This is a genomic window from Actinoplanes sp. NPDC049681, assembly GCF_044465265.1.
GTDB lineage: Bacteria > Actinomycetota > Actinomycetes > Mycobacteriales > Micromonosporaceae > Actinoplanes.
Map to the genome: position 1 here is coordinate 471,245 of NZ_JBITLP010000002.1, position 56,447 is coordinate 527,691.

Annotated in this window: 56 protein-coding genes and 1 pseudogene (1 of these 57 cut by a window edge); 44 read left to right on the forward strand and 13 right to left on the reverse strand. The window is 71.9% G+C overall.

Features of this window, described 5'->3' with window-relative positions; all coding sequences use genetic code 11:
• Positions 1-467: 467 nt before the first annotated feature.
• The 26 genes and pseudogenes from mraZ to ACIBO8_RS07725 all read left to right on the forward strand — a co-directional run bounded on the left by mraZ (position 468) and on the right by ACIBO8_RS07725 (position 31,278).
• Positions 468-899, forward strand: a complete 432-nt coding sequence (gene mraZ, locus ACIBO8_RS07600) for a division/cell wall cluster transcriptional repressor MraZ (protein ID WP_041833368.1) — start codon at positions 468-470, stop codon at positions 897-899.
• Between the two features lie 147 nt (positions 900-1,046).
• Positions 1,047-2,195 carry a 16S rRNA (cytosine(1402)-N(4))-methyltransferase RsmH gene (rsmH, locus tag ACIBO8_RS07605; protein WP_396114301.1) on the forward strand — a complete coding sequence of 383 codons (1,149 nt, stop codon included), beginning with the start codon at positions 1,047-1,049 and terminating at the stop codon, positions 2,193-2,195.
• Positions 2,196-2,203: 8 nt separating this feature from the next.
• Positions 2,204-2,707 (forward strand): annotated as a pseudogene (locus tag ACIBO8_RS07610) (hypothetical protein); the annotation flags it as partial.
• A gap of 409 nt (positions 2,708-3,116) precedes the next feature.
• Positions 3,117-5,297 carry a penicillin-binding transpeptidase domain-containing protein gene (locus tag ACIBO8_RS07615; protein WP_396114746.1) on the forward strand — a complete coding sequence of 727 codons (2,181 nt, stop codon included), beginning with the start codon at positions 3,117-3,119 and terminating at the stop codon, positions 5,295-5,297.
• A 55-nt stretch (positions 5,298-5,352) separates the two neighbouring features.
• Complete coding sequence (locus ACIBO8_RS07620; protein WP_396114302.1) at positions 5,353-6,870, forward strand: UDP-N-acetylmuramoyl-L-alanyl-D-glutamate--2,6-diaminopimelate ligase; 1,518 nt, start codon at positions 5,353-5,355, stop codon at positions 6,868-6,870.
• Entirely contained in the window at positions 6,867-8,261 is a 1,395-nt protein-coding gene (gene murF / locus ACIBO8_RS07625) for a UDP-N-acetylmuramoyl-tripeptide--D-alanyl-D-alanine ligase (RefSeq protein WP_396114303.1), read from the forward strand. The genes ACIBO8_RS07620 and murF overlap by 4 nt, the downstream gene beginning before the upstream one ends.
• Positions 8,258-9,355, forward strand: a complete 1,098-nt coding sequence (gene mraY, locus ACIBO8_RS07630; RefSeq protein ID WP_396114304.1) for a phospho-N-acetylmuramoyl-pentapeptide-transferase — start codon at positions 8,258-8,260, stop codon at positions 9,353-9,355. The genes murF and mraY overlap by 4 nt, the downstream gene beginning before the upstream one ends.
• A gap of 190 nt (positions 9,356-9,545) precedes the next feature.
• Positions 9,546-10,865 (forward strand): FtsW/RodA/SpoVE family cell cycle protein, encoded by a 1,320-nt coding sequence (locus tag ACIBO8_RS07635; protein WP_396114747.1) that lies wholly within the window; start codon positions 9,546-9,548, stop codon positions 10,863-10,865.
• Between the two features lie 50 nt (positions 10,866-10,915).
• Positions 10,916-12,025, forward strand: a complete 1,110-nt coding sequence (gene murG, locus ACIBO8_RS07640) for an undecaprenyldiphospho-muramoylpentapeptide beta-N-acetylglucosaminyltransferase (protein WP_396114305.1) — start codon at positions 10,916-10,918, stop codon at positions 12,023-12,025.
• 28 nt (positions 12,026-12,053) lie between these two features.
• Positions 12,054-13,472: a UDP-N-acetylmuramate--L-alanine ligase gene (gene murC, locus ACIBO8_RS07645; protein ID WP_396114306.1), complete on the forward strand. Its 1,419-nt coding sequence runs from the start codon at positions 12,054-12,056 to the stop codon at positions 13,470-13,472.
• Positions 13,473-13,479: 7 nt separating this feature from the next.
• Entirely contained in the window at positions 13,480-14,247 is a 768-nt protein-coding gene (locus tag ACIBO8_RS07650; RefSeq protein ID WP_396114307.1) for a cell division protein FtsQ/DivIB, read from the forward strand.
• Positions 14,248-14,541: 294 nt separating this feature from the next.
• The gene (gene ftsZ / locus ACIBO8_RS07655; RefSeq protein ID WP_396114308.1) at positions 14,542-15,678 is read left to right on the forward strand and encodes a cell division protein FtsZ; all 1,137 of its coding nucleotides are present in this window, start codon (positions 14,542-14,544) and stop codon (positions 15,676-15,678) included.
• Between the two features lie 5 nt (positions 15,679-15,683).
• Positions 15,684-16,475, forward strand: a complete 792-nt coding sequence (locus ACIBO8_RS07660; RefSeq protein ID WP_396114309.1) for a YggS family pyridoxal phosphate enzyme — start codon at positions 15,684-15,686, stop codon at positions 16,473-16,475.
• A gap of 226 nt (positions 16,476-16,701) precedes the next feature.
• Positions 16,702-17,397 (forward strand): cell division protein SepF, encoded by a 696-nt coding sequence (locus ACIBO8_RS07665; protein WP_396114310.1) that lies wholly within the window; start codon positions 16,702-16,704, stop codon positions 17,395-17,397.
• Positions 17,398-17,421: 24 nt separating this feature from the next.
• Positions 17,422-17,727 carry a YggT family protein gene (locus tag ACIBO8_RS07670; protein ID WP_366156027.1) on the forward strand — a complete coding sequence of 102 codons (306 nt, stop codon included), beginning with the start codon at positions 17,422-17,424 and terminating at the stop codon, positions 17,725-17,727.
• A gap of 58 nt (positions 17,728-17,785) precedes the next feature.
• Positions 17,786-18,607, forward strand: coding sequence for a DivIVA domain-containing protein (locus ACIBO8_RS07675; protein ID WP_396114311.1), 822 nt, complete (start codon positions 17,786-17,788; stop codon positions 18,605-18,607).
• A 48-nt stretch (positions 18,608-18,655) separates the two neighbouring features.
• On the forward strand, positions 18,656-19,984 hold the full coding sequence (locus tag ACIBO8_RS07680) for a hypothetical protein (protein WP_396114767.1): 1,329 nt from the start codon (positions 18,656-18,658) through the stop codon (positions 19,982-19,984).
• A gap of 69 nt (positions 19,985-20,053) precedes the next feature.
• Positions 20,054-20,428, forward strand: a complete 375-nt coding sequence (locus ACIBO8_RS07685; protein WP_396114312.1) for a DUF167 domain-containing protein — start codon at positions 20,054-20,056, stop codon at positions 20,426-20,428.
• Positions 20,425-21,933 carry a potassium/proton antiporter gene (locus ACIBO8_RS07690; RefSeq protein ID WP_396114313.1) on the forward strand — a complete coding sequence of 503 codons (1,509 nt, stop codon included), beginning with the start codon at positions 20,425-20,427 and terminating at the stop codon, positions 21,931-21,933. Before ACIBO8_RS07685 ends, ACIBO8_RS07690 begins: the two co-directional genes overlap by 4 nt.
• A gap of 222 nt (positions 21,934-22,155) precedes the next feature.
• Positions 22,156-22,557, forward strand: coding sequence for a TraR/DksA family transcriptional regulator (locus ACIBO8_RS07695; protein WP_396114314.1), 402 nt, complete (start codon positions 22,156-22,158; stop codon positions 22,555-22,557).
• Entirely contained in the window at positions 22,467-23,135 is a 669-nt protein-coding gene (gene lspA / locus ACIBO8_RS07700; protein WP_396114315.1) for a signal peptidase II, read from the forward strand. Before ACIBO8_RS07695 ends, lspA begins: the two co-directional genes overlap by 91 nt.
• Positions 23,132-24,058, forward strand: a complete 927-nt coding sequence (locus ACIBO8_RS07705; RefSeq protein WP_396114316.1) for an RluA family pseudouridine synthase — start codon at positions 23,132-23,134, stop codon at positions 24,056-24,058. Before lspA ends, ACIBO8_RS07705 begins: the two co-directional genes overlap by 4 nt.
• Positions 24,059-24,085: 27 nt before the next feature.
• On the forward strand, positions 24,086-25,108 hold the full coding sequence (locus ACIBO8_RS07710; RefSeq protein ID WP_396114317.1) for a hypothetical protein: 1,023 nt from the start codon (positions 24,086-24,088) through the stop codon (positions 25,106-25,108).
• 200 nt (positions 25,109-25,308) lie between these two features.
• A complete protein-coding gene (locus ACIBO8_RS07715; RefSeq protein ID WP_396114318.1) occupies positions 25,309-26,931 on the forward strand; it encodes a MinD/ParA family protein in 1,623 nt (540 codons plus the stop codon).
• 82 nt (positions 26,932-27,013) lie between these two features.
• Complete coding sequence (dnaE, locus tag ACIBO8_RS07720; RefSeq protein WP_396114319.1) at positions 27,014-30,547, forward strand: DNA polymerase III subunit alpha; 3,534 nt, start codon at positions 27,014-27,016, stop codon at positions 30,545-30,547.
• Positions 30,547-31,278 carry a hypothetical protein gene (locus tag ACIBO8_RS07725; protein WP_396114320.1) on the forward strand — a complete coding sequence of 244 codons (732 nt, stop codon included), beginning with the start codon at positions 30,547-30,549 and terminating at the stop codon, positions 31,276-31,278. Before dnaE ends, ACIBO8_RS07725 begins: the two co-directional genes overlap by 1 nt.
• Here the strand turns inward: ACIBO8_RS07725 and ACIBO8_RS07730 are convergent.
• The gene (locus ACIBO8_RS07730; RefSeq protein ID WP_396114321.1) at positions 31,193-31,900 is read right to left on the reverse strand and encodes an LON peptidase substrate-binding domain-containing protein; all 708 of its coding nucleotides are present in this window, start codon (positions 31,898-31,900) and stop codon (positions 31,193-31,195) included. The two genes, ACIBO8_RS07725 and ACIBO8_RS07730, sit on opposite strands and share 86 nt — an antisense overlap.
• A 148-nt stretch (positions 31,901-32,048) precedes the next feature.
• Here ACIBO8_RS07730 and hisD point away from each other — a divergent pair, with 148 nt between their 5' ends.
• Genes hisD through hisF form a run of 9 tightly spaced genes read left to right on the forward strand, consistent with a single transcriptional unit; the run spans position 32,049 to position 38,050 of the window.
• Positions 32,049-33,359, forward strand: coding sequence for a histidinol dehydrogenase (gene hisD, locus ACIBO8_RS07735; protein WP_396114322.1), 1,311 nt, complete (start codon positions 32,049-32,051; stop codon positions 33,357-33,359).
• Positions 33,356-34,432, forward strand: coding sequence for a histidinol-phosphate transaminase (locus ACIBO8_RS07740; RefSeq protein ID WP_396114323.1), 1,077 nt, complete (start codon positions 33,356-33,358; stop codon positions 34,430-34,432). The genes hisD and ACIBO8_RS07740 overlap by 4 nt, the downstream gene beginning before the upstream one ends.
• A complete protein-coding gene (gene hisB, locus ACIBO8_RS07745; protein ID WP_396114324.1) occupies positions 34,429-35,040 on the forward strand; it encodes an imidazoleglycerol-phosphate dehydratase HisB in 612 nt (203 codons plus the stop codon). Before ACIBO8_RS07740 ends, hisB begins: the two co-directional genes overlap by 4 nt.
• Positions 35,037-35,207 (forward strand): hypothetical protein, encoded by a 171-nt coding sequence (locus ACIBO8_RS07750; protein ID WP_396114325.1) that lies wholly within the window; start codon positions 35,037-35,039, stop codon positions 35,205-35,207. Before hisB ends, ACIBO8_RS07750 begins: the two co-directional genes overlap by 4 nt.
• Positions 35,204-35,824: an imidazole glycerol phosphate synthase subunit HisH gene (gene hisH / locus ACIBO8_RS07755; protein WP_396114326.1), complete on the forward strand. Its 621-nt coding sequence runs from the start codon at positions 35,204-35,206 to the stop codon at positions 35,822-35,824. The genes ACIBO8_RS07750 and hisH overlap by 4 nt, the downstream gene beginning before the upstream one ends.
• A 4-nt stretch (positions 35,825-35,828) precedes the next feature.
• A complete protein-coding gene (locus ACIBO8_RS07760; RefSeq protein WP_396114327.1) occupies positions 35,829-36,143 on the forward strand; it encodes a hypothetical protein in 315 nt (104 codons plus the stop codon).
• Between the two features lie 16 nt (positions 36,144-36,159).
• A complete protein-coding gene (gene priA, locus ACIBO8_RS07765) occupies positions 36,160-36,885 on the forward strand; it encodes a bifunctional 1-(5-phosphoribosyl)-5-((5-phosphoribosylamino)methylideneamino)imidazole-4-carboxamide isomerase/phosphoribosylanthranilate isomerase PriA (protein ID WP_396114328.1) in 726 nt (241 codons plus the stop codon).
• Positions 36,882-37,277 carry a Rid family hydrolase gene (locus ACIBO8_RS07770; protein ID WP_396114329.1) on the forward strand — a complete coding sequence of 132 codons (396 nt, stop codon included), beginning with the start codon at positions 36,882-36,884 and terminating at the stop codon, positions 37,275-37,277. Before priA ends, ACIBO8_RS07770 begins: the two co-directional genes overlap by 4 nt.
• Positions 37,274-38,050: an imidazole glycerol phosphate synthase subunit HisF gene (gene hisF / locus ACIBO8_RS07775; protein WP_396114330.1), complete on the forward strand. Its 777-nt coding sequence runs from the start codon at positions 37,274-37,276 to the stop codon at positions 38,048-38,050. The genes ACIBO8_RS07770 and hisF overlap by 4 nt, the downstream gene beginning before the upstream one ends.
• Before the next feature lie 11 nt (positions 38,051-38,061).
• Here hisF and ACIBO8_RS07780 read toward each other — a convergent pair whose 3' ends face one another.
• Positions 38,062-38,490 carry a hypothetical protein gene (locus ACIBO8_RS07780; RefSeq protein WP_396114331.1) on the reverse strand — a complete coding sequence of 143 codons (429 nt, stop codon included), beginning with the start codon at positions 38,488-38,490 and terminating at the stop codon, positions 38,062-38,064.
• A gap of 101 nt (positions 38,491-38,591) precedes the next feature.
• Entirely contained in the window at positions 38,592-39,251 is a 660-nt protein-coding gene (locus ACIBO8_RS07785) for a YitT family protein (protein WP_396114332.1), read from the reverse strand.
• A gap of 59 nt (positions 39,252-39,310) precedes the next feature.
• Between ACIBO8_RS07785 and ACIBO8_RS07790 the strand changes: the two genes are divergently transcribed.
• Positions 39,311-40,765: a PLP-dependent aminotransferase family protein gene (locus tag ACIBO8_RS07790; RefSeq protein WP_396114333.1), complete on the forward strand. Its 1,455-nt coding sequence runs from the start codon at positions 39,311-39,313 to the stop codon at positions 40,763-40,765.
• 253 nt (positions 40,766-41,018) lie between these two features.
• Here ACIBO8_RS07790 and ACIBO8_RS07795 read toward each other — a convergent pair whose 3' ends face one another.
• Positions 41,019-41,861: a hypothetical protein gene (locus ACIBO8_RS07795; RefSeq protein WP_396114334.1), complete on the reverse strand. Its 843-nt coding sequence runs from the start codon at positions 41,859-41,861 to the stop codon at positions 41,019-41,021.
• 390 nt (positions 41,862-42,251) lie between these two features.
• On the opposite strand from ACIBO8_RS07795, the gene ACIBO8_RS07800 reads away from it, so the two are divergent.
• Positions 42,252-45,320, forward strand: coding sequence for an ExeM/NucH family extracellular endonuclease (locus ACIBO8_RS07800; protein WP_396114335.1), 3,069 nt, complete (start codon positions 42,252-42,254; stop codon positions 45,318-45,320).
• Positions 45,321-45,379: 59 nt separating this feature from the next.
• On the opposite strand, the gene ACIBO8_RS07805 is transcribed toward ACIBO8_RS07800, so the two are convergent.
• The 5 genes from ACIBO8_RS07805 to ACIBO8_RS07825 all read right to left on the reverse strand — a co-directional run bounded on the left by ACIBO8_RS07805 (position 45,380) and on the right by ACIBO8_RS07825 (position 48,122).
• On the reverse strand, positions 45,380-46,174 hold the full coding sequence (locus tag ACIBO8_RS07805; protein WP_396114336.1) for a MarR family winged helix-turn-helix transcriptional regulator: 795 nt from the start codon (positions 46,172-46,174) through the stop codon (positions 45,380-45,382).
• Between the two features lie 191 nt (positions 46,175-46,365).
• On the reverse strand, positions 46,366-46,740 hold the full coding sequence (locus ACIBO8_RS07810) for an ArsC/Spx/MgsR family protein (protein WP_396114337.1): 375 nt from the start codon (positions 46,738-46,740) through the stop codon (positions 46,366-46,368).
• Positions 46,741-46,781: 41 nt separating this feature from the next.
• Positions 46,782-47,330 carry a hypothetical protein gene (locus tag ACIBO8_RS07815; protein WP_396114338.1) on the reverse strand — a complete coding sequence of 183 codons (549 nt, stop codon included), beginning with the start codon at positions 47,328-47,330 and terminating at the stop codon, positions 46,782-46,784.
• Between the two features lie 60 nt (positions 47,331-47,390).
• Positions 47,391-47,642 (reverse strand): sigma factor-like helix-turn-helix DNA-binding protein, encoded by a 252-nt coding sequence (locus ACIBO8_RS07820; RefSeq protein ID WP_396114339.1) that lies wholly within the window; start codon positions 47,640-47,642, stop codon positions 47,391-47,393.
• 117 nt (positions 47,643-47,759) lie between these two features.
• Complete coding sequence (locus tag ACIBO8_RS07825) at positions 47,760-48,122, reverse strand: YciI family protein (protein WP_396114340.1); 363 nt, start codon at positions 48,120-48,122, stop codon at positions 47,760-47,762.
• 178 nt (positions 48,123-48,300) lie between these two features.
• On the opposite strand from ACIBO8_RS07825, the gene ACIBO8_RS07830 reads away from it, so the two are divergent.
• Positions 48,301-48,741, forward strand: a complete 441-nt coding sequence (locus ACIBO8_RS07830; RefSeq protein ID WP_396114341.1) for a hypothetical protein — start codon at positions 48,301-48,303, stop codon at positions 48,739-48,741.
• On the opposite strand, the gene ACIBO8_RS07835 is transcribed toward ACIBO8_RS07830, so the two are convergent.
• Positions 48,725-49,123: a hypothetical protein gene (locus ACIBO8_RS07835; RefSeq protein ID WP_396114342.1), complete on the reverse strand. Its 399-nt coding sequence runs from the start codon at positions 49,121-49,123 to the stop codon at positions 48,725-48,727. The two genes, ACIBO8_RS07830 and ACIBO8_RS07835, sit on opposite strands and share 17 nt — an antisense overlap.
• Before the next feature lie 162 nt (positions 49,124-49,285).
• Between ACIBO8_RS07835 and ACIBO8_RS07840 the strand changes: the two genes are divergently transcribed.
• Together ACIBO8_RS07840 and ACIBO8_RS07845 are read left to right on the forward strand one after the other, a co-directional pair.
• A complete protein-coding gene (locus ACIBO8_RS07840) occupies positions 49,286-49,711 on the forward strand; it encodes a YciI family protein (RefSeq protein ID WP_396114343.1) in 426 nt (141 codons plus the stop codon).
• A 21-nt stretch (positions 49,712-49,732) separates the two neighbouring features.
• On the forward strand, positions 49,733-51,007 hold the full coding sequence (locus ACIBO8_RS07845) for an RNA polymerase sigma factor (protein WP_396114344.1): 1,275 nt from the start codon (positions 49,733-49,735) through the stop codon (positions 51,005-51,007).
• Here ACIBO8_RS07845 and ACIBO8_RS07850 read toward each other — a convergent pair.
• Positions 50,983-51,315 carry a hypothetical protein gene (locus ACIBO8_RS07850; protein ID WP_396114345.1) on the reverse strand — a complete coding sequence of 111 codons (333 nt, stop codon included), beginning with the start codon at positions 51,313-51,315 and terminating at the stop codon, positions 50,983-50,985. The genes ACIBO8_RS07845 and ACIBO8_RS07850 overlap by 25 nt on opposite strands.
• Before the next feature lie 140 nt (positions 51,316-51,455).
• On the opposite strand from ACIBO8_RS07850, the gene ACIBO8_RS07855 reads away from it, so the two are divergent.
• From ACIBO8_RS07855 to ACIBO8_RS07870, 4 genes are all read left to right on the forward strand, one after another.
• Positions 51,456-51,779, forward strand: coding sequence for a YciI family protein (locus ACIBO8_RS07855; RefSeq protein ID WP_396114346.1), 324 nt, complete (start codon positions 51,456-51,458; stop codon positions 51,777-51,779).
• Complete coding sequence (locus ACIBO8_RS07860) at positions 51,776-52,996, forward strand: RNA polymerase sigma factor (protein ID WP_396114347.1); 1,221 nt, start codon at positions 51,776-51,778, stop codon at positions 52,994-52,996. The genes ACIBO8_RS07855 and ACIBO8_RS07860 overlap by 4 nt, the downstream gene beginning before the upstream one ends.
• 421 nt (positions 52,997-53,417) lie before the next feature.
• Positions 53,418-53,825, forward strand: a complete 408-nt coding sequence (locus tag ACIBO8_RS07865) for a hypothetical protein (protein WP_396114348.1) — start codon at positions 53,418-53,420, stop codon at positions 53,823-53,825.
• Positions 53,826-53,836: 11 nt separating this feature from the next.
• Entirely contained in the window at positions 53,837-54,061 is a 225-nt protein-coding gene (locus tag ACIBO8_RS07870) for a helix-turn-helix transcriptional regulator (protein WP_396114349.1), read from the forward strand.
• A 2-nt stretch (positions 54,062-54,063) separates the two neighbouring features.
• Here ACIBO8_RS07870 and ACIBO8_RS07875 read toward each other — a convergent pair whose 3' ends face one another.
• Both ACIBO8_RS07875 and ACIBO8_RS07880 read right to left on the reverse strand, forming a co-directional pair.
• Positions 54,064-54,972, reverse strand: coding sequence for a hypothetical protein (locus ACIBO8_RS07875; RefSeq protein WP_396114350.1), 909 nt, complete (start codon positions 54,970-54,972; stop codon positions 54,064-54,066).
• A 307-nt stretch (positions 54,973-55,279) separates the two neighbouring features.
• A protein-coding gene (locus ACIBO8_RS07880) for a tetratricopeptide repeat protein (protein WP_396114351.1) crosses the window boundary here: on the reverse strand, positions 55,280-56,447 show its 3' portion. It continues 1,088 nt past the right edge of the window; the window shows 1,168 of its 2,256 coding nt (coding positions 1,089-2,256); its start codon lies beyond the right edge, outside the window — the gene reads right to left on this strand; its stop codon occupies positions 55,280-55,282.

Here is a 56,447-nt window from a genome sequence, read left to right on the forward strand (position 1 = left end):
ATAACATTTATTCCTCCGCCACAAACTCGGTCGGGGGGGTTTTTTTGTCACCCCGCCGCGGGCCCTTTGCCCCTCAACTCCAACATCCTTTTCTGGGGGGGGGGGGGGGGGGGGGCCCCCCCCCCCACTGTCATGTCCTCCACTTTTTCCTCCACTTCCCTCCCCGGGGCATACCCGAGCACTCGGGTATGCCCTTTTTCGGCGGAGTTTCGTGCCCGCCTGGGCGGCATGTCGGAAAGTGGACCTTGGATGGGGCCGGTCCGCCCTCCACTCCGACCCCACCGCGTCTGACGTGCGCATTCATCCGCGAAAACGGTTCATGGACGGGCCGATTCCGGTTGCGGGTGGAGGGAAGTGGAGTAGAGTGGAGCGCAGTGGCAGGGCCGGATCGGACCTGCCGGCCCGAGCGAACCGGCGGACCGCGCTGAGGAACCAGAGCGGAGCTAACTGGGCAGGGGGGTTGGCCGATGTTCCTCGGCACTCATACCCCACGCCTGGACGACAAGGGCCGGCTGATCCTCCCGGCGAAGTTCCGGGACGAGCTGGCGGGAGGTGTCGTGATCACCAAGGGGCAGGAGCGTTGCCTGTACGTGTTCCCGATGCCGGAGTTCCAGCGGATCGCGGGGCAGCTGCGTGACCAGCCGGTCACCAACAAGGCCGCCCGGGCCTACAGCCGGGTGTTCTTCGCCAGCGCGCACGACGAGATCCCCGACAAGCAGGGCCGGGTCACCATCCCGGGCCACTTGCGGGAGTATGCGGCACTCGACCGTGAACTCGTGGTGATCGGCGCGAGCACGCGGGTGGAGATCTGGGACAAGCAGTCCTGGGAGCAGTACCTCTCGGCGAGCGAGGACGACTTCGCCGACATCGAGGAGGGGGTGCTGCCCGGCGGACTGTAGGCGTGGCTACCTGCCGGCCGCCGCGGCGGTCCGGACGTCGCTGCCGCCGTACTGCGAGATCTCCAGCCGCTCCCGCTCCTGGCGCCTCTTCCCCGGCGCCAGGCGTGTGTCCGGTGGGGCGCGCCCGATGGCAACGGGCACGAGCGGATGGGGATCTGGCGGTACGGAAGACGACCGGACGCCGATCGCGAACAAGCGGCCGGACGGCGCGCGAGAGAGAGCAGGGCGATGGGGGTCGACATGGGGGAGCTTCGCGGCACGCACGTGCCGGTGCTGCTCGAGCGCTGCCTCGAGCTGCTCGCCCCCGCGCTCGACCGTCGCGGTGCGGTGCACGTCGACTTCACGCTCGGCCTGGGCGGGCACGCCGAGGCGGTGCTGGAGCGGCACTCCGATGTGGTCCTGGTCGGACTCGACCGGGATCCGGAGGCACTCGCGCACTCCCGGCACCGGCTCCAGCGCTTCGGCGACCGCGTCCACCTGGTCCACGCGGTGTACGACGAACTCCCGGCGGTCCTCGCCGAGCTCGGCTTCACCGCGTTCCACAGTGGGCTGTTCGACCTGGGAGTGTCCTCGTTGCAGCTCGACGAGGCGGACCGGGGCTTCGCGTACGCCAAGGACGCGCCGCTCGACATGCGGATGGACCAGTCGCGGGGGATCACCGCCGAGGAGGTCGTCAACGGCTACGAGCCGGGCGAGCTGGTCCGCATCCTGCGGGTGTACGGCGAGGAGAAGTTCGCGCAGCGCATCGTCTCGGCGATCGTGCGGGAGCGGGCGAAGGCGCGGATCGTGTCCTCCGCCAGGCTCGCGGAGCTGGTCCGGGACGCCATCCCGGCCGCCGCGCGGCGAACGGGTGGAAATCCCGCTAAAAGAACGTTTCAGGCGCTACGTATTGAGGTAAACGCGGAACTCGCCGCCCTCGAGGCCGCGGTTCCGGCCGCTTTGGACTTCTTGGCCCCGAAAGGGCGCCTCGTCGTCATGTCGTATCAGTCATTGGAAGACAGGATCGTCAAGCGCGCTCTGGCCGCGAGAGCGCGGAGCACCGGGCCGATCGATCTGCCGGTCGAACTGCCCGGAACCGGTCCGACCCTGCGGTTGCTGACCCGGGGGTCGGAGCCGCCGACGGCGGCGGAGGTGGCGGAGAACCCGCGTGCGGCTTCGGTGAAGCTGCGCGCGGCGGAACGGATCGACGAGCAGGACCAGGGACGAGGGGCCGCCCGCGAACGGCCCCGGATGTCCACGCACGGGGGACGAGGGCGGCGACGCCCGGGGGAACACCAGGAGGGGGAGGGGCATTGAGCGAGCGCATGACCACCGCGCCGCGGTCGGGGGGCCGGACCGCGGATCGGGCGGAGAAGGGCCGGCGCACGCCGGCCGGCACGAAGGGGACGGCGCGGGGGGCGCGCCAGTTCCCGATCCAGGGCACCACCGCGCTGAAGCTCAACGCTGAACAGCAGCGGGACGCCGTCGCGACGCCGCGCCTGCGGGTCGCGCCGCCCGCGCCGATCAACGCACCGCGGGCGCCGTTCATCGCGCTGGTGGTGGCCGTCGTGGTGGCCGGGGTGCTGGGCATCCTGCTCATCAACACCAAGACGGCGGAGAACTCGTTCGAGCTCGACACGCTGCAGCAGCAGCAGGCCGACCTGGACGCGCGCCAGCAGGCGCTGGAGAACGAGATCGCCGCCAACAACATGCCGGGCAGCCTGGACGCGGCCGCGCGCCGCCAGGGCCTGGTCAAGGCGGACTCGCCGGCGTACATCCGGCTGCCCGACGGCAAGATCATCGGGGTGCCGAAGCCGGGCCGCGGCGAGCCGGCCGTCACCGCCCAGGATCCGGAGGCGACGGCTCGGGCGGTGGAGCGGGCGAAGACCGACACGGCCGCGTCGACGCAGGATGCGACGACGCAGGACGTGACCGGGGACGCCGCCGCCGGACCGGGTGCGGCCACCCCGGCGCGCGTGCCGGGTCAGGGCACGTCTCCCGTCGCCGGGCAGTAGCGCGGTGACGCCGCGTTCGGACGAGACGCCGCGCCGGGGCCAGCAGCCCCGGCGCGGCGCTTCTTCGCAGGACCAGACAAGCGCGGGTGACGAGCGCGACCGCGGCCTCGGGGGCATCGGTGCCGCGCGGGCGTACACGCCGCGCGGGCGTACCGTGCGCGAGGGCGACCAGCGGACGCGGTCGCCGCGGGCCGGCCGGAACGTCGACCCGCTCCGGCCGCCGCTGCAGGTTCTCGACGGTGGGCGGCCGGCGCGGGAACGCCGCCGCGACGCCGACGACGAGCCGCCGCCGCAGCGCCGGGGTGCCGCGGGCGACCGCGTCGAGGAATCCAGGAGCCGCCCCCGACGGGACCGCACCGACCGCGATCAGGGAAACCGGGACCGGCAGCCGCGAACTGCCCGGACGGCCCAGGAGCGCGGCCGCGGCCAGGCCGGGCGCGGAGAGCCGACACGCGCGACCGCGGGGGCCGGGCGTACCCGGTCGACCGCCGATCCTCGCCGCGTCGGCGCCGGGCGTACCGAAGCGGGCCGGCCCGGACGTGACCGCCGTGTCGCCGCACCACCCGGTCCACGACGGACGGCGGGTGCACGGCCCGGCGCCGCACCGCCGCGTCCTGGGAGCCGCCGGCCGACGCCGGTGGTTCCGGCCGAGCCGCCGAAGCTGGCCAACAGCACCAGGCGGCTGCGGCTGGGCACGGTCCTGGCCCTCTCGCTGTTCGTGATGATCGGCGTACGGCTGGTCGTGCTGCAGGTGATGGAGTCGCCGGCCGCGACGCAGAGCCTGATGGAGCAGCAGAAGAACCGGCTGGCCGACGTCGTGCTGCCCGCGTCCCGGGGCAGCATCCTGGACCGCTCCGGGGCCGTGCTGGCGCACAGCGTCGAGGCCCGGTACGTCTACGCCGACCCCGAGCTGGTCAAGGACCCGGCGAAGACGGCCGCCCAGCTCTCCCCGCTGCTCGGGGTGCCGCAGTCCAAGCTGATCCAGCTGATGGCGAAGAAGAAGCGTCCCGGCGGCGGCGAGTCCCGCTTCGAGTTCCTCGCCCGCGGCGTCGACATCGCGGTCGCGGACAAGATCAAGAAGCTGAACCTGGCCGGCATCGGGTCCCGGCGCGACGAGCGGCGGGACGTGCCCGGCGCCGACCTGGCCGCGAACCTGATCGGCTTCACCGGCGAGGACCACACCGGGCTGGAGGGCATCGAGGCCCGCTACGACGAGCTGCTGCGCGGCACCAACGGCGAGAAGGTGTACGAGATCGGCCGCGGCGACCTGGCCAAGGAGATCCCCGGCGGCTACCACCGCGAGACGCCGGCCGCCCCGGGTTCCTCGGTGCAGCTCACCATCGACCGCGACCTGCAGTTCGAGGTGCAGCGCTACCTCACCCAGCAGATGAAGAAGGTGGACGCCACCGTCGCCGGTGCCGTCGTCCTCGACGTGCAGACCGGGGAGGTGCTGGCGCAGGCGAGCTACCCGACCTACAACGCGCAGAAGCCGTTCGACTTCACGCCGACCGAGCGTGAGGACGCGCCCTCCAGCGTGATCTCGGACCCCGGATCGACCCACAAGGCGTTCACCATCGGGGCGGCTCTGCAGGAGGGGGCCATCAGCAAGGACTCGGAGGTCGTCGTCGGCCGGGCGCTGCGGCTCGGCGGAGTGCCCTTCGTCGACCACCACTCCTTCCCGAACGGCACGAAGCTCACGATTCCGCAGGTCCTGGCGTACTCGTCGAACGTCGGCACGATCCGCATCGCGCAGAAGCTCGGCAAGGAGAAGCTGTACGAGTACCAGCAGAAGTTCGGCCTCGGCCGCCCCACCAACGAGGGCATGCCCGGTGAGGCGTCCGGCCGGCTGCTGAGCCCCGACGACTGGAGCGGTTCCGCGTGGGGCTCGGTGCCGATCGGCCACAGCGTCGACGCCACCCTGCTGCAGATGGTGGCCGGTTACGGAGCGATCGCCAACGACGGCGTGTACGTCCAGCCGCACCTGATCAAGGCGACGATCTCCGGCCGGGACGGCGCCGTGACGGCTTCCGCACCACCGGAGACGCACCGCGTGCTCGACGTCCGGGTGGCGCGGGACCTGCGCGAGATGATGGAGGCGGTCGTCGACGCCAAGGGCGCCACCGGCACCAAGGCGAAGGTCGACGGCTACCGGGTGTCCGGCAAGACGGGCACCGGCAAGATGCTGGTCGACGGGCAGTACACCAGCCACAACGCCGGCTCGTTCATCGGCATGGCGCCGGCCGAGAAGCCGCGCTTCGTCATCGGCGTCTTCGCGGACGTCCCGAACGGCACCGGCGGCGACGTGGCCGCGCCCGCGTTCAGCAAGATGATGAGCTCCGCGCTGCTGCACTACCGCGTGCCACCGTCCGGTACCAAGCCGCCGACCTTCTTGTGGAAGGACTGAGCCACGCGGATGGCGTGCGCAGCCGGGTCCGCGACACCGGGTAGGGTCTGACGCCGTGTCCGGCATTCCCCGTCCCCAGACCGTCCGGCGGTCGCGGCTGACCGACCTCGCGGCGCTGGTCGATGCCGAGATCACCGGCTTGACCCACGCCGAGGTCACCGGAGTGACCCACGCCAGCGGCGAGGTGCGTCCCGGTGATCTCTACGCCGCCCTGCCCGGCGCCCGCCGGCACGGCGCCGAGTTCGTCGCTGCCGCCGCCGGGGCGGGCGCCGTCGCCGTGCTGACCGATCCGGCCGGGCGGGACGCCGCGTCCGCCGCCGGGCTGCCGGTGCTGGTGGTGCCCGACCCGCGTGCGGTGCTCGGCGTGGTCTCCTCGTCCGTGTACGGCGACCCGACCGCGCAGCTCACCGTGATCGGCCTGACCGGGACCGCCGGCAAGACCAGCACGGCGTACCTGGTCGAGTCGGGGTTGCGGGCGGCGGGGCTGACCACCGGGCTGATCGGCACGGTGGAGACCCGCCTGGGTGACCTGGTGGTCAGCAGCGTGCGTACGACGCCCGAGGCCACCGATCTGCACGCGATCCTCGCCGCCGCGGTCGAGCGCGGGGTGACCGCGGTCGTGATGGAGGTGTCCAGCCACGCGCTGGCCATGGGCCGCGTCGGCGGCGTCCGGTTCACCGTCGGCGGTTACACCAACTTCGGGCTCGACCACCTCGACTTCCACGCCGACGCCGACGACTACTTCGCGGCCAAGGCGAAGCTGTTCGACGGCCGCTGCCGCTTCGAGGTGCTCAACGCCGACGACGAGGCGCTGAAGCCGCTGTTCAAGCCGGCCACCATCAGCTACTCCGCGGCCGGGGACACGGCCGCCACCTGGTCGGCGTCCGGCATCAGCGGCGACGCGTTCGGGCAGCGCTTCACCGCGCACGGCCCCGGCGGCGACGTCCGCGCCGGGGTGGCGCTGCCCGGGCGGCACAACGTCGCCAACGCGCTGCTCGCCCTCGCCTCGCTGGTCGCGGCCGGCGTCGACCCGCAGGTCGCCGCCGAGGGCATCGCCGCCTGCCCGGGCGTGCCCGGCCGGCTGGAACGGGTCGAATCCCCGGGCGACGTGTTCGGGGTCGTCGACTACGCGCACAAGCCGGACGCGATCGTGGCCGCGCTCGCCGCGCTGCGCGAGCTGGCCACCGCCCGCGGCGGCCACCTGCTCTGCGTCATCGGCGCCGGCGGCGACCGCGACAAGGGCAAACGCCCGCTGATGGGTGCGGCCGCCGCGCGCGGCGCCGACCTCGTCGTGGTGACCGACGACAACCCCCGCACCGAGGACCCCGCCGCCGTGCGCGCCGCGGTCCGCCAGGGCGCGGAGCAGGCCGGCGCGCCGGCGAAGATCATCGAGGTGGCGGGCCGCCGGGCCGCCATCGACGAGGCGGTACGGCTGGCCGGCCCCGGCGACGTCGTGGCCGTCCTCGGCAAGGGACACGAGCGAGGCCAGGAGGTGAACGGCGAGGTGCTGCCGTTCGACGACCGGATCGAGCTCGCCGCCGCGCTGGCCGCGCGCCCGGGCGGTGCCGCTTGATCCGCATGACGCTGGACGAGATCGCCGCGGTGACCGGAGGGCGTCTCGTCAACGCCGACCCGGCCGCGACCGTCACCGGCCCGGTCGAGTACGACTCCCGCGCCCTGCAGCCCGGCGGCCTGTTCGTCGCGTTCGCGGGCGAGAAGGTCGACGGGCACGACTACGCCGCCACCGCGATCCAGGCAGGGGCCGCCGGGGTGCTCGGCTCCCGGGACACCGGGCAGCCGGGCGTCGTGGTCGCCGACCCGCTCGACGCGCTCGCGAAGCTCGCCCACGTGGTGGTCGGCCGGCTCCCGGAGCTGACCGTCGTGGGGCTCACCGGCTCGTCCGGCAAGACCACCACCAAGGACTACATCGGGCAGCTGCTCACCCGGCTCGGCCCGACGGTCGCACCCGCCGGGTCGCTCAACAACGAGCTCGGATTTCCGTACACGGTGCTCAAGGCGACCACGGAGACGCGGTTCCTGGTGCTGGAGATGGGCGCCCGCGGCATCGGGCACATCGCATACCTGGCCCGCATCGCCGGACCACGGATCGGCGTGGTGCTCAACGTGGGCGCCGCCCACATCGGCGAGTTCGGGTCGGTCGAGGGCACCGCGCGGGCCAAGGGCGAGCTGGTGGAGAGCCTGCCGCCCGAGGGGCTGGCCGTGCTCAACGCCGACGACGCGCTGGTGTCGGCGATGGCCTCCCGCACGCAGGCCCGGGTGCTGCTGGTGGGCGAGTCGGCGCAGGCCGGCGTCCGGGCCGCCGACGTGGTCCTGGACGAGCGGGGACGCGCGGCCTACACGCTGGTGACGCAGGCCGGAAGTGCTCCCGTGCGCCTCGCCGTGACCGGCCGCCACCAGGTCGGCAACACGCTCGCCGCCGCGGCCGTCGCGCTCGAGGCCGGGATGCCTGTCGCCGACGTCGCCGCCGCGCTGGGCGACGTGGGGATCGTCTCCAGCCGCCGCATGGACGTCTTCGACCGCCCCGACGGCGTGACGGTCATCGACGACTCGTACAACGCCAACCCGTCCTCGACCGCCGCCGCCCTGCGCGCCCTGGCGGCCCTGGGGGAGGGGCGGCGCACGATCGCCGTGCTGGGCTACATGGCCGAGCTGGGCGAGTACGAGACGTCCGGGCATCAGGACGTCGGCCGCCTCGCCGCCGAGCTGGGCGTCGACCGGCTGGTCGCGGTCGCGCAGGCCGCGCCGGTGCTGGACGGTGCTGCGTCCGTACCGGAATGGAAGGGTGAGCCGATCGCCGCCGCCGACCAGGCGGCCGCCATCGCCGCGGTGACCGGGGATCTGCGCCCGGGCGACGTGGTGCTGGTCAAGGGGTCGCGCTACCGCACGTGGGAGGTGGCCGATGCGCTGCGCGCGGATGCGGCCGCCGAGGAGGTAAGCCCGTGAGGGCAGTCATCGTCGCGGCCGCGGTCGCGTTCATCATCTCGCTGTTCGGCACCCCGGTCGCCATCCGCGTGTTCACCGCGCTGAAGGCCGGTCAGCCGATCCGCGCGGTCGGCCCCGCCACGCACCAGGGCAAGAAGGGCACGCCCACCATGGGCGGTGTCGCGTTCATCGTCGCGACGGTGCTGGCGTACGTGGCCGGTCACGTCGCGCTGACGACGCTGCCCCCGGGGCAGATCGCCCAGGTCCAGCCCACGATGACGGCGCTGGTCCTGCTCGGGCTGTTCGTCTTCTGCGGCGCGGTGGGCTTCCTCGACGACTTCCTCAAGGTGCGCAAGCGGCACTCCGGCGGCCTGAGCGCCAAGGGCAAGCTGCTCGGGCAGCTGCTGGTCGGCGGCGGGCTGGGTGTCGCGGCCCTGTACGTGCCCAGCACCAACGGGCAGACCGTGGCCAGCGAGCACATCTCGTTCATCCGCGACATCAGCTTCCTCGACGTCGGCAAGGTCGGCTCGGTCATCGTCTTCGTCTTCGTCATCATGTCGATGTCGAACGGCGTGAACCTCACCGACGGCCTGGACGGCCTGGCCACCGGCGCCTCGATCCTGGTGCTGGGGGCGTACGCGCTGATCGGCTTCTGGCAGTACCGCCACTGGTGCGGCGACCTGGCGTACACGGGCCGGTATTGCTACGAGGCGCGGGACCCCCTGGAGGTCGCGTTGATCGCGGCGGCGGCGGCCGGCGCCTGTGTCGGCTTCCTGTGGTGGAACACGTCGCCCGCCCGGATCTTCATGGGTGACACCGGCGCGCTCGGCCTCGGCGGCCTGATCGGCGGCCTGGCGATCGCGACCCGGACGACGCTGCTGTCGATCATCATCGGCGGCCTGTTCGTCATCATCACGATGTCGGTCGTGATCCAGATCATCTCGTTCAAGACCACCGGCAAGCGCGTCTTCCGCATGTCGCCGCTGCAGCACCACTTCGAGCTGGCGGGCTGGAGCGAGGTCAACATCGTGGTCCGCTTCTGGATCGTCGCGGGCATCTGCGTGGCGATCGGCCTCGGCCTCTTCTACAGCGACTTCCTGCGCGTCATGGGATAGATCTCCCGCGACACGCCACGGGCGGAACCCGGGGGCGGCGTGTCGCCCCACCATGATGGTGGGCATGGGGGAGGACAAGCCTGAGGCCCGGACCACGGTCACCGTGTCGCCGGCGGCGACCGTGCAACCCGCGCCGCCACCGGTACGCCCGAAGACGCTGAGCCAGCAGCTGCTGCCCGCGGTGCACGGCATGCTGGCGCGGCCGCTGTCCTCGTACTACCTGCTGATCGCCAGCTCGGGTCTGCTGCTGCTCATCGGCCTGACCATGGTGTTCTCCGCGACCAGCGTGAAGGCGTACGCGGAGGACGGCAGCGCGTTCGCCGCCGTGCGCAACCAGCTGGTCTTCGCGGTGCTCGGCCTGGTCGGCTTCTGGGTGTGCCAGCGTCTGCCCGCGACCACCCTGCGGTTCTTCGGCGTCTACATCCTGACCGGGGCCGTCGTGCTCCTGGGCGTCCTCGACCTGATCCAGGCCCTGGGCGCCATCGGCGTCCTGCACATCGCGGCCGACGGCAGCGTGTCGCTCGGCCCGCTGCGCGCCAACCTGCTCTGGCTCTACATCGGCCCGATCGGCCTGCAGCCCTCCGAGCTCGTCAAGATCGGAGTGGTGCTCTGGGGGGCGGACCTCATCGCGCGCAAGGGTGCCGACCTCGGCTACTGGCGCGAGCTGTCCATGCCCATGTTCCCGGTCGTCGGCCTGCTCTTCGTCCTCGTCGGCTACAACGACCTCGGCACCATGCTGGTGGTCCTGGCGCTGATCGTCGGCCTGCTGTGGGCCGCCGGGGTGCGCACCCGGGTCTTCGCCGCCCTCGGCGTCCTGGGCCTGTCGGGCATCGGCCTGCTCATCGCGGCGGCCTCCCGCGGCGCCGGCTCGGGCACCGAGGGCGAGCCGAACTACCGGCTGCTGCGCATCACCACGTGGCTGAGCCCGCCCAAGGACTGCGCCGCCGACCTCTGTTACCAGATCCTGCAGGCCCGCTCGGCGATCTACGAGGGCGGCTGGTTCGGCGTGGGCCTCGGCAAGGGCGCCCTGAAGTGGAACTGGCTGCCGGCCGCCGACAACGACTTCATCTATGCGGTCGTCGCCGAGGAGCTGGGCGTCGTCGGCTGCATGGTGATCGCTGTGCTGTTCGGGGTGCTGGCGTACACGGGCTTCCGCATCGCCCGGCGCGTCGACGACCCGTTCCGGCGCCTGGCCGCGACCGGCATCACCACCTGGCTGGTGGCCCAGGCGGTCATCAACATGGGCGGTGTCATCGGCCTGCTGCCCCTGACCGGCGTGCCGTTGCCGCTCATCTCGGCAGGTGGCAGCGCGCTCGTCGTGACGATGGCCGGCGTCGGCATCCTCGCCTCGTTCGCCCGCGCGGAGCCCGACGCGGCGCGAGCCCTGCACGCCCGTCCGCCCGCTCGGTGGGTGCGACTAGTGTGGGCCCCGCTGCCGCCGCTCCCCCCGCAGCGGCGGCCGGGTCCGTCGCGCCCTGGTAACCGGGCACCCGCGAAGGATCGCCTTTAGTCGTGCTCAAGGGTGGTGGGCGGGGTGGTCGGATGGGTGAGGAGATGGTGTTGGCAGTACTCCGTTCTGTCGTGCTCGCCGGGGGAGGCACCGGCGGCCACATCTATCCGCTGCTGGCCTTCGCCGATGCGCTGCGCCGCCACTTCCCCGAGGTCCGCATCACCACGCTGGGCAGCCCGAAGGGGATGGAGAACGACCTCATCCCGCCGGCCGGCTACGACCTGCGGGTGATCCCGGCGTTCCAGCTCCCCCGCTCGATCAACCTCGACCTGTTCCGCACGCCGGACCGGATGTACAAGTCCGCGCACGCCGCCGGGAAGATCATCGACGAGGTCCAGGCCGACGTCGTGGTGGGCTTCGGCGGGTACGTGTCGGTGCCGGCGTACCTGGCGGCGTGGCGGCGCGAGCTGCCCATCGTGATCCACGAGGTGAACGTGCCCCCGGGCGTGGCCAACCGGATGGGCATGAAGTTCACCAAGAACGTCGCCGTCGGCTTCCCGAGCCAGCCGAAGGCCGCCGAGTCGCTGCGCGACGCCCGGGTGGTGGGCGTGCCGCTGCGGACCGCGATCGCCCGGATGGACCGCGCCGCCCTGCGCCCGCAGGCACTGCAGCACTTCGGGCTCCGCCCCGACCTGCCGGTGCTGTTCGTCTCCGGCGGTTCCTCCGGCGCCCGCACGATCAACCTTGCCGTGGCGGAGGCGGCCAAGAAGATCACTCACGCCGGCATCCAGGTGCTGCACGTGCAGGGCGGGCGCAACGACCCGTTCGAGGTGCCCAGCGACCTGCCGGCGCCGTACGTCGTGGTGCCGTACCTGTCGGACATGCAGCTCGGCTATGCCGCCGCGGACCTCATGCTCTGCCGCGGCGGGGCGATCACGGTCGCCGAGACGACCGCGATCGGCATGCCGGCCATCTACGTGCCGTACCCGCACAGCAACCAGGAGCAGAAGCGCAACGCCCTGCCGGTCGTCGAGTCCGGCGGCGGCCTGCTGGTCGACAACGCCGAGCTGACCGCGGAGTGGATCGAACGTACGGTCATCCCGCTCGCCCGCGACCCGCAGCGGCTCGCGACGATGGGCCGGGCCGCGGGCGCGTACGGCCGCCGCGACGGCGACGAGGCACTGCTGGACTTCGTGTGCGAGGCGGTCGGCCGCCGATGAACCTTTCTGCGAGTAGGGGAGTGACCGCGTGAACACGGCGGAGCTGAAGCCGGCCGGCGGGTTGACCGCCGAGGACCTGGGCACGGTCCACCTCATCGGCATCGGCGGCGTCGGCATGGGCGGCCTGGCCCGCCTGCTGCTGACCCGCGGCGTGCCGGTCTCCGGCAGCGAGCTGCGTGAATGGCCGGCCCTCGCCGCCCTCCGTGCGCTGGGCGGCACGGTGCACATGGCGCACGAGCCGTCCAACCTCGACGGCGTCGACACGGTCGTCTACTCCACCGCGATCCCGCAGGACCACGTGGAGATCGTCGAGGCGCGCCGGCGCGGGCTGCGGGTCCTGCACCGCTCCGAGGCGCTGGCCGCGGCGATGACCGGGCGCCGCACGATCGCGGTCGCCGGCACCCACGGCAAGACCACCACCACGTCGATCATGACCGTGATCCTGCAGCATGCCGGGGAGGATCCCTCCTTCGTCATCGGCGGCGAGATCTCGGCGGCCGGCTCCAACGGCCATCACGGCTCCGGCTCCTACTTCGTGGCCGAGGCTGACGAGAGCGACAAGTCGTTCCTGGTCTACCGCCCGCACGTCGCGATCGTCACCAACATCGAGGGCGACCACCTCAACAACTGGGGCGACCTCGAGGGGCTGAAGGCGGGCTTCCTGGAGTTCGCCGAGCTCGCCGACCCGGACGGGTTCGTGGTCACCTGCGTCGACGACGAGGGCGTGCAGGACCTCATCGCGGCGCTGCGCGCCAAGGGCAAGACCGTTTACACGTACGGCGAGAGCGAGGCCGCCGACCTCCGGCTGAGCGACGTGGTCTCCTCCGTGCAGGGCGTGCGCTACCAGGCCACCCTCGACGGCAAGCCGCTGGGCGAGATCGCGCTCGCGCTGCCCGGGCGGCACATGGGGCTGAACAGCGCCGCCGCCGTGCTGACCGCGCTGCGGCTGGGGCTGCCCTTGGACAAGATCACCGAGGCGCTGGGTTCGTTCCCGGGCGTGCGGCGGCGGTTCGAGCGCAAGGGCACGGTGGCCGGGGTCCGGGTCTACGACGAGTACGCGTACCACCCCACCTCGGTCAAGGCCGCTCTGCGCACGCTGCGGGAGGTCGCCGGTGACGGGCGGCTGGTCGTGGTGTTCCAGCCGTACCGGGTCTACCGCACCCGGGACCTGCAGGCCGAGCTCGCCGAGGGGCTGGCCATCGCCGACGAGGTGATCGTCATGGAGGTCTTCGGCCCCGGCGAGACCCGCGGCCCTGGGGAGGGCGGCGTCGCGCTGACCGCCGCCATCGACCTGCCCGCCGACCGCAAGGTCTTCGTGCCGTCGTGGGAGGACGTGCCCGCCGAGGTCGTGCGCCGCAGCCGACCCGGCGACGTGGTGGTGACCATGGGCGCCCCGCCGATCTCGCTCATGGGCGACGAACTGCTGGCCGCCCTGGCGGAGAGCTGAGCCGGAGATGACCGACGGGGGCGGGCGCAACTGGCGGCTGGTGCGCGCGGACACGGACGCCGTGCCGCCGTCGGTGCGGCGGTTCATGGCCCGTGCCCGGCAGCGCCGGTTGCAGGCGGCGCTGCCCTGGGCGGTCGGCCTCGGCGTCCTGCTCGTCGTGGGCGCGCTGGTCTGGACGGTGTACGGCACCTCCGTGCTCGGCGTGCGCGGGGTCCGGGTGGTCGGCACCGACACCCTGACGCCGGCGCAGGTGGAGCAGGCCGCGGCCGTGCGCATGAGCGAGCCGCTCGCCCGGGTCGACCTGGACGCGATCCGCGACCGGGTGCAGGCCCTGCCGGCCGTCGAGCGGGCGGTTGTGTCGCGCAGCTGGCCGGGCACCGTCGAGGTGCAGGTCGTCGAGCGCCGGCCCGTCGCCGCCGTACCGGTGGGCAAGGAGTTCTCGCTCATCGACGCGGAGGGCGTCGCCTTCCGTACGGTCCCGGACCGGCCGTCCGGGCTGCCGGTGGCCAAGCTCGCCGCGCCCGGGCCGGAGGACATCAACACCCGGTCGGCGCTCGTGGTGCTCTCCTCGCTCACCGCCGAACTCCGCGAGCAGCTGCTGTCCATCTCGGTGCCGGCGCCGGCTCAGGTCAGCCTGGGGCTGCGCAGGAGCAGGACGATCATCTGGGGTGACGACACCGAGAGCGAGAAGAAGGCTCAGGTGGCGACCGCCCTGCTGGCGCGCAAGGGCGACACGATCGACGTGAGCGCGCCGACCGTCGTGACGATCCGCTGACCGGCCGCTAAACGGACAAGACACGCCAAACGGCTTATTAGGTTCGAGGTTACGGCTGAGTCGGATAGTCGCCTCATCAGCGGACGCCGACACGCCGCGTTGGTCCTTGGATCGGGCGACACGTCCGCTTACGTTGCCCCGAGAGGTTCAGTAGTTGACATAGCTCTAAGCCTCTAGTAGAGGGTGAGGGTTCTCCTCGCCCTCCCTTGTACGGAGCGGACGTCGATGGCGGTTCTCTGGCCGGACCGCTGGGGCCTCGACGTCCGCCAACCCTGGAAGGGAAGGCTGAGCCCGATGACACCTCCGCACAACTATCTGGCGGTCATCAAGGTCGTCGGCATCGGTGGCGGCGGCGTGAACGCCGTGAACCGCATGATCGAGGTAGGGCTCAAGGGAGTCGAGTTCATCGCGATCAACACCGATGCCCAGGCGCTGCTGATGTCCGACGCCGACGTCAAGCTCGACGTCGGCCGCGAACTGACCCGCGGGCTCGGCGCCGGTGCGCAGCCCGAGGTCGGCAAGAACGCCGCCGAGGACCACCGCGACGAGATCGAGGAGGTGCTCAAGGGCGCCGACATGGTCTTCGTGACCTGCGGCGAGGGCGGCGGCACCGGTACGGGCGGCGCGCCCGTGGTCGCGAACATCGCCCGCAAGCTGGGCGCGCTGACCATCGGCGTCGTCACGCGCCCGTTCTCGTTCGAGGGCAAGCGCCGCCAGGTGCAGGCCGAGTCCGGCATCGACGAGCTGCGCAACCAGTGCGACACGCTCATCGTGATCCCGAACGACCGGCTGCTCGCGCTCGGCGACCGCGGCATCAGCATGATGGACGCGTTCCGCCAGGCCGACCAGGTCCTGCTCTCCGGTGTGCAGGGCATCACCGACCTGATCACCACCCCGGGTCTGATCAACCTGGACTTCGCCGACGTCAAGAGCGTCATGAGCGGCGCCGGCAGCGCGCTCATGGGCATCGGCAGCGCCCGCGGCGACAACCGCGCGGTGGAGGCGGCCGAGAAGGCGATCTCCAGCCCGCTGCTCGAGCAGAGCATGGACGGCGCCCGCGGCGTACTGCTCTCCATCGCCGGCGGCTCGGACCTGGGCCTGTTCGAGATCAACGACGCGGCGCAGCTGGTCACCGACGCGGCGCACCCCGACGCGAACATCATCTTCGGCGCGGTCATCGACGATGCGCTGGGCGACGAGGTCCGGGTCACCGTGATCGCCGCCGGCTTCGACGGGGGTACGCCCTCGTACAAGCCGTCGGAGCCGGCCCGCAAGGTGGTACAGCAGCCGACGGCGCCGCCCGCGGTCACGCCCAGCGTGCCCGCGCCGGTGAGCCCCGCGGCGACCCCGCCCGCCACGACCACCCCGCCGCCGCGCCGGGTGCTCTTCGACGACGTCGACGTGCCGGACTTCCTCAAGAACGGCTCCTGAGGCCCTTGACCGACCAGGCGCGGCGCGACCAGCTGGCCGCCTCGCTCGCCGGGGTGCGCGAGCGGATCGCCCGCGCCTGCTCGGCGGCAGGACGCGACGAGGGCAGTGTGGCCCTGGTCGCGGTCACCAAGACGTACCCGGCCGAGGACGTCGTGCTGCTGGCCGGGCTCGGCGTCACCGACGTCGGGGAGAACAAGGATCAGGAGGCCGCGGCGAAGGCGGCCCAGGTGGCTTCGGCCGGGGTCGTGGTCCGGTGGCACTTCGTCGGGCAGCTGCAACGCAACAAGGCCAGGTCGGTGGTGCGCTACGCCGACCTGGTGGAGTCCGTCGACTCGCTGCGGCTGGCGTCCGCTCTGGACGCTGCGGCCGGCAGACTGCGCGACGCGCCGCTCGACGTGTTGATCCAGGTCAGCATCGACGGCGACCCGGCCCGCGGCGGGGCGATCGATCCGGCGGCCGGCGGGTCGCCGGCAGGCCGGGTCGCCGGCCGCCCTGCGCCCGGCGACCTCGCCGGCGCGTCCGATCCGGATCGCGATCTTCGGCGCATCGCCGACGCGGTCGCGTCCTCCGAGTCGCTGCGGCTGCGCGGGCTGATGGCCGTGGCGCCGCGTGGCTGGGAGCCCGGCCGGGCCTTCGAGGTGCTGGCAGGCACCGCGGCGCGGCTGCGGGCGGACCATCCGGACGCGACGGTGCTGTCGGCGGGCATGAGCGGCGATCTCGAGCAGGCCGTCCAGCACGGAGCGACACACGTACGGATCGGCACTTCTTTGCTCGGGATGCGAAACACGCTGCGGTAGCCTTGCGGCGGGCAGCAAACTACATACGTGTTGTTTACGCGCGACGTGCTCAGATGCCGCCGCGCCCGACGACGCAGCGTCGTTAGCGGGCGCCGGGGTCCGAAGGTTTGAAGATCACGGAATCCGTGCAAGGGGGGAAGCGGCACGCCAGGGGACGCGGGTCGCACACGGACGGAGGTGGGGGCATGGACGAGCGGTTCGGCGCCGAGCAGGGTCTGGTGATCGCATGAGCGCGCTACGCAAGGCCGGCGTGTGGCTGGGCCTGGTCGAGGAGGACGACCAGTACGACGAGCGTGGCTACCGCGACAGCGGCTACCGCGAGCGGGAGCGCGACCGGGACCGGGACCGTGACTCCGGATACCGCTACGCCGACGAGTACGCCGACGACGAGGACGACGTCGACGAGGCACCGTCGCTGCCGCGGGCGCGCGTATCCGAGCGGGGCAGCGGCCGGCTGGAGCGGGCCGCCGCGGCCCTCGACCGCGAGGAGCACGAGCGGGCCGAGCGTGGCAGTGTGCGCTCGATCACTCGTCCGCCGGCGCCGGTGGCCGAGCCGGCCGCCCCGCTGTCGTACTCCACCCGCGACAATCTGGCGCTCGCGCCGCAGACGCAGGTGCACCAGCGCGCGGTCGAGGAGGAGCAGCGCTACCAGATCACGACGCTGCACCCGACCACGTACCGTGAGGCCCGCACCATCGGCGAGCACTTCCGCGACGGCGTACCGGTGATCATCAACCTCACCGAGATGGACGAGGGTGACGCCCGCCGGCTCGTGGACTTCGCCGCCGGGCTGGCTTTCGGCCTTCGCGGTACGATCGAGCGCGTGACCAACCGGGTTTTCCTGCTCTCGCCGGCCAATGTCCAGGTCACCGCGGAGGACAAGGCCAAGATCGCTGAGGGCGGCTTCTTCACCCAGAGTTGACCCCTAACGAGGGACGCGCCGGACGTGCTGTCGATCGTGTTTCAGATCATCTATCTGTTGGTCTACGTGTTCTTCCTTACCCTGCTGGCCCGGTTCGTGCTGGGTGCGGTGCTGCAGTACGGGCGCCGGTGGCAGCCGGGACGCGGCGCGTCGGCGGCACTGGAATCCGTGTGGAGCGTCACTGATCCACCCCTCAAGGCGTTGAGGCGTGTGATCCCACCGCTTCGAATTGGTACCGTGAGCTTGGACCTGGCGTCCCTGGTCCTGCTGGTTATCCTGTTCGTGCTTTTGAACTTCGTGTTAGCGCGTCTGATCATCGCGTTCGCCTGACCGCGAGCGTCCTGATCGGCTGCGCCCCACGCGGCCGCAACTGACCCGAGGAGTTTCGATGCCGCTGACCCCGGCCGACGTGCACAACGTCGCCTTCAAGAAGCCCCCGATCGGCAAGCGGGGGTATGACGAGGAGGAGGTCGACGCCTTCCTGGACGAGGTCGAGCGTGAACTCGCCCGTCTGATCGAGGAGAACAACGAGCTGCGTGCCCAGGTGGAGCGCGGCGGACGGGGTGGCGCACCGGCCGGCCCGAGCGCCGACCCCCGCCTCGCGGCCGAGCTCAACGACATGAAGGCGCAGCTTGACCGCGTCCAGCGGGACAAGACCGCCGCGGAGCAGGCGGCCCGGCAGATGCAGGCCGAGCTCGAGCAGGTCCGCGCCCAGGGCCCGGTCGGCGGCGGCGCGTCCGCGTCCGGCAGCGGCGACGGCGAGCAGCAGGCGCTGCGCGTCCTGATGATGGCCCAGCGCACCGCCGACGACCACGTGTCCGACGCGCGCCGCGAGGCCGACAAGCTTCTCTCCGACGCCCGGTCCAAGGCGGAGGAGGTCACCCGCGAGGCCCGCGCCAAGGCGGACGCCCTCGAGCGGGACGCGCGCCAGCGGCACCAGGAGGCCATGGGCGGCCTGGACGCCAAGCGGACCGCGCTGCAGAAGCACATCGAGGAGCTCAAGCAGTTCGAGCGGGAGTACCGCACGCGACTGAAGGCGTACCTCGAGAGCCAGCTGCGCGACCTCGACGGCCGCGGTCAGGGCCTGGAGGCCGAGATGACCCGCGCCGACGCCAACCGCGCGGTCGGCGGTTCCGGCGGCCTCGCCGCGGCCGGCCTCGCCGGCTCGTACGGCGGCAGCCGCGCCACCTCGATCGAGACGGGCCGCTGAGCCCTCGCGTCACCCCTCTCGGACGTGTCCACGCGGCGGGGATGAGCCATGATTGTCGTTAGTCTGCTGCTCATCCTCGTCGCCGTGACGCTGCTCGTCCTCGGCCTGGCCGGCGGCTCGAGCACCCTGCTGATCAGCTCCATCGTCGCCAGCCTGCTGGCCGCGGTGGCCCTGGTGGTCGGCGCGCGCCAGGCCGGCGCGAGCCGACGCTCCGTCGGTGAACCCCTCCTCACCGACGACACCCGCCCCGCCACCGACCCGGCGTACACCGAAGCCCCGGCCCGTGCCGGCGCCGGCCGCCGGGGCGCGGCTTCCGCGGACCGCACCTCCCGATCGTTCCCGGACGACGAGCCGGATCCCGACCGCATCATCCGCGAGGCCTTCGCCGGTGCGTCGTCGGAAACCCCCGCCTCCGGCACCACGGCCGACGGTGGACCGGCGGACGGTGACTCCATCGACCGCACCGGCCGGATCCAGCCCGGCGACACCGCGTCGCCATCACCGCCGGACGCCGCGGCGTCAATCTCGCGGTCCACACCCACGTTTCCCTCCGACAGCGAACCGGACCGCGCCGCCGCGTATGCCGCGGGTCAGCGCGACACCGAGGCGGGCCTCAGCGGCCCGTCCCGGGCGGCGGGCGGTCCGGGCCCCGACGTGACCCAGCGGGTCGAGCCGGACACCGAGCCGGCCGCCCCACCGCCACCGGGCGGCGCCGCCACCGGTGCGGACCGCGCCCCGTACTCGGGCACGGACGCGGACCGCACCACCGGCCGCCGCGCCGCGGATCCCGCCGACGCCGGCGACTACGACCAGGCGGCATCGATGATCGGCGGAGCCCGCGCCGCGGAGGACGACTCCTGGCGCCGGGCACCCGCCGAGACCGCGCCGGATTCCGCGGATTCGTGGCAGCGCGCGGGCGGTGATGGCCGGGCGGCTCGCGAGGAGTCCTGGCAGGGTGCGGGCGGTGACGCCGGCGCGGCCCGCGAAGACGAGCCGTGGGGGCGTGCCTCCGATGCCGGCGACCTCGCCGAGGGCGAGCCGTCGGTGCCGGGCGCCCGTCCGCTGCGGGCGGAGGGCGTTGCCGTGGCCGGAGCGGCGGAAGCCGGAGCCGGCGAGTTCGCCGAACCGGACCCGGACGATCCCGATGACGAGCCGCTGCCGCAGAGGGTCCGGCCCGCCGACGCGGTCCGGGTAGCCCGGATGGACGCCGAGGTCGTGGTCGTGGACGGCCGGCCGCGGTACCACCTGGCCGGCTGCGGGCACCTGAGCGGCCGGGAGACCGAGGCGTTGCCGGTGGCGGAGGCGGTCGAGCTGGGCTTCAGCCCGTGCGGCCTGTGCCGGCCGGTCGACCACCTGGTCGCGGCCGGCGTGCGCTGACGAGGCGTTCACTGTCCGCTGTCGGGCGACCCCGCTTCGGCGACGGGATGAAGATCGGCACAATGGGGCATGGCCAACCGTCGCGTGCCCTCCGACCGGCCCGGATCCGCGAACCGGGCCGGATCCGCCGGTGCGGGCGGTCCGGGAGCCGGGAGTGCGCCGGCTGAGTGCTCCGTCGCTGTGCGGGTCCGGCCCGGTGCCGGCCGCGATCGGGTCGGCGGCCGCTACGACGGGCCGCACGGCCCCGCGCTCGTCGTCGCCGTCGGGGCTCCCGCCGTCGACGGCAAGGCCACCGAGGCGGTGCGGCGGGCGCTCGCCGCGGCGCTGGGCGTACGGCCGGCCGCCGTGACGCTCAAGGTGGGCGCGACCAGCCGCGACAAGGTGTTCACCGTCGCCGGTGACGCCGCGGGGCGGCTCGCGGAGCTCCGCGACGGGTTGCCGTGACCGCCGGGCTGGACGTCGCGCTGCTGGTCGGGGCGGCCGTCCTGCTCATCGCCGTCGCCGCGGTCCGGGTGTCGACCCGGGTGGGCGTACCGAGTCTGCTCGTCTATCTGCTCATCGGCATGGGGCTGGGGGAGTCGGGGCTCGGGATCCGGTTCGACGATGCGGAGCTCACCCGTACCCTCGGGTTCTGCGCCCTGATCATGATCATCGCTGAGGGTGGGCTGACCGCGCGCTGGACCACCCTGCGGCCCGTGCTGGGGTTGTCCGCGATTCTGGCCACGCTGGGGGTGGCGGTCAGCGTCGCGGTCGTCGGCGCCGTCGTGCATTTCGTGCTCGGGCTCGACTGGCGGCTCGCCCTGCTCTACGGCTCGGTGCTGTCCTCGACCGACGCGGCGGCGGTCTTCGCCACGTTGCGGCGGCTCCGGCTGCCGCCGCGGCTCGTGGCGACGCTCGAGGCTGAGTCCGGCATGAACGATGCCCCGGTCGTGTTGCTCGTCGTGCTGCTGTCGACCGCTGCTTTCGCCCATCCGTGGTGGTACGAGCTGCTGGTCGTCACGTACGAGCTGGCCGCCGGCGCAGCGATCGGGATCACCGTGGGGGTGGTGGGCCGGTGGTTGCTGCGGCACGCCGCGCTGCCTTCCGCCGGGCTGTATCCGATCGCCGCCGTGGGGTTGACTGTGCTCGCGTACGCGGCCGGCGCCGTCAGCCATGCCTCGGGTTTCCTCGCCGTGTACGCGGCCGGCGTGGTGCTGGGCAATGCGCGGCTGCCGCACCGCCGGGCCATTCTGGGGTTCGCCGACGGGCTCGCCTGGCTGGCGCAGATCGGGCTGTTCGTGCTGCTCGGGCTGCTCGTCTCGCCGGACGAGCTGCCCGGTGCGCTGGTGCCGGCACTGGTTGTCGGCGGTGCGCTGGTGCTGTTCGCCCGGCCGCTGTCGGTGTGGGTCTCGGCCCTCGCCGCGCGCGGTTCGCGCCGGCTGGGCTGGCGCGGGCAGGCGTTTCTCTCCTGGGCCGGGCTACGGGGCGCCGTACCGATCGTGCTGGCGACCATCCCCCTGTCGCGCGCTACCCCGGGCGCGGACAGGCTCTTCGACGCGGTGTTCGTGCTCGTCATCATCTTCACGCTGGTGCAGGCGGGGACGCTGGCTCCGGCCGCGCGCCGGCTCGGGATCACCGCGCCGGCCGAGGCCGCCGAGATCCACGTGGAGACGGCGCCGCTCGAACGCATGCGCGCCGACCTGCTGCAGATCGACGTGGCGCCGGGGTCGCGGCTCGCCGGGGTGCACATCGACGAGTTGCGCCTGCCGGTCGGGGCCAGCGTCACGCTGGTCGTCCGCGACGGCGCCGGCTTCGTGCCGGGACCGGACACCCGTTTGCGCACGGGGGACAGCCTCCTGATCGTGGCCACCGCGGACGTCCGCGACGTCGCCGAGCGCCGGATGCGGGCCGTGAGCCGCCGGGGACGGCTGGCCCGGTGGTTCGGCGAGGACGGCGTCGACCAGCGCTGACCTGCGCCGACGTCACGTTACGAGGGCACCTGCGGGTACGCCGTGTATTCTTGCGAGCCTCCGGGGTGCGCGGCGGGAATGAGCCGCGCCGTTTGTGCACTTGGGGGCTGTGCACCGGTCGCGCGGGGGCGTGACCAAAGGGGCAGGGGCGGTGGGCGGCCGCGACCTGCCCGACCGACACCGCCGATTTCGCCGCGCCGGGCGCGGCTCAGGGGAGCGACGATGGCCAAGGCAACCGAGAAGGCTGCGCCCGAGCGGTCCCGCAGCGCGGCGGAGACCGAGAAGATCCGCGTCGCGCTCGTCGAACGCCGTGACGAGCTGCAGGCCGAGTACGACCAGTCGCTCACCGAGATCACCGAGCTGCAGCGTGAGCGGCTCGCCGACTCCGCGGGCGACGACCAGGCGGACACCGGCACGAAGACGTTCGAGCGCGAGCAGGAGATCACTCTGGCGAACAACCTGCTGGAGCGCATCAATCAGGTGGAGCGCGCCCTCGAGCGGCTGGGCGAGGGCAACTACGGTTGGTGCGAGCGATGCGGCAACGCCATCCCGGTCGAGCGGCTGGCGGCGTTCCCGGTCGCGACCCGCTGTGTGGCCTGCAAGCAGTTGGAGGAACGACGCTGAACGCCGACGAGGCAGCGGGCGACGCCCCCGGGGCCGGGCCGGCCCGGTCCGGGTTCGCGCGCCGGGCAGTGGTGGTCCTGGGGCTCACCGCGGTGGTCGCCGTGCTGCTCGACCAGCTCACCAAGGAGCTGTCCACCAACGGGCTGACCGAGGGCGAGCCGGTCCGCATCCTGGGCGGCCTGGTCTACCTCTCCCTGCTGCGCAACAGCGGGGCCGCCTTCAGCCTGGGCAGCGGATACACGTGGGTGTTCCCGCTCGTCACGCTGGCCGTGATCGGCTGGATCGGCTGGATGACCACGAGGCTGCGCTCGGTGCCGTGGGCGGTGGCGCTCGGGCTGGTGCTCGGCGGGGCCCTCGGCAACCTCGGCGATCGGCTGTTCCGCGCGCCCGGTGTGTTCCAGGGGCACGTCGTGGACATGATCAGCCTCTTCGGGCCGTACGGGGAGTACTTCGCGGTCTTCAACGTCGCGGACAGCTGCCTGAGCGTCGGGGTGGTGCTGGCCGTCCTCCTCGAGCTCACGGGACGTCAGCGGGATGGTTCACGGACCACGAAGACCAGGGAGAAGTCAGCAGCATGACGGCGCGTTCTCTGCCCGTACCGGACGGTCTTGACGGAATGCGCCTCGATCAGGCCGTGTCGCGTCTCTTCGGGCTGTCGCGCACGGCGGCCGCGACGCTCGTGGAGGCCGGCGACGCCCTGGTCGACGGGATCCCGCGGCCGAAGTCCGACAAGGTCAGTGCCGGCGCCTGGCTGGAGGTAACGCTGCCCGCGCCGGTCACCGCGCCGGCGGTCGTGGCCGAGCCGGTGCACGGCATGAAGATCGTCTACAGCGACGACGACATCGTGGTGGTCGACAAGCCGGTCGGTGTGGCGGCGCACCCGAGTCCCGGCTGGACCGGCCCGACCGTCGTCGGCGGGCTGGCCGCGATGGGGCAGAACGTCGCCACCAGCGGAGCCGCGGAGCGCCAGGGCGTCGTGCACCGCCTCGACGTGGGCACGACCGGGCTCATGGTGGTCGCCAAGAGCGAGGTGGCCTACAGCGTGCTCAAGCGGGCCTTCAAGGAGCGCGAGGTGGACAAGCGCTACCACGCGGTGGTCCAGGGCCACCTCGACCCCCTGCGCGGCACGATCGACGCGCCGATCGACCGGCACCCTACCGCCGACTACAAGTACGCGGTCATGTCCGGCGGCAAGCCGAGCGTCACCCACTACGACACGCTCGAGGCGTTCCGCTCGGCCAGCCTGGTCGACGTGAAGCTCGAGACGGGGCGTACCCATCAGATCCGGGTGCACTTCTCGGCGATGCGGCACCCGTGCGTGGGGGACCTCACGTACGGCGCCGACCCGACCCTCGCCGCGCGCCTCCAGCTGGGCCGGCAGTGGCTGCACGCCCGCGAACTCGGCTTCATCCACCCCCGGACGCACGACGAGGTCCGGTTCGTCAGCGACTACCCTGACGACTTGGGGTACGCACTGGACGTGCTCCGCGACGCGACCTGACCACATCGCGGCGAGGGGGAGTCTCGCATGAGGCCCGGGGACCGGCTGATGCCACCGGCGGCGCGCACCCTGCTGCGCGCCGGCTCGGGGCCGCTCCGGCTGCTGCTGACCGGGCTGACTCTGGCCTCGGTCGCGGCGCTGCTGGTCACCGTCGTGCTGATCACCGACCGCGGTCCCGACGGGCAGAGCCCGGCCGGGGACGTCGTGCGGGTCGGTGTGGTCGAGGGCCAGTCGGTGTCCGGTTACCTGCGTTCCAGCCAGAACGAGCTCGCCGCGCTCCTGCCGGCATCGGGATCGCCGGCGGCCGGGCAGACCTGGGCGCTGGTGAGCCTGGCGTCGTACTACGCGCCGGACAAGCTGGCCGCGCCGCTCGAGGGCGCGGCGGTGGCCGAGGTGTACGCCCGGGCGCCGCTGCCGAACGTCCGCACCCCGGTGGTGCGGATCCCGGTCTACCGGATGCCGCAGGACGTCGTCGGCGGGATGCTGAACGCCGCGCTGGCCCGGGACCAGGAGCAGGCCGACTACCGCAAGCTCAGCGCGGAGCTGGAGGGCGACGGGGTCAACGAGATCAGGCTGCGGCGGGCGTACGACAGCGCCGCACAGACCGCCGCCGCGGAGGCCGCCGCCTACCGGGCCCACTGCGCCTGCGTCTTCGCCGCGGTGGTCCGGGCCGACCCCGCGGTGCTCCAGCGGATCGCCGGACGCGCCGAGGTACGCGTGGTCGACCCGGCCCCGGAGGTGCGGCGGCTCGACCGTACGGAATTCCGGCCGGTCCTGCCCGAACAGACCACGACCGTCCCGGACGACGACGCCTCCGTGTCGCCCGTGCCATCGCAGCCCGTCACTGTTGCCCCCGCCGACCCCGCCCCACTACCCTCATCCCGGGCCGGTGTGACGCCGACCTCATCCGCCGGGTCTGCACGGGAGCCCGGACCCTCAGCCACGGCACCGGAGGAGAGCGCTGCCGTACCCTCTGACTCGCCCGCTTCCCCCGGTCCTGACGTGCCGTCCTCGGCCACGGGAGCATCCCGGGGCGCCTCCAGGCGTTAATTTTCCCGTCGGCATCGACCAGAACGGCCTCGGGAGCCGTATGGACGAGTGGATGCACGTGCGTGAGCGTTGTGCCACTGGGTGATCAACTGAGCGCGCATTTGCGGATGCCAGGTGTGGCCCGAATAGGGTGGGCGTCCGTAGCCTGTTGCAGGGCGACGACGCCCGCCGAGATCGAGTAGGCGCTGGGAGGACGAGCCGTGGACGGGACCGAGACCGGCTGGGGCCGGCCTGCGGAACCAGCCCCGCGATGGCGGGCGCTGCTCGACCGTGCCCGGCACGCGTCCCGCGCGGCCGACGAGGCCGACGAGGCCGAGCAGCAGGAACGGGAGGCCGAATCCCGCCGCGCGGCGGGCGCGACACCACTGCCCAGCCGTCCCGTCGGCCGGCCGTACAACCCGCTGGACCCGCGTCAGCGTGAGCAGGCGGGCACCAACGGCTACGGCCAGCCCGAGCCGCCGCGGCTGCCGCCGGTCAATCCGCTCGACCGGCGTCCCGGCCGCGCCACCCTCGGCGAACGGCTCGGCGCGAGCGAGCCGCTCCCGCCGCCGGCGGATCTCCGGCCGCCGGACCCGCGCCCGGTCAACCCGCTGGAGGCGCGCCGCCAGTCGCGGATCGGCGAGGGCTTCCAGGCCCGCCCCGACGCCGAGCCGCACAGCTTCTTCAACCCCGCCACCCGCGCGGTGCCCCCCTCGATCGGGCGCGTCACCCACGACCCGACGATCCCGCCCGGCCGGGGCGCCGCCTCGGTCGGCTCGGCATCCGTGCTGCCCCCGCCGGCCGCCCCCGCCCCGCCGCCGGTGACCGCCCCGCGGCCGGTTTCGGCCCCGCCGCCGGTCCCACGGCCGGTTTCAGCCCCGCCGCCGGTCCCGCGGCCGGTTTCGGTCCCGCCGCCGGCTCCACGGCCGGTGTCGGCCCCGCCGCCGCTGATGACCCCGTCGCAGCCTCCCCCCGCAGCGCCGGCGCCGACCTCGCCCGCGCCGGCCCGCATCGAGTGGCGTCAGACCCGGCCCGAGCCGGAGGACCGGGCCGCCGGGATCCTGCGCCGCAAGATGGGCAAGCCGCGGGTGCTCGCCTTCGCCAATCCCAAGGGCGGGGTGCACAAGACCACCGCGACCGTGCTCGCGGCCGCCACCATCGGCAGCGTCCGCGGCCGCGGCGTGCTGGCCTGGGACGACAACGAGCTGCGCGGCACGCTCGGCCTGCGGGCCGGCAGCGCCCGGCACGCCCGTACGATCCGGCACCTGGTCAGCGACCTGCTCGAGATCGAGAACATGCACGGCAACGACCTGATGCAGTATTTCGACGGCTATCTGCGGCACGCGTCCGACGGGTCGTACGACGTGCTGGCCGGCGAGGAGAATCCGCGCTTCGCCCAGCGGCTGGATCAGAGCACCGTGCGCCGGGTCATGGACCTGCTCCGGCGTACGCATGACGTGATCTGCGTGGACACCGGCAACAACGTCGAGAGCGTCAACTGGCAGACGGTCATGCGCAGCGCCGACCAGCTCGTCATCACGACCGTCCCGCGCGAGGACGCCGCGTTCACCGCCGACTGGATGCTGGACGTGCTCAATGAGACCGGGATGGAGGATCTCGTCGCCAACGCCGTGACGCTGATCTCCTGCCCGTCGCCCGGCAAGCTGCCGCTGCTCGACGACCTCGCCAAGCACTTCGCCACCCGGACCCGCGGGGTGGCCGTCGTCCCGTACGACCCGGCGCTCGAGGTGGGCTCCTCGATCGAGTATTCGGTGCTCCAGCCGGAGACCAGGCAGGCGTGGCTGCGCGCCGCCGCTGTGATGATCGAGCCATTCGTCGAATAGCCGGTGTCGCGTGTGCCGCCTGCCGCGGCCGAAGGACTAGGCTCTCAAAGCCGGATCCGCCGCGGGAGTAAGGGGGCCCTGGGTGTCTGACTCGTTCGTGCACCTCCACGTGCACACCGAGTATTCGATGCTCGACGGAGCCGCCCGGTTGAAGGATCTGTTCGCCGAGGCCGACCGGCTCGGCATGCCGGCCGTGGCCATCACCGACCACGGCAACATGCACGGGGCGTACGACTTCTACACGCAGGCGACCGCGGCCGGCATCACGCCGGTGATCGGCATCGAGGCGTACGTGGCCCCCGAGTCGCGGCTGCACAAGGCGCGCGTGAAGTGGGGCCGCCCGGAGCAGAAGTCCGACGACATCTCGGGTAACGGCGCGATCACCCACAAGACGATGTGGGCGCGCAACGCCCAGGGGCTGAAGAACCTGTTCCGGCTCAGCAGCCGGGCGTCCATGGAGGGCCACTACGTGAAGTGGCCGCGCATGGACATGGACATCATCGCCGAGCACGCCGAGGGCATCATGGCGACGACGGGCTGCCCGTCCGGCGCCGTGCAGACCCGGCTGCGCCTGGGGCAGTACGACGAGGCGTACCAGACCGCCGCGCAGTACCAGGAGATCTTCGGCAAGGACAACTACTTCCTCGAGATCATGGACCACGGCCTCGAGATCGAGAACCGGGTCCGCGACGGGCTGCTCGACATCAGCCGCCGGCTCGGCATCCCGCCGCTGGTCACCAACGACTCGCATTACACCCACGAGGCCCAGGCCGAGGCGCACGACGTGCTGCTGTGCGTGCAGACCGGCAGCAACATCGCGGACCCCAACCGGTTCCGCTTCGACGGCGGCGGCTACTTCATCAAGTCCGCCGACCAGATGCGCGCGGTCGACTCCTCGGACGCCTGGCTCGAGGGCTGCCGCAACACCCTCCTGGTGGCCGAGAAGGTCGACACCGAGGGCATGTTCACGTTCAAGAACCTGATGCCCCGGTTCCCGGTCCCCGAGGGCCACACCGAGGAGTCGTGGTTCCGCCACGAGGCGTTCGAGGGGCTCAAGCGGCGGTTCCCCGGCGGCATCCCGGAGACGCACATCAAGCAGGCCGAGTACGAGCTCGGGGTCATCATCCAGATGGGCTTCCCGTCGTACTTCCTCGTGGTCGCGGACTTCATCCAGTGGTCCAAGCGCAACGGCATCGCGGTGGGGCCGGGCCGTGGTTCGGCGGCCGGTTCGCTGATCGCGTACGCGATGGGCATCACCGACCTGGACCCGCTGCCGCACGGCCTGATCTTCGAGCGGTTCCTCAACCCCGAGCGCGTCTCGATGCCGGATGTGGACATCGACTTCGACGAGCGCCGGCGCGGCGAGGTCATCCGCTACGTCACCGACAAGTGGGGCGAGGACAAGGTCGCCCAGATCGCGACGTTCGGAACGATCAAGGCGAAGGCCGCGATCAAGGACTCCGCCCGGGTCCTCGGCTATCCGTTCGCGGTGGGTGACCGGATCACCAAGGCGCTGCCGCCCGATGTGATGGGCAAGGGCATCCCCCTGTCCGGCATCTTCGACAAGGACCACAAGCGGTACAGCGAGGCCGGTGAGGTCCGGGCGCTGTACGAGCAGGACCCCGACGTCAAGAAGGTGATCGACACCGCGCGCGGGATCGAGGGCCTGATCCGACAGACCGGTGTGCACGCCGCCGGCGTCATCATGAGCGCCGAGCCGATCATCGACCACATCCCGCTCATGCGCCGCGCCACCGACGGCGTGATCATCACGCAGTTCGACTACCCGACCTGCGAGACGCTCGGCCTGTTGAAGATGGACTTCCTCGGCCTGCGGAACCTGACGATCATCGACGACGCCGTGAAGAACATCGAGCTCAATCACGGCAAGGGACTGGACCTGCTGGCGCTGCCGCTGGACGACAAGCCCGCCTACGAGCTCCTGGCCCGCGGCGACACGCTGGGCGTCTTCCAGCTGGACGGCGGCCCGATGCGGTCGCTGCTGCGTCTCATGAAGCCGGACAACTTCGAGGACATCTCCGCGGTCCTGGCGCTCTACCGGCCCGGCCCGATGGGTGTCGAGTCGCACACCAACTACGCACTGCGCAAGAACAAGCTGCAGGACATCACGCCGATCCACCCGGAGCTGGAAGAACCGCTGCGGGAGATCCTCGAGCCGACCTACGGCCTGATCGTCTACCAGGAGCAGGTGCAGCGCGCGGCGCAGATCCTCGCCGGATACAGCCTCGGCCAGGCCGACCTGCTGCGGCGGGCGATGGGCAAGAAGAAGAAGGAGATCCTCGACAAGGAGTTCATCCCCTTCCGCGACGGCTGCCGTGAGCACGGCTACAGCGACGAGGCCATCCAGGCGGTGTGGGACGTCCTGGTGCCGTTCGCCGGCTACGCGTTCAACAAGGCCCACTCGGCCGCGTACGGCCTGGTGTCGTACTGGACGGCGTATCTCAAGGCGCACTACCCGGCGGAGTACATGGCCGGGCTGCTGACGAGTGTCGGCGACGACAAGGACAAGATGGCGATGTACCTGGCCGAGTGCCGGCGCATGGGCATCCACGTCCTGCCGCCCGACGTCAACGAGTCCGCCGGACCGTTCACCCCGGTCGGCCGGGACATCCGGTTCGGACTCGCCGCGATCCGCAACGTCGGGCACAACGTGGTGGAGGCGGTCGCCCGCTGCCGCGACGAGAAGGGGAAGTATCAGGACTTCTACGACTTCCTCTCCAAGGTGGACGCGGTCGTCTGCAACAAGAAGACCATCGAATCCCTGATCAAGGCCGGCGCCTTCGACTCGATGGGGCACAGCCGCAAGGGTCTGCTCGCGGTGCACGCCGAGGCGATCGACGCGTACGCCGACGTCAAGCGCAACGAGGCCGCGGGCCAGTTCGACCTGTTCGGCGCGTTCGGCGACGAGGCGGGGGGCAGCTCGGCGACGGTGGCCATGCCGCCGATCACCGACGGCGAGTGGGACAAGCGCGACAAGCTCGCCTTCGAGCGCGAGATGCTCGGCCTCTACGTCTCCGACCACCCCCTCGCCGGCCTGGAGCAGGTGCTCGCGAACGCCGCCGACACCACGATCGCCGCGCTCAACGAGGAGGGCTCGGTCCCCGACGGTCAGGTCGTCACGCTCGCCGGCATCCTCACCGGGGTCCAGCGGCGGATCACCAAGCAGGGCCGCGCCTGGGCGTCGGCCACCCTCGAGGATCTCGCCGGCGGCGTCGAGACGCTGTTCTTCCCGAACACGTACGAGGTGATCGGCCAGTACATCGCCGAGGACGCGATCGTGGTGGTCAAGGGGCGGGTCGACCGCCGTGACGACACCCCGCGCATCATGGCGATGGACATGTCGATGCCGGACGTCAGCCACAACCCGGACTCCAAGCCGATCACGCTCACCATGCCGATCACGCGGTGCACCCCGCCGCTGGTCTCCGAGCTCAAGGAGATCCTGGTCAGCCACCCGGGCGACAGCGAGGTGCACGTCCACCTGCTCAACGGCAGCCGCAAGACGGTCATGCGCCTGGGCGGGTTCAAGGTCGCGCCGACGCCCGCGTTGCGCGCCGACCTGAAGATGATCCTCGGCCCCTCGGCGGTCGCCTGATGACGGGACAGGAACCCGTTTTCCCGTACGGTCCGCCACCGGAGTTCTCGCCCTGGGAGCCGCCGCGGTCCCAGCGGTCCGTGCGCCGCAGCGTGGCCGTCGCCGCGCTGATCACCGTGGCCATGGCTTTGGCCGGCGGGCCGCTCGGGCTGCTGTGGTCCTGGCTGGCGCCGTCGGTGCCGGTGGTCAACGCGGGCCAGAACGGCATCGTGGTCAGCGACCCCTCGCCGGAGGAGTACATCGCCGCCGACGGCTGGTTCACCCTCATCGGGTTCGGCTTCGGCCTGCTCGCCGCCATCGTCGCCTGGCTGGTGCTGCGCCGCGACCGCGGCCCGGCGGTGCTGCTCGGGGTGACCCTCGGCGGCCTGGCGTCCTCGGTGACGACGTGGGCCATCGGGCGCAGGATCGGGCTCGGCGCCTGGCACGACTGGCAGGCGAGCTCGGCCCCGGGCGACTCCTTCAGCCGGCCGCCGGACCTGCACGCGCACGGCGCGCTGCTGGTCGCCGCGTTCGCCGCCGTCATCGCCACGACGCTGCTCGCCGGCTGGTCCAACGATCCGGAGCTGGACCGGCCGGGCGCGAAACCCGGCTACGGCCATGATCTCGGCGCGGGTGGCGCCCCCTCCTCCGGCGCGGAGGGCCCGGTCAGTTCGGGCTTACCGGCCGTGCCAGATCCGACAGCGGCACCGGCACCGCCCGCACCCTGGCCAGCAGACCCGCCTCGCGGTTGAGCAGGCGCAGCTCGCTGCGTAGCCGGACGGCCGTGTCCGGTGCGGCGAGCAGCTCCTGCCGCTCGTCGATGGTCAGCTGCGCCGTCGCCGCGACCAGGTGGGACAGCACGGTCGGATCGTCCGGCACCTGGTCGAGCACCTCCGAGTCGGGCCGCAGCAGGTCCAGGTACGTCCGGAAGGCTGCCAGCACCCGCGGGGCCAGCAGGCGCGCGGTCGGGTCGTCCGGCTCCTCGTCGGGCAGCCACTCCACCTCGGCGGTCAGGTACGGAAGGGTGTCCGCGGCGATGCTCAGCACCCGGAACCGCCGCCGCCCGACCGTGACGATGTCGAAGCGGCCGTCCGGCAGCTCGGTGACCTGCCGCAGCTCTGCGGTGCAGCCGACGTCGTAGAGCTGCTCCACGGCGACCGGCGGCCCGTCGGGGCGCTCGTCGTCGCCCTCGCCGGACAGGACCTCCGATCCGTGCCGCAGCGTCACCACGCCGAACTCGTGCGGCTCGTCGGTGGTCGTGGCGACCAGGTCGCGCACCAGGGTGCGGTATCGCTCCTCGAAGATGTGCAGGGGCAGCACCAGGCCGGGGAAGAGCACCGTGCCCAGCGGGAAGACCGGGAGAATCGCGCCCACGGTGCGAGCGTATCGGCATGGTCGCCGTCCGCGCGCCTCCCGGGACGGTGATCTTTGCCCGGCGATCGGCAAAAGCCACAAAGTGGTGGTTCCCACTGCCTGGTACGGCGCCCGGGGGAGAAACGGCCCGCGGCCTAGACTTGGCGGCGTGCTGAACCGGATCGACCTGCGCGGCTCCCGCCGGGACCCGCGCGGTCTGCTGCCCCGTGCCCAGCTCGACGTGTCGCAGGCCGTCGAGAAGATCCGTCCCGTCGTGGCGGCGGTCCGGGAGCATGGTTTCCACGCGATCCGGGAGGCCACCGAACGCTTCGACGGCGTACGCATCGAGCGCCTGCGCGTGCCGGCCGAGGCGATCGCCGCGGCCGCCGAGTCCCTCGACCCGGACGTGCGCGCGGCCCTGCTGGTCGCCATCGAGCGCGCCCGCAAGGTCCACGCCGACCAGCGCCGCACCGACGTCACCACCCAGGTCGTGCCCGGTGGCAGCGTCACCGAGCGGTGGGTGCCGGTGTCCCGCGTCGGCCTCTACGTCCCCGGTGGCCTGGCGGTCTATCCGTCCACCGTGGTGATGAACGTCGTGCCCGCGCAGGCGGCCGGCGTCGCCTCCCTGGTGGTGGCCAGCCCGCCGCAGCAGGACAACGGCGGCCTGCCCGACGCCCGCGTGCTCGCCGCCTGCGCCCTGCTCGGCGTCGACGAGGTCTATGCCGCCGGCGGCGCCCAGGCGATCGCCATGCTCGGCTACGGCGCCGACGGCGCCGACGAGGCCGACCGCTGCGCGCCGGTGGACGTCATCACCGGGCCGGGCAATATCTGGGTGACCGCCGCCAAGCGGCTGCTGCAGGGCACGGTCGGCATCGACGCCGAGGCCGGTCCCACCGAGATCGCCATCCTGGCCGACGACAGCGCCTCGCCGGTGCACGTCGCCGCCGACCTGATCAGCCAGGCCGAGCACGACCCGCTCGCCGCCAGCGTGCTCGTCACCGACTCGCCCGCGCTGGCCGACGCGGTCGACGCGCAGCTCGCCGTCCAGGTGCCCGCCACCAAGCACGAAGCCCGGGTCCGCGAGGCGCTGGGCGGCACGCAGTCCGGCGTGGTGCTGGTCGACGACCTGACGCAGGGCCTGGCGGTCGTGGACGCGTACGCGGCCGAGCACCTCGAGATCCAGACCCGGGACGCGCGCGAGTGGGCGATGCGGGTGCGCAACGCCGGCGCGATCTTCGTGGGGGCGTACTCGCCGGTGTCGCTGGGCGACTACGCGGCCGGCTCGAACCACGTGCTGCCCACCGCGGGCTGCGCCCGGCACTCGTCCGGGTTGTCCGTGCAGTCGTTCCTGCGCGGCATCCACGTCGTGGAGTACGACGAGGCCGCCCTGCGCGACGTCGCCCCGCACGTGGTGGCGCTCGCCAACGCCGAGGACCTCCCGGCTCACGGGCAGGCCGTGACGGCGAGGTTCACCTCATGACGGCCCTCGACGACCTGCCGCTGCGCGACGACCTGCGGGGCAAGTCCCCGTACGGCGCGCCACAGCTCGACGTGGCCGTGCGGCTGAACACCAACGAGCACGCGTTCGCCGTGCCCGACGGCGTGGTCGAGGCGATGGGCAAGGCCCTGCAGGTGGAGCTGGCCGGCCTCAATCGTTACCCGGACCGGGACGCCGTCGCGTTGCGCACCGATCTGGCCGACTACCTGGGCCACGGGATGACCACGGCCAACGTGTGGGCCGCCAACGGCTCGAACGAGGTGCAGCAGCAGTTGCTGCAGGCGTTCGGTGGCCCGGGGCGCACAGCTCTCGGCTTCGGCCCGTCCTACTCGATGCATCCGCTGCTGGCGGCCGGCACGGGGACCCGGTGGGTCGGGGCGTTCCGTGACCCCGACTTCGGGCTCACCCCCGCCGCGGCGGTCGCGCAGATCGAGGAGCACCAGCCCGACCTGATCTTCCTCTGCTCGCCCAACAATCCGACCGGGACCGCTCTCGACCCGTCCGTGATCGACGCCGTCCTGGCGGCGGCGAAGGGCATGGTGCTGGTCGACGAGGCCTACTACGAGTACGCCCGCGCCGGCACCCGCAGCGCGCTCGTGCTGCTGCCGGGGCACCCGCGACTCGTGGTGACCCGGACGATGAGCAAGGCGTTCGGCTTCGCCGGCGGGCGCCTGGGCTACTTCGCCGCCGACCCCGCCGTCGTCGACGCCGTGCAGCTGGTCCGCCTGCCCTACCACCTGTCGAGCCTGACGCAGGCGGCAGCCCGGGCCGCGTTGTCGCAGCGGGACGCCATGCTCGCCACGGTCGAGGCGATCAAGGAGCAGCGCGACCGGATCGTGGCGACGCTGCGCGCCCGGGGGACCGAGGTGGCCGACAGCGACGCCAACTTCGTGTTGTTCGCCACCGGCGGCGACCAGAAAGTCGCCTGGCAGGCCTTCCTCGACCGCGGGGTGCTGATCCGCGACGTCGGCCTGGCCGGCTGGCTGCGGGTCACCGCGGGCACCGAGACCGAGACTTCCGCCTTCCTGACCGCCGCCGAGGAGATTCTGCCGTGAGCCGCACCGCGCGCATCGAGCGCGTCACCAAGGAGACCAAGGTCCTCGTCGAGATCGACCTCGACGGCACCGGCCAGGGCGACCTCTCCACCGGCGTCGGGTTCTACGACCACATGCTCCACCAGCTCGCCAAGCACGGCGGCTTCGACCTCACCGTGCGCACCGAGGGCGACCTCGAGATCGACGCGCACCACACCATGGAGGACACGGCCATCGCCCTGGGCGAGGCCTTCGCCCGGGCGCTCGGCGACAAGGCCGGGATCCGGCGGTACGGCTCCGCCACCATCCCGATGGACGAGGTGCTCTGCCGGGCCGCGGTGGACCTGTCCGGCCGGCCGTACGTGGTGCACGACGAGCCGGAGCTGGCGCCGTACATCGGACCGGTCTACCCGACGAGCATGACCCGGCACATCTTCGAGTCCTTCGGCCACGCGGCCAAGGTGACTCTGCACGTCAGCGTGCTGCGTGCGGCCCGCGACGGCGGCCGGCCGGACGCCCACCACGTCGTCGAGGCGCAGTTCAAGGCGTTCTCGCGGGCGCTGCGCGAGGCCGTCGAGATCGACCCGCGCAATGCCGGTGCGCTGCCGTCCACGAAGGGCGTGCTGTGAGCGTCCTGCCCATCCTGCTGCTCGCCGTCGCCGGCATCCTCGTCGGCGGCGTGATCACGCTGGCCCGGCAGGGCGCCACCAAGTTCTCCATCGGTCTCGTCGCCGTACTGGCCCTGCTCGCGCTGGCCGGCGGCGTGCTCTGGCTCCTCCCGGGGGATTCCTCATGACCAGCGTCGTGATTCTCGACTACGGGTCGGGCAATCTGCGGTCGGCGGAGCGGGCGGTCGCGCGTACCGGTGCGGACGTGACCGTGACCGACGACCTCGACGCCGCCGCGGGCGCGGACGGCCTGGTCGTCCCTGGTGTCGGCGCGTATGCGGCCTGCATGGCGGGCATCGAGAAGCTGGGCGCCGGACCGGTCATCGCCGGGCGGGTGGCCTCCGGGCGCCCGGTGCTCGGCATCTGCGTCGGGATGCAGATCCTCTTCGAGACCGGTGTCGAGCACGGCGTCGAGACCCGGGGCCTGGGCCTGCTCCCCGGGGCCGTGACCAAGCTGGCCGCGCGGCGGATCCCGCACATGGGCTGGAACACGGTGACGGCGCCGGAGGGCTCGGTCCTGCTGGAGGGCCTGCCCGCGGAGACCCGCTTCTACTTCGTGCATTCGTACGCGGCGTCGGACCTCGCCGCCCTGGAGGCCGTCGGTGCCACGGTGACCACGGCCGCCCACGACGCGCCCTTCGCCGCGGTGGTGGAGCGGGGGCCGCTGTCGGCCGCCCAGTTCCACCCGGAGAAGTCCGCCGACGCCGGATACGCGCTCCTGCGCAACTGGGTCACCGGGCTCTGACCCCGTGAGCAAGGAGAGGGCCCGCCGGCGGGCCGAGCGACTCGCCGTCCTGGAGAAGGAGAGGGCGGCCCGCGCCCGCCGGGTCGCACGGCGGGACCGCCGTCGCGCGCTGGTCCGTTCCCTGCGACCGCAACGTCGGGGCTCCGGGCGCCTCTACCGGCGCAGCCGCACCCAGCGCGCCGGCATCGTCGTGGTGCCGCTGCTGGCCTCGGCCGTCATCTGGTTCCTCGTGCCGGAGCTCGCGCTGCGCCTCGTCCTCATCACCCTGATCGTTCTCGTCCTCCCGGCCCTGGTCGTCGTCGTCCTCGGCCGTCGCTAGCTGATCGGAGTCACCCATGACCCTCACCCTGCTGCCCGCCGTCGACGTCGCGGACGGCCAGGCGGTGCGCCTCGTCCAGGGCGCCGCCGGTTCCGAGACCAGCTACGGCGACCCGCTCGAGGCGGCTCTCGCCTGGCAGAACGACGGGGCGGAGTGGGTCCACCTGGTCGACCTCGACGCCGCGTTCGGCCGAGGTTCCAACGCCGCGCTGCTCGCCGACGTGGTCGGCCGCCTCGACGTCAAGGTCGAGCTCTCCGGCGGCATCCGCGACGACGAGTCGTTGCGCGCGGCCCTGGCGACCGGCGCGGCCCGGGTCAACATCGGTACGGCCGCCCTGGAGGACCCGCAGTGGTGCGACCGCGTCTGCGGCGAGTACGGCGACCGCGTCGCCATCGGGCTGGACGTGCGGGGCCGTACCCTCTCGGCCCGGGGCTGGACCCGCGACGGCGGCGACCTCTTCGAGGTGCTGGAGCGGCTCGACAAGGCGGGCGCGGCCCGTTACGTGGTCACGGACATCACCAAGGACGGCACCATGAAGGGTCCCAACCTGGATCTGCTGCGCGAGGTGTGTTCCCGTACGCCGGCGCCGGTGATCGCCAGCGGCGGGGTGTCCACCCTGGACGACCTGCGGGCGCTGGCCACCCTCGAGCCGGTCGGTGTCGAGGGCGTGATCGCGGGCAAGGCGCTCTACGCGGGCGCGTTCACGGTCGCCGAGGCCCTCGCCGCGCTGCGCTCGGCATGATCGAACGGTTCGGCTCCGGCGGCCCGTGGGAGGAACGGTACGGCTACTCCCGCGTGGTCCGCGCCGGCGACCTGCTGGTGACGGCGGGCTGCACCGCCACGGTGGACGGCGTCGTGGTCGGCGTCGGCGATCCCCGCGAACAGGCGCTGATCGCGTTCCGGATCGGCCTCGACGCCCTCGCCGCGGCGGGCGCGGCTCCGGCCGACGTGATCCGCACCCGCATGTACGTCACGGACCGGGCGTACGCCGAGGCGGTCACGCAGGTGCACGGCGAGGTCTTCCGGGACGTACGCCCGGTGACGGCGCTGATCGTGGTGGCGGGGCTGCTGCACGAGGACCACCTGGTCGAGGTCGAGATCGATGCGTACGCAGGGAAGAGGGTGACGTCATGACCGTGGCGGTTCGGGTGATCCCGTGTCTGGACGTGGATGCGGGACGGGTCGTCAAGGGCGTCAACTTCGTGGACCTGCGCGACGCCGGGGACCCGGTGGCGCTGGCCGCCGCGTACGACGCCGCGGGCGCCGACGAGCTGACGTTCCTGGACGTGACCGCCTCCTCGGACGACCGGGGCACCATGCTCGACGTCGTACGCCGTACCGCCGAATCTGTTTTCATCCCGCTGACCGTCGGCGGCGGCGTCCGCTCGGTCGACAACGTCGACACCCTGCTGCGCGCGGGCGCGGACAAGGTCGGGGTCAACACGGCGGCGATCCACCGTCCCGCGCTGATCTCGGAGATCGCCGACCGCTTCGGCAACCAGGTGCTGGTGCTGTCGCTCGACGTGCGACGGGCGCCGTCCGGGCCGTCACCGGAGCACCCCAGCGGCTGGGAGGTCACCACCCACGGAGGGCGCAAGTCCGCCGGCCTGGACGCGGTGGAGTGGGCCCGGCGGGTGGCGGAGCTCGGGGCGGGCGAGATCCTGCTCAACTCGATGGACGCCGACGGGACGAAGGCCGGCTTCGACCTGGAGCTGATCGCGGCGGTGCGGGCGGTCGTCGACATCCCGGTGATCGCCAGTGGCGGCGCCGGCGCGGTCGAGCACTTCCCGCCGGCGGTGGCGGCCGGCGCGGACGCGGTGCTGGCGGCCAGCGTCTTCCACTTCGGAGACCTGACCATCGGCGAGGTGAAGGACAGCCTTCGGGCCGCGGGCAACCCGGTCCGCTGAGCGGTCAGCGGTCAGCGGCCGTCGGCGAGGCGCAGGGAGTATTCGCGGACGGCCGCGTTGTAGGTCTGCTCGTCCAGCGCCCAGTCCGCGTCGCCCGGCGTGGCGGCGCGGTTGAGCTGCGTCTGCAGGGTGACCACCGCCGAGGACAGGCCGCTGAACGGGCGGGTACGCCACAGCTGCTCGCCGGCCGGCGCCACCTCGACCAGGTCGTCGTCAATGGTGAGCAGGCCCGCGCCGGCCAGGCGCCGGACGGATTCCTCGAGCTCCGCGCGGCTCGGGACGCTGTGGTGCAGGAAGTCCGCGGCCGCCAGCACGTCCGCCAGGCTAGCGCCGGTCACGGGCAGGGCCGCGTGCATCGCCCGGTCGCGCTCGAGGCGCTCGGCGATGACCGCGGACACGAAAATCCAAGCGTCGTTCCAGTGCCAGCCGCCAGCCCCCATGCCGCAATGATGCCGTCTGTCCGGCGAACCGGAAAGCACATGTGTCGTGATGATCACCGAGCTGTGTCCCGCCGGGTGGACAAATCGCCCGCGGGGTCCACCTAGGAGGTACCCAGGGACGGCGCGAGCCGCACCCGGCGGCCCCGCGGCGTCACCGCGAACACCGGCAGGAACAGCTGCACCAGCGGCCCGATCGCCAGGGCGTACGCGATCGTGCCGAGCCCGACCGTGCCACCGAGCAGGAAGCCGGTCGCCAGGACCGCCACCTCGATCGTGGTGCGGACCAGGCGCACCGACAGCCGCGGGAAGCGGTGGACGATGCCGGTCATCAGCCCGTCGCGGGGCCCGGGGCCGAAGCGGGCACCGATGTACATGCCCGTGGCGACGCCGTTGAGCAGGATGCCGACCACGAGATACGTGACGCGCATCGCCAGCGAGTCACCGGGCGCCAGGACCGCCAGGGCGGCGTCCACGACGAGGCCGATCACCACGAGGTTGGCGATGGTCCCGAAGCCGGGCTTCTGCCGCAGCGGGATCCACAGCAGCAGGATCGGTACGCCGGTCAGGATCACCACCCACCCGAAACTCAGGCCAGTGGCCTTCGACACACCCTGGTGGAAGACGTCCCACGAGGTGAGGCCGAGGCGGGACTCGACCATGAAAGCCATGCTCACCCCGTACAGGACGAGGCCCGCGAAGAGCTGGCCGACGCGGCGGGGGAGACCGCGGCCGGATGTTTCGGAGTTGCTCTGGGACGTCATGAGTGCCACTCTGAAGGCCAATTCGCCCGGCTGACAGAGCCAATTTCCCGGAGGTGGCCATGACGACGTCCGTGCGGGGAGGCCAATTGGCCCGACTGCTGGGTCAGTGGCACTCGCTTCCGGGTCGCCATCGCAGCCCGGATTACGCTGCGCTCGCCGGGGCCGTCCGCGGGCTGCTCAGCGACGGGCGGCTGCCGCTGGGCGTACGGCTGCCCGCCGAGCGCGAGCTTGCCGAGGCGCTGAGCGTGAGCAGGACGACCGTCACCGCCGCGTACCGGAGCCTCCGCGAGACCGGCCACCTGACCAGCCGCCGCGGAGCCGGAAGCTGGACCACCCTCCCGAACGGCCACCGCGTCGCCAGCTCCGGCCTCTGGACCCCCGGCGACGACATCGACATGATCGACATGGGCGTGGCGGCCTCGGCCGCGCCGGTCGAACTGGTCCCCGCCGCCCGCGCCGCCGCCGACGACCTGCCGCGGTTCCTCGGCAGCGCCGGCTACCACCCGACCGGCCTGATGGAACTCCGCGAGGCCGTCGCCGCCACCTACACGGCACGCGGCGTCACCACCAGCGCCGAGCAGATCCTCATCACCAGTGGCACCCAGCAGGCCCTCGACCTCGTGCTCCGCCTCTCCGTCCCGGCCGGTGCGCCGGTGCTGGTGGAATCGCCGACATACCCCAACGCCCTCGCCGCCCTCTCCGCGCGCCGCGCCCGCATCAGCACCCACGGCCTCGACGCCGGCACCGGCTGGGACGGCGAGCTGCTGCTGGCGGCGCTGCGCCAGACCCGGCCCCGGCTCGCGTACGTGATCCCCGAGTTCCAGAACCCCACCGGCCACCTCATGCCGGCCGCCCTGCGCGAGCGCCTCGTCGCCACGGCCCACGCGACGGGTACGGAGCTGGTCGTCGACGAATCCTTCGTGGACCTGCCCCTCGACGGCGACGAGATGCCACCCCCGGTAGCGGTCTACGACCGGCACTCGCGAGTCGTGTCGATCGGCGGCATGAGCAAGGCCTACTGGGGCGGCCTGCGCATCGGCTGGGTCCGCGCGTCGGCGCCGCTGGTGCAGCGCCTGGCCGCCCTGCGGGTGGGCGTCGACATGGCCAGCCCGGTCCTCGAACAACTCGTCGCCGTCCACCTCCTGCAGGACGCGGCAGGCATCGTCGCCGCCCGCCGCGCTCAGCTCGCCTTCCGCCGGAACGCGCTGATCGAGGCGTTGCAGGAACACCTGCCGGAGTGGCGGTTCGCCGTGCCTCGCGGCGGCGTGACGCTGTGGGCCGAGCTGGACGGGCCGATCTCCAGCGCGCTGTCGCGCGCGGCGGAAGATGTCGGGGTGCGGCTCGCTCCCGGTCCGCGGTTCGGCCTCGACGGTACGCTCGAACGCTTCGTACGGTTGCCGTTCACGCTGGCGGCGGACGACCTGACGGAGGCCATCCGGCGGATCGCGTCGGTGCGCCACGACCTGGACCGGGCCACGAGGCCCGCCTGGCGCACGCCGGCCGTCATCGCCTGAGCGCTGCGCGTGACGGGGCCATCACCGGGACCGGGATGGCGCGGCTGGGGCGGGGCGGTACCCGGGACGTCGTCATGATCGACTCGGGCCGGCTGGGATCCCCGTACGGCGGGGGAGGGCTGCGTCTTCCTGGCGCTGGCGCCCGAACGGATCCAGGCGTGGCGCGAAGCCGACGAGATTCCGGGGCGCACGCTGATGCGGGGCGGGGTGTGGCTCCCGGAGGAAACCGGCCCGCCCCGAACTATTAAGAGTCCTACCGGGACAACGGAGTGAATGCCTGCTCGAAATCGGGCGGAATGAATTGCGAGCCGCCAGTCAGCCACCAGGTGTCCGCGCTTCGATAGAGCACCGTGTATGTCCGCGGGCCGTCCCGGAAAGCGATCTGCCGGCCGTGGGCGCGCTCACCGTTGCGGTTCCAGGTGAACTCCCACATGACGGCGGGCTTGCCGCGATACGTCCAGTGCCGGTTCGTCTTGAGCTTTTTGTACTGGTCCTCGGCGTGCTCCTCGGCGAACAGCTTCTCGTCCTGGGTCAGCCGGGCCCACGGGTCCACGCTCTCGTAGCTGTGCACCTCGAAGTTCGCCTCGATCATCGTGTCGTCGGACTCGACGAACGTGGTGGGGCCCACGGCGTACGCCTCGTAGACGGTGGGCACGCCGACCGCATAACCGCCGACCGGGTTCCGGGCGGACGAGTAGTTGTCCGGAAGGTCCTGGCCGGGCGCTTCGGCGTCCTCGGTCGTGATCTCCAGTACGCCCTCGCGCCCGACGTGTCCCGCGCCCAGCCCGTGCGAGGGCAGATCCGCGGCGGACGGAGCGAGTTCGTTCGAGGCGGTCCCGGCGTCGTCGCTCGCCTTCGGCCGGCTCGCCGAGCTGTCGGTGTGCTCGCCCATCGCCGTGTCGACCTGCTCGTCCGCCGTCGGGGTCACCGACGGTGGCCGGCTCTGCCGGCCCGCCGCCGCGCCACCGTGGCGGTCCGGCGATCCGGGACCGCCGCGCCACCAGATGAAAGCCACGGCTGCGAGCACGGCCACGAGGAGTCCGACCAGCCCCACGAGAACCCGGTCCGCCAAGTGCCACGGTTGATGCTGTCTCACTGTCCTGCCCTTCGTCGCCGACCGCAGTCACCTGTGGCCGAGTCAGAATCGTGCAGGATCGCTCCGGCCTTCGCGTCCGTGCAGGCACGTAGATCGATGTACGTACGTGCGGCCTCGTGAGCCGGGGGCAGTCGCGAAACAGGCGCGCTCCTTCAATTCGGCACACAGCCGGTAAATCGCGGCCCGTATTCCCGGCCGGCGCCGTGTCGTAACTGTTCTGTGCTGGGCCGACCTCGTCATATCGATGAAGGTGCTCTAGCGTGTTGCCAACAGTTCACACTCTGTCCTCCCGCGATCAGGGCTGCCCACCTACCGTCCGTGGGTCGGCCCGCGCCCGTGGGAGTCGTGTGTTTTTCAATTTGGAGGTCGGGTCCGTTGTCCCCTGCGCTCATGAGGCGTTCAACAATCGGGGCCGTTGCACTGTCGTTGTCCGTCGCCGGGATCGCCGCACCGGCGTTCGCCGACACGGCCGGGACCGGCTTGGTGATCACCGAGGCCTACGTCAACGGCGGCTCGTCCGGAGCCACATACAGCAACAAGTTCGTGGAGCTCTTCAACCCCACCGCCGGCGCGATCTCGCTGGCCGGGGACACCTTGCAGTACCGGTCCGCGACGAGCACCGGTACGCCGGCCGGCTCGCAGGTGTTCGCACTGTCCGGGTCGGTGGCCGCGCACGGCCACTTCCTGATCCAGCTGCCGGGTAACGGGGCGAGCACCAACCCGGGCGCCGCGCTGCCCGCGCCCGACCTGAACACCGGCGCCAGTGTCAATCCGGGGGCCGCTGGTGGCACCCTCTACCTGGCGGCGAGCGCTTCGGGCGTACTGCCCACGGACTCCACGGTCATCGACCGGATCGGCTGGGGCACCAGTAACGCGCCGGAGGGTACGGCGGTGACCGGCAACTCGCTCGTCCTGAGCTACCAGCGCGCAGCGTCCGGTCTGGACACGGACAACAACGCCGCGGACTTCACGACGGCCACGCCCACGCCGAAGAACTCGTCGGACGGCGACACGACGCCGCCGGTGGCCGTGACGGTGACCGGCCCCGGTACGCAGAACGCGACGGTCGGCACCGCGATCACGCCGCTCACGTTGAAGGCCGCGGGCGGGACCACGCCGTACACCTGGACAGCCGTTGATCTTCCCGCCGGTCTGACGATCTCGGACGCGGGTGTCGTCTCGGGCACCCCGACCACCGCCGGTACCTCGAAGGTGACCGTGACCGCGACGGACGCGGCCGGGGCGAGCGGTTCGGCGACGTTCGACTTCCAGGTGGCCGCGCCCGCCGTGGACGTGACGATCGCCGCGCTCCAGGGCACCGACACCGACACCTCGCCGTACGCGGGCCAGGCCGTCACCACCGAGGGCGTCGTGACCGCCGCGTACCCGGCGGGCGGCTTCAACGGCTTCTTCATCGAGACCGGCGGCGACGATGCCACGCCGGGCGCCTCGGACGCGGTGTTCGTCTTCGGTTCCCAGGCTGCCGCCCAGGTCGCCGTGGGTGACTCGGTGCGGGTGACCGGCAAGGTTACCGAGTTCCAGGGCGAGACCGAGATCACCGCTCCGGCCGTGACGAAGCTCGACACGCCGCTGCCCGCGGTGCAGGCGCGCACGCTGCCGTGGTCGCAGCTCACGACGGACGCCCAGAAGGAAGCCCACGAGGGCGAGCTGATCGCGCCCCAGGGCGCCTTCACCGTGACCGACAACTACGACGCGAACTTCTACGGCTCGTTCACGCTGGCCGCCGGTGACAAGCCGCTGCGCCAGCCGACCGACGCCGGGCGCCCCGGCAGCCCCGAGGCGCAGGCCGCGGTCGCCGACAACGCCGCGCGCACCATCACCCTCGACGACGCGGCGAGCCTGAACTACAGCACGAGCGCCAACAACGGCCGCCCGCTGCCGTGGCTCACCCCGGGCAACCCGGTCAGCGTCGGCTCGAAGGTGAGCTTCCACCAGCCGGTCGTGCTCGACTACCGGTTCTCGCTGTGGAACTTCCAGCCGACCGCGCAGGTGACCGGCGACGGCTCGGCGGTGGCGACGTTCAGCGACACGCGTACGGGCAACCAGAAGCCGGCCGCGCTTCCCGGCAACGGCCACCTGGCGACGTTCAACGTCGAGAACTACTTCCCGATGACCGGTGAACGGTACGTCGCCGCGGGTCTGGGCACCTGCACGTACTACAACGACCGGGCGGGCAACCACATCGGCGTGAACACCTGCAAGGGCACGGACGGCAGCGCCGGCCCGCGCGGCGCGGCGGACGCGGCCAGCTTCGCCCGCCAGCAGTCGAAGATCGTCACCGGCATCAACCGGCTCGGCGCGAGCATCGTCTCGCTGGAGGAGGTCGAGAACTCGGTGAAGTTCGGCGAGCCGCGCGACACCGCGCTCGCCGGCCTGGTCGACGCGCTCAACACCGCCGCCGGCTCGCCCGTGTGGTCGTACGTGCCGTCGCCGGCCGCCGACCAGCTGCCGCCGCTGAACCAGCAGGACGTCATCCGCACCGCCTTCATCTACAAGAAGGCGGAGGTGGCGCCGGTCGGCCCGTCGGTCGTGCTGACCACCGAGTCGGACCCCGGCGAGCCGTTCTCGATCGCCCGGCAGCCGATGGCGCAGGGCTTCAAGAAGGCCGGCGCCGGCGACGGGGACGCCTTCCTCGTCGTCGCCAACCACTGGAAGTCGAAGGGCACCGGCACCCCGCTGTACCCCGGCGACGTCGAGGACAAGTCGTCTCCGGCGGTCGACCAGGGCGCGTTCAACGAGACCCGGGTGCACGAGGCCGAAGCCGTGATCACGTTCGCGGCGAAGGCGGCGGACACCCTGCGCACCGACCGGATCTTCCTGCTCGGCGACTTCAACGCCTACACCCACGAGGACCCGATCGAGAAGCTGTACGCGGCCGGCTACACCGACCTCGCCCACGCCTTCGACGCCGACGAGCACACGTACATGTACAACGGCCTCGCCGGATCGATCGACCACGTGCTGGCCAGCCCGGCCGCCAAGGCCATGGTCACCGGCGCGGACGTGTGGGAGATCAACGCGCAGGAGGCGGTGGCGTTCGCGTACAGCCGCTACAACTACAACGCGACGTTGCTGTTCAACGGCGACGACCCGTTCGCCGCGTCCGACCACGACCCGGAGCTCGTCGGCCTGAACCTGCCCTCGACCCCGGCGTGGAACGCCAAGAAGATCTACAAGACCGGCGACCTCGTCAGTTACCACGGCTCGACGTGGCGCGCCCTCTGGTGGACGACCCTCCTCCCGCCCGGCTCCCCGTACGGCGCCTGGGAAGAGATCGCGGTGACCTCGGACGGCACCGCTCTGTGGACGCCCTCGCGCGTCTTCGTGGCCGGTGACACCGCGGTCTACCAGGGCAAGAAGTACGTCGCCCGGTGGTGGAACCGCAACGAGAAGCCGACGGACTCCGGCTCCCGGGGACCCTGGAAGCTCGCCTCGTAAGACGACACCGCACCCAACCGGGCCGCCTCCGCTCAGCGGGGGCGGCCCGGCGCGTCCGCTCAGTCCTCGGCCGCCCGCACCGCGGCGGCGATCGGCTCGAGCCCGGCGATCAGCTCGGCGAGCTCCTCGGCGCTGAGCACGTCGTACGCCGGTGCCGCAAGCTCGTCCGTGAGCGACTCGATCCGCTCCTTGATCTCCCGGCCGGCATCGGTGAATCCGCCGGCGGTGTTCACGAGCCCGCGGTCACGCAGCCCGTCGATGACACCGGCCAGCTGCTTCTTGGGCAGGTGGTGAACCCGCCCGAACTCCTCCGGCCGCATGCCGAGGGAGAGCGCGAGAAGGACGTGGGCCTCGGTGCCACCGATGCCGTGGGCGACGAGGGCGGCGTTGTGGCCGTCCCCGCGGTGCTCGCGGAGCAGGGTCGCCGCATGCCAGAGCCGGGCGACGGGCTCCTCGGGTACGTCCAGCGCCCGGAGCCCGGCGTACAGAACCCGGCCCTCCGTCGGCGCGCCGACAGCGGCCCTGGTCGCGAGGTCGCCGGCCCGCACCAGGCCGGGGGAATCGGCAAGCTCCCCGATCATCTGACGCAGCGCGGCGGCGCTACCCCGCTCGCGCACGGCGATCGCCTCCTGCGGCGTGGTCCTGCCCCAGACCCACGGGATGTGCCGTGCCACCTCACCGTCGGCGAAGTTGTAGAAGACCGCGTGCACCACCTCGGCCGGTGCCAGCCCGAGCGGGGCGGCCCGGCCCGCGAAGTAGCCGTCCCAGTAGTTGCGCATGCCGAGCGCCAGGAACGCGTCGTTGACCACCTCGGAGAAGGTGACGGTGGCGATGGGCTCGATGAGCTCGAACATGCGGTGGACCATGGCCTGGGGATGCGGCATCGTCAGCGCCTCCGGTGAGTCGTGGCAGGCCCCTCGCGGGCAGCCTTCACCCTTGCTACGAACACCACGACCCGGATCCGACAACTCGCGCCGACATCAACCCGGGCGGAGTCCTCCAGCACCTGCTTCATCTCCATCCGGGCGTCTGCTCAGGGGACTTCTCACTCCGGCGAGGCCTGGTTTCGCCGCAGCGCGTCGTGGACGGCTTCCGGGGAGCGGGCGACAGACGCGGTGTCGTCCGCGGTGATGATCGGACGCTGGATGAGGATCGGGTGCTCGGCGAGGGCGGCGACCCAGCGGTCCCGGTCGGCTGCCTCGCGTGACCAGGTGGCCATGCCGAGCCGGTCCGCGAGCGGTTCGCCCAACCGTGCGATGTGCCAGGGCTCCAGTTCCAGGCGTGCCAGGACGTCGTTGAGTTCCTCGACGGTCGGGGGCTGCTCGAGGTAGTACCGGACGGTGTAGTCGGCTTGTTCGGCGTCCAGGATCGTCAGGGCGCTCTGGCACTTCGAGCACTCGGGGTTGATCCAGATTTCCATCGGTCCTCCATGGGTACGTCCGCGGTTCCGGCCGCGCCGGGTCACCGACCCGATCGAAGGATCTTGTCAGTGCTGCCGAAGCTGACGTGCAACGACCAGCCGGTGGTCGTGGAGACCAGGTCGGCCCGGGTGATCCGTGCACCGCGGGGCTCGGGACAGGGCTGGCCGACCGTCGGCGGCACGGAGGTGCCGGAGATCCCCGCATGCGGGCCGGCGATCCGGAAGCCGACCAGGCGGGGGCGTTGACCGTAACCGTCGGGCGCGCCGCGGCGCGTCGTACGGACCACGCGGTCGGTCAGCTCCAGCCGGCCGAAGTCGCGCTGATGCTCCACCGAGAAGGAACCCTTGCCGCACGACACCGAGTACGTGTCCTGCGTCCAGAAGTCATGGCTGAAGACGAGCCCGGCGGCCCGGTCCGCGAGCCGCGCCTCGCTCCATCCGAAGGCCTTCCGTACGTCTGCGGCATCGGCGAAGCCGGACTGGGAATCCGGGTCGTACCGTACGGCTGCCGCGGCCGGGACGGCGTACCCGAGACCGGTGGTCAGGGTCGCACCGGCGACGGCGAGCTGGAGGATGCGGCGCGAGAACATCGGTGATCTGACTCCTGGGCTTCGATCTTCGGCTGCTACCGCAACCAACGATCATGCCGGTCAGACGGCGTGCCCGGCCTTGAGATCGTCGACGGAGCCCGTTTGCACGAGGCGATGGGTCGCCATCATCAGGGACAGGCCGCGCATCGCTCGGTAGAGCAGCGCGTTCGCGGCGGCCGGTGCGAGGCCGAGCTCACCCGCCGCCTCGCGGGTCGTACGGCCTCGGAAGTACGTCGCAACGAGGATTTCCTGCTGGGGGGCCGGGAGGCTGCGCAGCATGAGTTCCACGGGGTGGGCATGTCCGGTCAGCATCTCCGCACTCTGGTCACCGCTGAGGCGCATCTCCAGTGCGCACCTGCGACGTAGTTGCCCGGTTACCGGCGGCGAAGAAATGAGGCCGCCGGCATCCGGGCCGGTGCCGATGAACGGTCAGGCTCCCCGGAGCATCGCGTCCGTCTCCGGATCGGGTAGGAGCTCCCGCACCTCCTGCGCGCAGCGGCAACTGGCGGCAACCTTGGCAGCCCATCGCAGGGCCTCCTCGCGCGAGGCCACGTCGACGACCACGAACCCCCCGATGACCTCCTTGGTCTCCGGGTACGGACCATCGCTGACGAGCCCGTCCGTGGCCACGACGCTCGCCCTCTGGCGCTCGAGCCCGGCGCCGAACACGAACACGCCGGCGTTCACGGCCTCCTGGATCACCGCGTGCGCGGCCTTCCCCACCTCGGGCCAGTCCTCGTCGGGGATGTGGTCCATCGCGCCGTCATCGAACGAAATCAGGTACCGCGTCATCCCACGACTCCCTCGTCCCGGCAGCCTCGTCCGGCCGCCCCTCGACTGTTCTACGAACGACCCACCCCGGATCCGACAACGATCACTTGCGTATTCGGCTGCCACAAGTCGTCAAGTCGCGGCTCGGACGGTCGAAAGGAGCGCCCGACCGGCCACCTCCGCGCTGTTGGAGCCGCACGTGACGCACGAATACCCGCAGCCCTACGCCGGCGCGTACCCGCAGCCGCAGCCTTACGGCGGCGCGTACCAGCAGCCTTACGGCGGCGCGTACCAGCAGCCTTACGGCGGCGCGTACCAGCAGCCTTACGGCGGCGCGTACCAGCAGCAGTGGTCACCGGCGCCCCAGCCCTTGCCGTACGGATATCCCGCCGCAATGCCAGCACCTGGATATCCGTACGCTCCTGCCGGGAAGGCTCCGGGTGTCGTACTGATCGTCTTCGCCACCCTGCTCTCCGGCATCCTCGGCCTGGCCCTGGTCGTCAACCGGACCGGCACGGCTCGCCGCATGGGCCTGCCGACCCGCCGCTACTGGCTGGCCTGGGCCATCCCGCTGGCCGTCTGGTTGCCGCTGGTGATCTACATCAATGTCTTCGCCGGCGACCCTAGCTGCTCCTGCTGAGCCGGGTGCGGGCCGCGCCACGCCGCGCTCGGGTCAGCCGCCGGACCAGCTGGACGAGGCCCAGCACCACGAGCGCCACACCCACGGGTTCCAGCACCCTGCCGGCCGCGATCTTCTCGGGCAGGTGGTGGGAGGCCTTGAGCTCGTCCTGCTTCCGGTCCATCCACTGCTGTGCGTCGATCGAAGACCCGGTGAAACGGTACGCCGACCCGTCGTCGTCGACGATTTCGGCGGTGGTCGCCCCGCCCGTGGAGCCGCTGATGGTGGCGTGCCAGGGCCAGCCTCCGTCGCGGAGCATGACGAGGGAGGCGCCGGCCAGGAGCGCAACCAGACCGAGTATGACCGTGAGTCCCGCACCGGCGGGTCGCTGAAGGATTTTCATGCCGACATCGTTTCGTGGCGCCGCGCCGTTGCCGTGAGTACGGAACCTCAACCCGCCGGACTCGCCGTGGCGGACCGGGGAAAAACTTCTGACAGGGTGTCGAGCGGGCCCACCGCCGTTCGACGCGTAGGTGAGAAGGCACCCTGACATGAGGAGACGACGATGCGGTTCATGGTGATCACCAAGGCCAGCGCGGAGAGCGAAGCCGGCGTTCTGCCCGCCACCGAGGACTTCGACACGATGGGGACGTTCATCGAGGAGCTGGTCGACGCCGGTGTGCTGCTGGCCGCGGAGGGCCTCCAGCCCAGCGCGACGGGCGCCCGGATCTACTTCGACGGCGACAAGAGGACCGTCGTGGACGGGCCGTTCACCGAGACCAAGGAGCTCATCGCCGGGTTCTGGCTGGTCGAGATGAAGTCGCTGGAGGAGTGCGTCGAGTGGTTCAAGCGCTGCCCGCTGCAGAGCACGGGCGGGGAGAACATCGAGATCCGGCGGGTCTTCGAGGCCGAGGACTTCGGCGAGAACTTCACCGCCGAGCAGCAGAAAGCCGTGGAGAAGCGGCGCGCGAAGGCCGCTGGGGACAACTGATCGGTGGGATAGTCGGGGGTCGTGGCCACTGACACCAACCGTGCGATCGAGGCCGTCTGGCGGATCGAGGCGCCGCGGCTCATCGCCGGGCTGACCAGGCTCGTCCGCGACGTCGGCGTGGCCGAGGAGCTGGCACAGGACGCGCTGGTCGCGGCGTTGGAACAGTGGCCGGCTGCGGGCGTACCCCAGAATCCGGGGGCGTGGCTGATGACGACCGCCAAACGGCGGGCCATCGACCAGTTCCGGCGCACCGAGACCTTCAAGCGCAAGATCGAGGAGGTCGCCCGGGGCCTCGAGCAATCCACCCCGGACATCGGTACGCTGATCGCCGAGGACGACGGCATCGGCGACGACCTGCTGCGGCTGGTGTTCGTGGCCTGCCACCCGGTGCTGTCCACGGAGGCCCGCGCCGCGCTGACCCTGCGGCTGCTCGGCGGCCTGACCACCGACGAGATCGCCCGGGCCTTCCTGGTGCCGGAACCGACCGTGGCGCAACGGATCGTACGGGCCAAGAAGACCCTGGCGAAGGCGAAGGTGCCGTTCGAGGTGCCGCAGGGCGACGAGCTGGCGGCCCGGCTCGCCTCGGTCCTCGAGGTGGTTTATCTGATCTTCAACGAGGGCTACTCGGCGACCGCCGGCGACGACTGGATGCGGCCGGCCCTCTGCGAGGACGCCCTGCGGCTGGGCCGGATCCTGGCCCGGCTGGCCCCGCGCGAGCCCGAGGTACACGGCCTGGTGGCGCTGATGGAGATCCAGGCCTCCCGGGCGGCCGCACGTACCGGCCCGGCCGGCGAGCCGATCCTGCTGGCCGACCAGAACCGCGCCCGCTGGGACCAGCTGCTGATCCGGCGCGGCCTGGCCGCCCTCGAACGGGCCGAGGCGCTGGTCGACGGGGAGCCCGGCCCGTACGTGCTGCAGGCAGCGATCGCCGCCTGCCACGCCCGCGCCCGCCACTTCGAGGACACCGACTGGCAGCGCATCGCCGGCCTGTACGACCGCCTGGCCCGGGCAGCACCGTCCCCGGTCGTCGAACTGAACCGGGCGGTGGCGCTGTCCATGGCGTTCGGTCCGGAGACCGGGCTGGCGCTGCTGGACCAGCTGATGTCCTTCCCGGAGCTGCGGAACTACCACCTGCTGCCCAGCGTGCGCGGCGACTTCCTGACCCGGCTCGACCGGCACGCCGAGGCGCGGGCGGAGTTCGAGCGGGCGGCATCGCTGACCCGCAACGAAAGGGAACGGACGCTGCTGCTCAATCGCGCCGCCGCCTGCGATCAGCCGGTGCGTACGGACGGCTGAAACGGCATGGAGGCGGGTGGATTGCTGCCCTGGATGGTTTGCCAGCCCCGGGCGGTGTCGCCTGTCCTCAGTTCCGCCGTGCCGGAACCGACGAGGTCGACCAGCGCGGTGTGCGCCGGATCGAGCTGCTCGACCGGCCGGCGGTAGAACTCGATGCCGGCCAGCCGCAGGTCGATGGGTGCACCGGAGCCGACGATGCGGTGAAAGCGTGCGCCGATCCGGGCCGGCCCGCGTAGGCAGCGCACGACGACGGCCGCCCGGGATCCGTCGACGCTCCGAACGTCGTCGATCTGGAGTTCCACGTCCACCAGGTCGCCTCTCTGTCGCACCCGTCATCGAACGGCCGCGAGAGAATCGGGGAGGCGGTGTCGGATCCGGGTGACGCTGTTCGTTGTCCGGATGAGCAGCTGCCCATCGGGGCCGCCCGAACCACAGGAGATGATCTTAGATGCAGTACCTGGTTTCTGTGATCGCCGACGAGACCCACACGGCTACCCCGGACGAGATGGCGGCCATCGACATCTTCAACGAGCGGCTCCGGGCCGGCGGGCACTGGGTCTTCGCCGGCGGCCTCGCGGGGCCCGGCGCGGCCACCGTCATCGACAACCGGGGCGGGGAGGCGCTCGTGACCGACGGGCCCTTCGTGGAGTCGAAGGAGTACCTCGCCGGCTTCTGGATCATCGAGGCGTCCGACCTGGATGTCGCGCTCGAGCTCGCCACCGACGGATCGAAGGCGTGCAACCGCAAGGTCGAGGTGCGGCCGTTCCTGTGAGCGCGAGCGAGGCGATCACCCGGGCTCATCACCAGGAGTGGGCTCGGGTGGTGGCGGCCCTGACCAGGCGTTTCGGTGATCTCGACATCGCCGAGGAGGCGGTGGCGGAGGCGTTCGCGGCCGCCGTCGAGCGGTGGCCGGCTGACGGCGTACCTCCGAATCCCGGTGCCTGGCTGACCACGACCGCGAACCGCAAGGCGATCGATCGGGTCCGGCGGGAGAACAAGCGCGACGAGAAGCAGAGGGAGGCTCGGATGGTGTACGCCGATCCGCCCGAGCCCCTGGGCGCCATCGACGACGACCGGCTCCGGCTGATCTTCACGTGCTGTCATCCGGCGCTCGCGATGGAGTCCCGGGTGGCGCTGACGTTGCGGATGGTCGGTGGCCTGACCGTCGCCGAGATCGCTCGCGCCTTTCTGGTGCAGGAGGCCGCCATGGGGCAGCGGATCACCCGGGCCAAGGGCAAGATCAAATCGGCGCGCATCCCCTACCGGGTGCCCTCGGCCGAGGACCTGCCGGCGCGCGTGTCCGGTGTCCTCGCGGTGCTCTTCCTCATCTTCAACGAGGGCTATCTGGCGAGCGGCCCCGGCTCCGATCCCGTACGCCACGAGCTGACCGCCGAGGCGATCCGGCTCACCCGGCTGATCCGGGCGCTCATGCCGGGCGACGGTGAGGTGGCCGGCCTGCTGGCGCTGATGCTCCTCACCGAGGCACGGCGCACCGCCCGGGTCTCGCCGAGCGGCGAACTGATCTCCCTCGGTGACCAGGACCGCGGGGCCTGGGACACGGCGCTGATCGCCGAGGGGCACCGGCTGGTGCGCGAGCGCCTGGCCGCCGGTGTGGCTCCGGGGCGCTACCAGATCCTGGCGGCGATCAACGCCGTGCACACCTCGGCCCGCGATGTGCGCGACACCGACTGGTCGCAGATCGTGGCCCTGTACGACCAGCTTCTCCGTATCGACCCCTCGCCGATCGTCGCCCTCAACCGGGCCGTCGCGGTCGCCGAGCTGGACGGCCCGGAGGTGGCGCTCGCCGTCGTCGACCGGCTGGAGGAGCGGCTGGCCGGATATCACGCCTACCATGCGACCCGCGCCGAGCTGCTACGCCGGCTGGGACGCAGCGCGCAGTCGCGTGCGGCGTACGACAGAGCCATCGAGCTGGCCGGCAACACCGCCGAGACCGCCTACCTCACCCGCCGCCGGGACCAGTTGCGCTAACCCCGGTGCCGGTCGAAGAACCCTCGTACGTAGTCGCGTTGCGCGCGAAGGGCGTGACGCGGGTCGAGACAGCCGATCGCTTGCGTCACCTGGCCGGGCTGAGGCCGACGACCGGCGCCGGCTGGGGCAGCAGCGTTTCCAGGTCCGTGAACGAGGTGTGGGTCCGGCGCGCCCACGTGGGCGTGCGTGGTCGGCAACTCCAGGGCGCCGGCCGGAATGCCTTGGTCCCGCTCGAAGAAAGGTACGGCCCCCGGCGACATCCAAGGGGCCTGCTGGCAGCCACGGGCGGCGCGCGCGTCGTCCTGCCAGGATCGCGGTGCGTCCGGTCGACCAGATCGTTCGACACCAGCGAATGTAAGGTTCACATTCCATCTGGTCAAGGATGCTTTACTTTTTGGAAGGGATCTCTTACCTTCTTCCCATGGCTAAAGAGGCACAGCAGGACCAGGTGACACGTGCGGCCCGCCGCGCTGTCCTCATCGACGGCATACCCGTGGCGACCCTCGGCGTGGTCGCCCTCGCCCTGGGCAGCAACCCCGATCAGACCTCCGCCCAGAAGGCGTGGTGGATAGCTGCCACCGCCGTGTTCTCACTCGCCGTGGCCTGGGTGCTGGTGCGAGCGTTCCGGCGCGCGGACGAATACCTGCGCAGGATCCAGCTGGAGAGCATGGCCATCGCCTTCGCGGCGGTCCTCGTCGCCCTGCAACTGGCGACCCTGCTCGACGCGGCGGGCGTTCTCGCGCTTCACCAGCTCGCACAGCTCATCCTGATCGGCGGAGTGGCGCTCTGGCTGACGATCGCCGACCTGCGTACCCGTTTGCACCGCTGAAGGGCCGCGCCATGAAGAACCGACTGCGCGAGCTGCGTGCCGCTCGACGATGGAGCCAGGCGGACCTCGCCGACCGGTGCCGGGTCTCCCGGCAGGCGATCAACGCCATCGAGACCGAACGGTACGACCCCAGCCTGCCCCTGGCCTTCACCATCGCCGACGTCTTCGGCCTGGCCATCGAGGAGATCTTCCGTCCCGACGGGGCACGGGCGACGGATGATTCAGCGCCTCGCTGAGCTCAGTCCTCCGTGCTGAGGTCGTCGAGGTCGACGGCGTTGATGAGCGCGGTGATCTCGGGTTCGCCGGTCAGGTCGAGCGGACTGAGGTCCTTGCTTCGTCCCTTCTGAACCATCAGTTTTTCGTGCGCCGCCGCATCGAGGATGGCTGTTGCGTCGGCCTCGTGCCAGCGCACTCCCTCCAGCGCTCGCCGAGAGACGGACACGGCGGCCAGGCAGGGTGTGTTCGGTCGTCCGTACGGGTCTCGGCCGTCATTGCGCAGCACTATCACTCGGGCGGCATTGAGGCCCGGAGCCACCGCGAATGCTTCGGGCAGCGTGACGAGAACCTGCCCGCAGACGAACTGCTTGAAGAAGTCCGCCCGGTCCGCCTGCGTGATCTTCTTCAACGACAGGTTGCCGGCAGCCGTGCGGCCAGGCATCTGCTCCGGGATCGCCTGCGACGCTGCCGGCACCACCACGACCAGGGACACCTCGTCCGCGATGACACCTACGGCGGCGGACGCGGCCTCATTGTCCTCGAACGCCTCGGCGAGCGTCTGCAGGACCGTCCCGGGGTCGTTGTTGATCAACGCCTGCCACTGCTGGTCGAGGGTGTGCTGCCACGCCGCCTGCTGACCCTTGAGCGCCGCCCACTGCCGCGCCACCTCCGCGTCCGCCCAGGCCGCCGCCTGGTGCTTCGCCGAGGCGCGTTCGGCCCGCTTGAACACGCCGATGCCGGCCAGGGCCTGCTTCTCGAAGTGCTGGTAGATCGCTCCGCGGTCGGGCGGGGTGGGTTCGGGTGCGACAGGCCTGACGGCAGCGGGGAAGTCCACCCGGTGCAGATTCACGATGCGCAGGAAGGCGTCCGCCAGCTCCTGAGCCTTGGCCGCGCGGTCGGCCTGCGCGGCCTGCCGCTGCTGCGCCGCCAATTGCCGCTGGTAGGCAGCCTGGGTGGAACCACCACGGCTACCGCCTCCGCGTCGGCCGCCCCCGAGTGACATGGAGAAACCGACCGGCCCCACTCCGGTCGACACACCGGTTCGGCCTCCGCCGATGTGCACACGTGCCGCGCGAGGGCCGATGCTTGTCCGGACACCGCGCGACGAGGCCCTGATCCGAATCCCCGGAGCGAGCTTCACGGAAAATCCCACGCACAAGACCCTAGGAGGCGTCCCGACTGCCCGGGGTCAGCCACGCGGCCTGTCTCCGCCACCATCCGATCGAGAGGGTCGCGGCTCAGTCGAGGCCGGCGAGTCGCACGCGTAGTCCTTCGGCGTCGGCGTGGCCGAGGGCGGTGAGGATGTCCAGCGCCGCGGTCCAGGTCGTGCGGGCGTCGGCGGTACGCCCCAGGGCCAGCTGGCTGTCGCCGATGTGGGACAGCACCAGTGCCTCGTTGTACCGGTCGCCGTTGTCGCGGTGCAGCGCTGCCGCCTGTTCGTACCGCGCGACCGCCTCGGCGTGGTCACCGTTGCTGCTGTACGCGTATCCGAGGGTGTCCAGTGTGGCCGCTTCGCCGTCCCGGTCGCCGAGCTCGCGCAGCAGGGCGAGGGCCTCGATCCCTGAGCGCAGGGCGCCGTCGTGGTCGCCGGCGCGGGCCCTGTACCAGCTGAGGCCGCTCAGGGATCTGGCTCGGAAGGTGCGGTGGCCGGCCTCGGTGTAGAGCCGCAGGGCCTGTTCGCCGTGGTGCAGGGCGGTGCCGGGCCGCCCGTTCGCGTCGTCGATGCGGGCCAGGTTGCTGTGGACGTGGCCCGCGCCCACCTGGTCGCCCAGGCGGTCGTACGCGTCCAGGGCCAGGCGGAAGTGCTCCTCGGCCGCGGCCTGTTCGCTCGTGCGGATGTGCACCACCGCCATGCCGAGGTGTGCGCGTGCCTGCAGGGGCAGGTCGTCGCGGCGCTGTGCCACGGCGAGGGCGGCGCGGTGGCCGTGCAGTTCGTCCTGCCAGAGGCCGCGCAGGTAGGCGAAGGACACGAAGGACTGGCACCACGGGTCGACGTACGCCTCGAATCCCGGCTCCATCGCGACGTCGAGCATGGCGAGCAGCACGGCGTGGTCGGCGGTGAACCAGTCCATGGCCGCGTCCCGGTCGGCGGGGGAGAGCCGGACCGCCCCCGGCAGGCCGTCCGGCACTGTCACCTCGTCCCGGTGCGGCAGCAACAGCCGGGCGCAGGTCGCGGCGGTGCCCACGTAATGGTCGAGGGCGCGGCGCAGTGCGGCCGTGCGGTCCTCGGTGGTCTCCTCCGCACCGGCGAGCTCGGCCGCGTACGCCCGCAGCAGGTCGTGGAACTCGTAGCGGCCTCGCCGGTGTTCGCGCAGGAGGTGGTTGTGGACGAGCTCGCTGAGCAGCGGGCGGACCCCGGTCGTGCCGGCGCCGGTCAGGCTCGCCGCCGCCGCGGCCGTGACGTCG

Coding starts and splice junctions, on each gene's coding strand:
- ACIBO8_RS07710 (WP_396114317.1), top strand. CDS start 24,086: ATGAGGCCCGGGGACCGGCTGATGCCACCGGCGGCGCGCACCCTGCTG.
- rsmH (WP_396114301.1), top strand. CDS start 1,047: ATGGGGATCTGGCGGTACGGAAGACGACCGGACGCCGATCGCGAACAA.
- ACIBO8_RS07810 (WP_396114337.1), bottom strand. CDS start 46,740: ATGGAAATCTGGATCAACCCCGAGTGCTCGAAGTGCCAGAGCGCCCTG.
- ACIBO8_RS07785 (WP_396114332.1), bottom strand. CDS start 39,251: ATGACGTCCCAGAGCAACTCCGAAACATCCGGCCGCGGTCTCCCCCGC.
- hisH (WP_396114326.1), top strand. CDS start 35,204: ATGACCAGCGTCGTGATTCTCGACTACGGGTCGGGCAATCTGCGGTCG.
- lspA (WP_396114315.1), top strand. CDS start 22,467: ATGCGGCAACGCCATCCCGGTCGAGCGGCTGGCGGCGTTCCCGGTCGC.
- ACIBO8_RS07680 (WP_396114767.1), top strand. CDS start 18,656: ATGATTGTCGTTAGTCTGCTGCTCATCCTCGTCGCCGTGACGCTGCTC.
- ACIBO8_RS07665 (WP_396114310.1), top strand. CDS start 16,702: ATGAGCGCGCTACGCAAGGCCGGCGTGTGGCTGGGCCTGGTCGAGGAG.
- ACIBO8_RS07820 (WP_396114339.1), bottom strand. CDS start 47,642: ATGCTGACCGGACATGCCCACCCCGTGGAACTCATGCTGCGCAGCCTC.
- priA (WP_396114328.1), top strand. CDS start 36,160: ATGACCCTCACCCTGCTGCCCGCCGTCGACGTCGCGGACGGCCAGGCG.
- hisF (WP_396114330.1), top strand. CDS start 37,274: ATGACCGTGGCGGTTCGGGTGATCCCGTGTCTGGACGTGGATGCGGGA.
- ACIBO8_RS07865 (WP_396114348.1), top strand. CDS start 53,418: ATGGCTAAAGAGGCACAGCAGGACCAGGTGACACGTGCGGCCCGCCGC.
- ACIBO8_RS07780 (WP_396114331.1), bottom strand. CDS start 38,490: ATGGGGGCTGGCGGCTGGCACTGGAACGACGCTTGGATTTTCGTGTCC.
- ACIBO8_RS07685 (WP_396114312.1), top strand. CDS start 20,054: ATGGCCAACCGTCGCGTGCCCTCCGACCGGCCCGGATCCGCGAACCGG.
- ftsZ (WP_396114308.1), top strand. CDS start 14,542: ATGACACCTCCGCACAACTATCTGGCGGTCATCAAGGTCGTCGGCATC.
- ACIBO8_RS07725 (WP_396114320.1), top strand. CDS start 30,547: ATGACGGGACAGGAACCCGTTTTCCCGTACGGTCCGCCACCGGAGTTC.
- ACIBO8_RS07635 (WP_396114747.1), top strand. CDS start 9,546: ATGCTGGCGCGGCCGCTGTCCTCGTACTACCTGCTGATCGCCAGCTCG.
- ACIBO8_RS07695 (WP_396114314.1), top strand. CDS start 22,156: ATGGCCAAGGCAACCGAGAAGGCTGCGCCCGAGCGGTCCCGCAGCGCG.
- ACIBO8_RS07805 (WP_396114336.1), bottom strand. CDS start 46,174: ATGTTCGAGCTCATCGAGCCCATCGCCACCGTCACCTTCTCCGAGGTG.
- ACIBO8_RS07705 (WP_396114316.1), top strand. CDS start 23,132: ATGACGGCGCGTTCTCTGCCCGTACCGGACGGTCTTGACGGAATGCGC.
- ACIBO8_RS07825 (WP_396114340.1), bottom strand. CDS start 48,122: ATGACGCGGTACCTGATTTCGTTCGATGACGGCGCGATGGACCACATC.
- ACIBO8_RS07815 (WP_396114338.1), bottom strand. CDS start 47,330: ATGTTCTCGCGCCGCATCCTCCAGCTCGCCGTCGCCGGTGCGACCCTG.
- ACIBO8_RS07855 (WP_396114346.1), top strand. CDS start 51,456: ATGCAGTACCTGGTTTCTGTGATCGCCGACGAGACCCACACGGCTACC.
- ACIBO8_RS07790 (WP_396114333.1), top strand. CDS start 39,311: ATGACGACGTCCGTGCGGGGAGGCCAATTGGCCCGACTGCTGGGTCAG.
- ACIBO8_RS07870 (WP_396114349.1), top strand. CDS start 53,837: ATGAAGAACCGACTGCGCGAGCTGCGTGCCGCTCGACGATGGAGCCAG.
- ACIBO8_RS07675 (WP_396114311.1), top strand. CDS start 17,786: ATGCCGCTGACCCCGGCCGACGTGCACAACGTCGCCTTCAAGAAGCCC.
- ACIBO8_RS07800 (WP_396114335.1), top strand. CDS start 42,252: ATGAGGCGTTCAACAATCGGGGCCGTTGCACTGTCGTTGTCCGTCGCC.
- ACIBO8_RS07770 (WP_396114329.1), top strand. CDS start 36,882: ATGATCGAACGGTTCGGCTCCGGCGGCCCGTGGGAGGAACGGTACGGC.
- ACIBO8_RS07835 (WP_396114342.1), bottom strand. CDS start 49,123: ATGAAAATCCTTCAGCGACCCGCCGGTGCGGGACTCACGGTCATACTC.
- ACIBO8_RS07840 (WP_396114343.1), top strand. CDS start 49,286: ATGCGGTTCATGGTGATCACCAAGGCCAGCGCGGAGAGCGAAGCCGGC.
- ACIBO8_RS07740 (WP_396114323.1), top strand. CDS start 33,356: ATGACGGCCCTCGACGACCTGCCGCTGCGCGACGACCTGCGGGGCAAG.
- ACIBO8_RS07650 (WP_396114307.1), top strand. CDS start 13,480: ATGACCGACGGGGGCGGGCGCAACTGGCGGCTGGTGCGCGCGGACACG.
- mraZ (WP_041833368.1), top strand. CDS start 468: ATGTTCCTCGGCACTCATACCCCACGCCTGGACGACAAGGGCCGGCTG.